Source organism: Erythrobacter alti (genome assembly GCF_037996805.1).
Classification (GTDB): Bacteria; Pseudomonadota; Alphaproteobacteria; order Sphingomonadales; family Sphingomonadaceae; genus Alteraurantiacibacter; species Alteraurantiacibacter alti.
Window position 1 is genome coordinate 57,672 of record NZ_JBBNAX010000002.1, and the last position, 57,671, is coordinate 115,342.

48 protein-coding genes and 2 tRNA genes (2 of these 50 cut by a window edge) are annotated in these 57,671 nt (G+C 57.1%); 23 read left to right on the top strand and 27 right to left on the bottom strand.

Annotated elements, in window-relative coordinates; genetic code table 11:
• The 6 genes from AAC850_RS03740 to AAC850_RS03765 all read right to left on the bottom strand — a co-directional run.
• A protein-coding gene (locus tag AAC850_RS03740) for a hypothetical protein (RefSeq protein WP_340587283.1) crosses the window boundary here: on the bottom strand, nt 1–173 show its 5' portion. The gene continues 109 nt to the left of window position 1, outside the view; 173 of the gene's 282 nt are visible here — the first part of the coding sequence; its start codon is at nt 171–173; the stop codon falls past the left edge of the window.
• 101 nt (nt 174–274) lie between these two features.
• Nucleotides 275–1,372, bottom strand: coding sequence for an LPS export ABC transporter permease LptG (gene lptG / locus AAC850_RS03745; RefSeq protein WP_340587284.1), 1,098 nt, complete (start codon nt 1,370–1,372; stop codon nt 275–277).
• Nucleotides 1,362–2,648 (bottom strand): LptF/LptG family permease, encoded by a 1,287-nt coding sequence (locus AAC850_RS03750; RefSeq protein WP_340587285.1) that lies wholly within the window; start codon nt 2,646–2,648, stop codon nt 1,362–1,364. The genes lptG and AAC850_RS03750 overlap by 11 nt, the downstream gene beginning before the upstream one ends.
• 86 nt (nt 2,649–2,734) lie before the next feature.
• Nucleotides 2,735–3,115, bottom strand: a complete 381-nt coding sequence (gene clpS, locus AAC850_RS03755; protein WP_340587507.1) for an ATP-dependent Clp protease adapter ClpS — start codon at nt 3,113–3,115, stop codon at nt 2,735–2,737.
• A 244-nt stretch (nt 3,116–3,359) separates the two neighbouring features.
• The gene (locus AAC850_RS03760) at nt 3,360–4,205 is read right to left on the bottom strand and encodes a phasin family protein (protein ID WP_340587286.1); all 846 of its coding nucleotides are present in this window, start codon (nt 4,203–4,205) and stop codon (nt 3,360–3,362) included.
• A gap of 139 nt (nt 4,206–4,344) precedes the next feature.
• Nucleotides 4,345–6,219, bottom strand: coding sequence for a PHA/PHB synthase family protein (locus tag AAC850_RS03765; protein ID WP_340587287.1), 1,875 nt, complete (start codon nt 6,217–6,219; stop codon nt 4,345–4,347).
• Nucleotides 6,220–6,368: 149 nt separating this feature from the next.
• On the opposite strand from AAC850_RS03765, the gene AAC850_RS03770 reads away from it, so the two are divergent.
• Both AAC850_RS03770 and AAC850_RS03775 read left to right on the top strand, forming a co-directional pair.
• Complete coding sequence (locus AAC850_RS03770; protein WP_340587288.1) at nt 6,369–7,568, top strand: LL-diaminopimelate aminotransferase; 1,200 nt, start codon at nt 6,369–6,371, stop codon at nt 7,566–7,568.
• Nucleotides 7,569–7,738: 170 nt separating this feature from the next.
• Nucleotides 7,739–8,413, top strand: coding sequence for a winged helix-turn-helix domain-containing protein (locus AAC850_RS03775; protein ID WP_340587289.1), 675 nt, complete (start codon nt 7,739–7,741; stop codon nt 8,411–8,413).
• Between the two features lie 10 nt (nt 8,414–8,423).
• On the opposite strand, the gene AAC850_RS03780 is transcribed toward AAC850_RS03775, so the two are convergent.
• Entirely contained in the window at nt 8,424–8,711 is a 288-nt protein-coding gene (locus AAC850_RS03780; RefSeq protein ID WP_340587290.1) for a PilZ domain-containing protein, read from the bottom strand.
• A gap of 191 nt (nt 8,712–8,902) precedes the next feature.
• Here AAC850_RS03780 and AAC850_RS03785 point away from each other — a divergent pair.
• Both AAC850_RS03785 and AAC850_RS03790 read left to right on the top strand, forming a co-directional pair.
• Nucleotides 8,903–8,976, top strand: a tRNA-Cys gene (locus AAC850_RS03785).
• 59 nt (nt 8,977–9,035) lie between these two features.
• Nucleotides 9,036–9,111: transfer RNA gene (locus AAC850_RS03790), tRNA-Thr, on the top strand.
• A 204-nt stretch (nt 9,112–9,315) separates the two neighbouring features.
• On the opposite strand, the gene AAC850_RS03795 is transcribed toward AAC850_RS03790, so the two are convergent.
• The 3 genes from AAC850_RS03795 to AAC850_RS13955 are packed head-to-tail and all read right to left on the bottom strand — an operon-like array spanning nt 9,316 to nt 11,016.
• The gene (locus AAC850_RS03795; protein WP_340587291.1) at nt 9,316–10,380 is read right to left on the bottom strand and encodes a recombinase family protein; all 1,065 of its coding nucleotides are present in this window, start codon (nt 10,378–10,380) and stop codon (nt 9,316–9,318) included.
• On the bottom strand, nt 10,373–10,831 hold the full coding sequence (locus AAC850_RS03800; RefSeq protein ID WP_340587292.1) for a DUF2924 domain-containing protein: 459 nt from the start codon (nt 10,829–10,831) through the stop codon (nt 10,373–10,375). The genes AAC850_RS03795 and AAC850_RS03800 overlap by 8 nt, the downstream gene beginning before the upstream one ends.
• Nucleotides 10,828–11,016, bottom strand: a complete 189-nt coding sequence (locus tag AAC850_RS13955) for a DUF3489 domain-containing protein (RefSeq protein WP_422723174.1) — start codon at nt 11,014–11,016, stop codon at nt 10,828–10,830. The genes AAC850_RS03800 and AAC850_RS13955 overlap by 4 nt, the downstream gene beginning before the upstream one ends.
• Here AAC850_RS13955 and AAC850_RS03805 point away from each other — a divergent pair.
• Entirely contained in the window at nt 10,988–11,128 is a 141-nt protein-coding gene (locus AAC850_RS03805) for a hypothetical protein (protein ID WP_340587293.1), read from the top strand. The genes AAC850_RS13955 and AAC850_RS03805 overlap by 29 nt on opposite strands.
• A 225-nt stretch (nt 11,129–11,353) precedes the next feature.
• Here AAC850_RS03805 and AAC850_RS03810 read toward each other — a convergent pair whose 3' ends face one another.
• Together AAC850_RS03810 and AAC850_RS03815 are read right to left on the bottom strand one after the other, a co-directional pair.
• On the bottom strand, nt 11,354–12,403 hold the full coding sequence (locus tag AAC850_RS03810) for a LacI family DNA-binding transcriptional regulator (RefSeq protein WP_340587294.1): 1,050 nt from the start codon (nt 12,401–12,403) through the stop codon (nt 11,354–11,356).
• Nucleotides 12,404–12,412: 9 nt separating this feature from the next.
• Nucleotides 12,413–13,750 (bottom strand): MFS transporter, encoded by a 1,338-nt coding sequence (locus AAC850_RS03815; protein WP_340587508.1) that lies wholly within the window; start codon nt 13,748–13,750, stop codon nt 12,413–12,415.
• Between the two features lie 171 nt (nt 13,751–13,921).
• On the opposite strand from AAC850_RS03815, the gene AAC850_RS03820 reads away from it, so the two are divergent.
• The 3 genes from AAC850_RS03820 (at nt 13,922) to AAC850_RS03830 (ending at nt 18,547) form a co-directional block, all read left to right on the top strand.
• On the top strand, nt 13,922–16,390 hold the full coding sequence (locus tag AAC850_RS03820; RefSeq protein WP_340587295.1) for a TonB-dependent receptor domain-containing protein: 2,469 nt from the start codon (nt 13,922–13,924) through the stop codon (nt 16,388–16,390).
• 160 nt (nt 16,391–16,550) lie between these two features.
• The gene (locus tag AAC850_RS03825) at nt 16,551–17,666 is read left to right on the top strand and encodes a glycoside hydrolase family 68 protein (RefSeq protein WP_340587296.1); all 1,116 of its coding nucleotides are present in this window, start codon (nt 16,551–16,553) and stop codon (nt 17,664–17,666) included.
• The gene (locus AAC850_RS03830) at nt 17,666–18,547 is read left to right on the top strand and encodes an ROK family protein (RefSeq protein ID WP_340587297.1); all 882 of its coding nucleotides are present in this window, start codon (nt 17,666–17,668) and stop codon (nt 18,545–18,547) included. The genes AAC850_RS03825 and AAC850_RS03830 overlap by 1 nt, the downstream gene beginning before the upstream one ends.
• Nucleotides 18,548–18,758: 211 nt before the next feature.
• On the opposite strand, the gene AAC850_RS03835 is transcribed toward AAC850_RS03830, so the two are convergent.
• The 5 genes from AAC850_RS03835 to AAC850_RS03855 form a co-directional block, all read right to left on the bottom strand.
• Nucleotides 18,759–19,511, bottom strand: a complete 753-nt coding sequence (locus AAC850_RS03835) for a DUF6339 family protein (RefSeq protein WP_340587298.1) — start codon at nt 19,509–19,511, stop codon at nt 18,759–18,761.
• Nucleotides 19,508–20,350, bottom strand: a complete 843-nt coding sequence (locus tag AAC850_RS03840) for a hypothetical protein (protein WP_340587299.1) — start codon at nt 20,348–20,350, stop codon at nt 19,508–19,510. Before AAC850_RS03840 ends, AAC850_RS03835 begins: the two co-directional genes overlap by 4 nt.
• On the bottom strand, nt 20,347–22,116 hold the full coding sequence (locus AAC850_RS03845; RefSeq protein ID WP_340587300.1) for a hypothetical protein: 1,770 nt from the start codon (nt 22,114–22,116) through the stop codon (nt 20,347–20,349). The genes AAC850_RS03840 and AAC850_RS03845 overlap by 4 nt, the downstream gene beginning before the upstream one ends.
• A 176-nt stretch (nt 22,117–22,292) precedes the next feature.
• Complete coding sequence (locus tag AAC850_RS03850; protein ID WP_340587301.1) at nt 22,293–22,514, bottom strand: hypothetical protein; 222 nt, start codon at nt 22,512–22,514, stop codon at nt 22,293–22,295.
• A gap of 443 nt (nt 22,515–22,957) precedes the next feature.
• Complete coding sequence (locus tag AAC850_RS03855; protein WP_340587302.1) at nt 22,958–24,490, bottom strand: DNA cytosine methyltransferase; 1,533 nt, start codon at nt 24,488–24,490, stop codon at nt 22,958–22,960.
• 66 nt (nt 24,491–24,556) lie between these two features.
• Between AAC850_RS03855 and AAC850_RS03860 the strand changes: the two genes are divergently transcribed.
• Complete coding sequence (locus AAC850_RS03860; RefSeq protein WP_340587303.1) at nt 24,557–25,027, top strand: very short patch repair endonuclease; 471 nt, start codon at nt 24,557–24,559, stop codon at nt 25,025–25,027.
• A 31-nt stretch (nt 25,028–25,058) separates the two neighbouring features.
• Entirely contained in the window at nt 25,059–25,352 is a 294-nt protein-coding gene (locus AAC850_RS03865; RefSeq protein WP_340587304.1) for a hypothetical protein, read from the top strand.
• A gap of 32 nt (nt 25,353–25,384) precedes the next feature.
• Here AAC850_RS03865 and AAC850_RS03870 read toward each other — a convergent pair whose 3' ends face one another.
• On the bottom strand, nt 25,385–26,227 hold the full coding sequence (locus AAC850_RS03870) for a hypothetical protein (RefSeq protein ID WP_340587305.1): 843 nt from the start codon (nt 26,225–26,227) through the stop codon (nt 25,385–25,387).
• Between the two features lie 254 nt (nt 26,228–26,481).
• Complete coding sequence (locus AAC850_RS03875) at nt 26,482–27,543, bottom strand: hypothetical protein (protein WP_340587306.1); 1,062 nt, start codon at nt 27,541–27,543, stop codon at nt 26,482–26,484.
• A 321-nt stretch (nt 27,544–27,864) separates the two neighbouring features.
• Between AAC850_RS03875 and AAC850_RS03880 the strand changes: the two genes are divergently transcribed.
• The 3 genes from AAC850_RS03880 (at nt 27,865) to AAC850_RS03890 (ending at nt 30,529) form a co-directional block, all read left to right on the top strand.
• Nucleotides 27,865–28,122, top strand: a complete 258-nt coding sequence (locus tag AAC850_RS03880) for a tyrosine-type recombinase/integrase (protein WP_340587307.1) — start codon at nt 27,865–27,867, stop codon at nt 28,120–28,122.
• 289 nt (nt 28,123–28,411) lie between these two features.
• Complete coding sequence (locus AAC850_RS03885) at nt 28,412–29,629, top strand: hypothetical protein (RefSeq protein WP_340587308.1); 1,218 nt, start codon at nt 28,412–28,414, stop codon at nt 29,627–29,629.
• 183 nt (nt 29,630–29,812) lie between these two features.
• Nucleotides 29,813–30,529 (top strand): endonuclease/exonuclease/phosphatase family protein, encoded by a 717-nt coding sequence (locus tag AAC850_RS03890; protein WP_340587309.1) that lies wholly within the window; start codon nt 29,813–29,815, stop codon nt 30,527–30,529.
• 210 nt (nt 30,530–30,739) lie between these two features.
• On the opposite strand, the gene AAC850_RS03895 is transcribed toward AAC850_RS03890, so the two are convergent.
• Both AAC850_RS03895 and AAC850_RS03900 read right to left on the bottom strand, forming a co-directional pair.
• Nucleotides 30,740–33,523, bottom strand: a complete 2,784-nt coding sequence (locus AAC850_RS03895) for a calcium-binding protein (protein WP_340587310.1) — start codon at nt 33,521–33,523, stop codon at nt 30,740–30,742.
• Nucleotides 33,524–34,357: 834 nt separating this feature from the next.
• Nucleotides 34,358–40,399 carry an autotransporter outer membrane beta-barrel domain-containing protein gene (locus AAC850_RS03900; protein ID WP_340587311.1) on the bottom strand — a complete coding sequence of 2,014 codons (6,042 nt, stop codon included), beginning with the start codon at nt 40,397–40,399 and terminating at the stop codon, nt 34,358–34,360.
• Between the two features lie 340 nt (nt 40,400–40,739).
• Between AAC850_RS03900 and AAC850_RS03905 the strand changes: the two genes are divergently transcribed.
• Nucleotides 40,740–42,386, top strand: coding sequence for a hypothetical protein (locus AAC850_RS03905; protein ID WP_340587312.1), 1,647 nt, complete (start codon nt 40,740–40,742; stop codon nt 42,384–42,386).
• A gap of 182 nt (nt 42,387–42,568) precedes the next feature.
• On the opposite strand, the gene AAC850_RS03910 is transcribed toward AAC850_RS03905, so the two are convergent.
• The 4 genes from AAC850_RS03910 to AAC850_RS03925 form a co-directional block, all read right to left on the bottom strand.
• On the bottom strand, nt 42,569–43,297 hold the full coding sequence (locus AAC850_RS03910; protein WP_340587313.1) for a FadR/GntR family transcriptional regulator: 729 nt from the start codon (nt 43,295–43,297) through the stop codon (nt 42,569–42,571).
• A gap of 90 nt (nt 43,298–43,387) precedes the next feature.
• Nucleotides 43,388–46,507, bottom strand: coding sequence for a TonB-dependent receptor (locus AAC850_RS03915; protein WP_340587314.1), 3,120 nt, complete (start codon nt 46,505–46,507; stop codon nt 43,388–43,390).
• A 486-nt stretch (nt 46,508–46,993) separates the two neighbouring features.
• Nucleotides 46,994–47,326: an ArsR/SmtB family transcription factor gene (locus AAC850_RS03920; protein WP_340587315.1), complete on the bottom strand. Its 333-nt coding sequence runs from the start codon at nt 47,324–47,326 to the stop codon at nt 46,994–46,996.
• Nucleotides 47,323–47,970, bottom strand: coding sequence for a peroxiredoxin (locus AAC850_RS03925; protein WP_340587316.1), 648 nt, complete (start codon nt 47,968–47,970; stop codon nt 47,323–47,325). Before AAC850_RS03925 ends, AAC850_RS03920 begins: the two co-directional genes overlap by 4 nt.
• A gap of 74 nt (nt 47,971–48,044) precedes the next feature.
• Here AAC850_RS03925 and AAC850_RS03930 point away from each other — a divergent pair, with 74 nt between their 5' ends.
• The 9 genes from AAC850_RS03930 to AAC850_RS03970 all read left to right on the top strand — a co-directional run bounded on the left by AAC850_RS03930 (nt 48,045) and on the right by AAC850_RS03970 (nt 55,915).
• The gene (locus tag AAC850_RS03930; protein WP_340587317.1) at nt 48,045–48,977 is read left to right on the top strand and encodes an MBL fold metallo-hydrolase; all 933 of its coding nucleotides are present in this window, start codon (nt 48,045–48,047) and stop codon (nt 48,975–48,977) included.
• Nucleotides 48,978–49,015: 38 nt separating this feature from the next.
• Complete coding sequence (locus AAC850_RS03935; RefSeq protein WP_340587318.1) at nt 49,016–49,438, top strand: YeeE/YedE family protein; 423 nt, start codon at nt 49,016–49,018, stop codon at nt 49,436–49,438.
• Nucleotides 49,435–49,854: a DUF6691 family protein gene (locus AAC850_RS03940; RefSeq protein ID WP_340587319.1), complete on the top strand. Its 420-nt coding sequence runs from the start codon at nt 49,435–49,437 to the stop codon at nt 49,852–49,854. The genes AAC850_RS03935 and AAC850_RS03940 overlap by 4 nt, the downstream gene beginning before the upstream one ends.
• Nucleotides 49,854–50,264: a protein tyrosine phosphatase family protein gene (locus AAC850_RS03945; RefSeq protein ID WP_340587320.1), complete on the top strand. Its 411-nt coding sequence runs from the start codon at nt 49,854–49,856 to the stop codon at nt 50,262–50,264. The genes AAC850_RS03940 and AAC850_RS03945 overlap by 1 nt, the downstream gene beginning before the upstream one ends.
• A 19-nt stretch (nt 50,265–50,283) precedes the next feature.
• Complete coding sequence (locus AAC850_RS03950; protein WP_340587321.1) at nt 50,284–51,507, top strand: NAD(P)/FAD-dependent oxidoreductase; 1,224 nt, start codon at nt 50,284–50,286, stop codon at nt 51,505–51,507.
• 19 nt (nt 51,508–51,526) lie between these two features.
• The gene (locus AAC850_RS03955; protein WP_340587322.1) at nt 51,527–53,284 is read left to right on the top strand and encodes a SulP family inorganic anion transporter; all 1,758 of its coding nucleotides are present in this window, start codon (nt 51,527–51,529) and stop codon (nt 53,282–53,284) included.
• Nucleotides 53,285–53,346: 62 nt separating this feature from the next.
• On the top strand, nt 53,347–54,789 hold the full coding sequence (locus tag AAC850_RS03960) for a cytochrome ubiquinol oxidase subunit I (protein ID WP_340587323.1): 1,443 nt from the start codon (nt 53,347–53,349) through the stop codon (nt 54,787–54,789).
• Nucleotides 54,789–55,784, top strand: coding sequence for a cytochrome d ubiquinol oxidase subunit II (gene cydB / locus AAC850_RS03965; RefSeq protein WP_340587324.1), 996 nt, complete (start codon nt 54,789–54,791; stop codon nt 55,782–55,784). The genes AAC850_RS03960 and cydB overlap by 1 nt, the downstream gene beginning before the upstream one ends.
• Nucleotides 55,784–55,915, top strand: coding sequence for a DUF2474 family protein (locus AAC850_RS03970; protein ID WP_340587325.1), 132 nt, complete (start codon nt 55,784–55,786; stop codon nt 55,913–55,915). The genes cydB and AAC850_RS03970 overlap by 1 nt, the downstream gene beginning before the upstream one ends.
• Here the strand turns inward: AAC850_RS03970 and glpD are convergent.
• Both glpD and AAC850_RS03980 read right to left on the bottom strand, forming a co-directional pair.
• Nucleotides 55,901–57,397: a glycerol-3-phosphate dehydrogenase gene (gene glpD / locus AAC850_RS03975; RefSeq protein ID WP_340587326.1), complete on the bottom strand. Its 1,497-nt coding sequence runs from the start codon at nt 57,395–57,397 to the stop codon at nt 55,901–55,903. The genes AAC850_RS03970 and glpD overlap by 15 nt on opposite strands.
• Nucleotides 57,394–57,671, bottom strand: partial view of an ATP-binding cassette domain-containing protein gene (locus tag AAC850_RS03980; protein ID WP_340587327.1) — the 3' portion only. It continues 400 nt past the right edge of the window; 278 of the gene's 678 nt are visible here — the last part of the coding sequence; its start codon lies off the right edge, out of view — the gene reads right to left on this strand; it ends in the stop codon at nt 57,394–57,396. The genes glpD and AAC850_RS03980 overlap by 4 nt, the downstream gene beginning before the upstream one ends.

A 57,671-nucleotide genomic window follows, 5' to 3' on the forward strand; every position in this document is an offset into this window, starting at 1 on the left:
TCGCCATCCATGGTGTCGCGTTCGTCGACGATTACCGTGTCGGGCGCATCCTGAGCAACTGTGCCTTCCTCGGCAGTCATCACTTCGCCATCCACCGTGTCGTCTGTTGCGCCGTCGCACGCTGCGAGCGACAGGGCAGCTGTAGCCGTAAGGGCTGCAATAAACTTCTTCATGGACCATACTCCTTGATGTGAACCATGGTCGGCAAAACGCACCCGGTGACCCGCGCGTTCCCAAAAAAGGCAAAAATGTGGCAAGCCGTGGCTGGAAGAGATTATTCTTCTGTCCGGATCAGGACTGTTTCACCAACCAGCAGGAACAGGAAGAACGGTGCCCAAGCGGCGAGCAGGGGCGGATAACCGCCAAAACTACCCATTGCCAATGCCGCATTATCGACGACGAAATAGGCAAATCCCAAGGCCATGCCAAAGATGGCACGAACGAAAAGATTGCCCGAACGCGCCAAACCGAAACCTGCGACGGCGCCCAGCAAGGGCATGAGCATGGCCGACAGCGGGCCGGAAATCTTGTGCCACCATTTCGCTTCCAGCTCATCGGTGCGGCGGCCGGACGATTGCAGTGCTGCAATACTCCGCGAAAGCTGCGGCAAGGTCTCCGCATCCGGATTGACGCGGCCGAGTTCGACCTGCCCCAGGGTCACGCCCTGTGCGATGGTCAGTTCGTCGATTTCCTGCGTCTGTGCGCGGGCGACAGAGAAGGCGCTGGCGTTCTGCAATTCCCAGCCCGGGTCGGCAAAACGCGCTGAATCGGCATTGATCTGGCGCACGATCATGCCGTTATCGTCACGCTCGTAAAAGGTAACGCCGGTGAAGACGGTGTCTTCCGCCGTGCCCGAGGCGCTCGCGGCCATCAGGACATCGCGCCCGTCGTTGAAATAGACATTGCTGCGCGTCGCCGGATCATCCGGCACCTGCGCAAAATCAACACCTTCCCATGCCGAAAGCGTGGCATTGGCGCGGGTGACGACACGCTCGTTGAAACCGAAGGAAATGACCGAGACGACCAGTCCGCTCAGCAGCAGCGGGGCAAGGATCTGATGCGCCGAAAGCCCGGCAGCCTTCATCGCGATCACTTCAGAATTCTGGTTGAGGCCGGCAAGCGTTATGATCGTTGCGAGCAGCACAGAATAGGGCAGGAACCTGGACGCAAGCTGTGGCAGGCGCAACGATGCGTATTTCCAGATTTCGGCGTCGCCATTCCCTTCAACAGCAAGGATGTCGCCGGTCTTGCCGAGCAGGTCCAGCATCAGCAGCACGAGCACGAGCATTGCAAGAACGGCAATGATGCGCAGCGCGAACATCTTGGCGAGGTAAATCGTCAGTCGACGCGAGGGGAAGAAATCAAGCAGCACCGCGCGCCTCCTGCAAGACTTCGTCGAGCGCCTCTATCTCGTGCTCCATTTCGCCGAATTCACTTTCCGGCACCACGCCTTTCAGGCGGTTGCGACCGAATATGCGGCTGATGGCGCGGCCGATCTTGGCATAGAACGCCTCGAGGAAGCCGATGGCCTGTCCGCCGGGGACGAAGGCGACCTGATAATACATCCACGCAATCATCGCGACAAGGACCGCAAAGGGACCCCACAACGCCAGGAACGGATCCAACTGGCCAATCGCGGCCACTTCCGCTCCATACTGGTTGACCTTGTGATAGGCGACCACGATCACGATCGAGAGAAATACGCCCAGCGCACTGGTCGAACGTTTTGGCGGGATCGCCAGTGCGACTGCAAGCAATGGCAGCATGATCATCATCAGCACCTCGACCATGCGGTAGTTCAAATTGGCGAGGCTCCCTGCCCGCTCGATATCGCTGCTCTGCGGGCTCCAGCCGATCTCCAGCAGTTCGGGCAGGACATATTCGCGCTCATCCTCGCCGCGTTCACGGAAGGCCTGCAGAGCGGGCAGGTCGATCGGCAGATCGTGCTGGCTGAAACTGAGGACACGCGGCGTGTCGCTCACCGGATCGTGTACGATCGTACCGTCGACCAACCGGAGGATGATCGTGTTGCGATCCTCGCGATTGGCAAGGAAACGACCCTCTCGAGCCGTGATCGCAAGGACCTGGCCATTGTCGTCAGCCAGGCGCGCGAAAATGCCGCGAAGTTCGCGTCCGTCATCCTCGCTCCCCTCGATGCGGAGCGCCATGCGGTCTTCGATCGTGTTGAATTCTCCCACCTTGATAGACGCGCCGAGTGCGCCTGAGCGCAGTTCGTATTCCATTTCCTCATAGGCAAACCGGGCCTGCGGCTGGATAAATCCGACGATCGCGAAATTGAGTGCCATCAGCGCAAAGGTAATGAGATAGGGTACGCGCAAGAGCCTAGTGTAGGATAATCCGACCGCTCGCATCACGTCCAACTCGCTCGATAACGCAAGCTTGCGGAACGCAAACAGCACACCCAGCATCAAGCCAAGCGGAATCGCCAGTCCGGCATATTCTGGAATAAGATTGAGCAGCATCTCGAAAACGACCCCCACCGGGCCGCCTTCCATGCTGACGAATTCGAACAGACGCAGCATTTTTTCCAGCATCAGCAAGCTGGCGGCGAGCACGAACACGCCGATCATCGGCACAATCGTGAGCCGGAAGATATAGCGATCTGTGGCGGTGATAAAGCGGGACAAAAGGTGCGTCTCGTTGCTGCTGGTCAGCAGGCCTTAGCGGCAATCGGGCTGCGGGTCAGCCCCGTTGAACCCCGTTGAGCCGCGCTTCAGGCTTTTTCAAGCGTGCATTGCAAGGGATGCTGGTTTTCGCGAGCGAAATCCATCACCTGGTTCACCTTGGTTTCGGCGACTTCATAGGGGAAAATCCCGCAAACCCCCACGCCGCGCTGGTGCACATGCAGCATCACGCGGGTTGCTTGTTCCATGTCCATGCGGAAAAAGCGCTTCAAAACGAGCACGACGAATTCCATCGGCGTGTAATCATCGTTCAGCATCAGCACCTTGTACTGGCTCGGCTTCTTGGACTTGGTGCGGGTCTGCGTTGCAACGCCTACCTGCCCTTCGTCCACGCCGTCATCATCACCTCCGGCATCGTCGGCATCGCCATTGCCCGCACCGATAGCAGGATCGGTAACGACGGAAGCCATGGCCCATGTGCGGGCGGTTTCGATGGTGCGGTTCTGAATCATGAGTATCGGCGAATATCGTATCAAGCGCGAAACCTGCAAGGGGTGGTTTGGTGTTTCATTTACCAAAACCGCTTGGAGAGGTTCCCCGATCTGATGCCAGCCTCAAAACAAAAGGACCGGACAGCTTGCGCTGCCCGGCCCATTGTACCGGTCGCCATCACGAGGAGGGGGAGAGGATGGCGATCGGAATAAGCTGTGTCGCTTAGGCGACCTTCGAAAGCTTTTCAGCGGCTACGTTGACGCGGCCCGAAATCGGAGCAGCGGCGTCGTTGGCCAGCTTCATCGCAGCGTCGGTGTTCTTCGAAGCGGTGGCAACCATCGCGTCGAAGTTACGACGAAGGATGTTGCCCTGCAACTGGAACAACTCGGTCGGGCTCTTGACCGAAGCCATCTGCTTCAGATCGGCAGTCGCGGCTTCGTAAGCATTCTTGGCTTCGTCAGCATAGGACTGGCCGAGCTTCTGAACGCCTTCAGCGAAAAGCTTGCCGCTTTCGACGACGGCTTCAACATTGCCCTTTGCGAACTCGGTCGCTTCGGTCATTGCTTCGGCGCTCTTGTCGTAAGCGGACTGGGCGCGGGTCTGCAATTCGTTGACCGCGTCGGTCATCGTTTCGGTCATTACATTGGTGTAATCGGTGGTCTTGGTGGCCATGATTTTTTCCTTGAGTTGGGTAACAGTTGAATTCGATTTGACCGCTGCAGCCTTCTTTGCAGGCTTGGTCTTCGCAGCAGCCTTTGCAGGTGCCGCTTTCTTCGCAGCGGGCTCCTTGGTTGCGACCTTCTTGGCAGCGGGCTTCTTTGTTGCAGCCTTCTTTGCCGGAGCCTTCTTTGCCGGAGCCTTCTTGGCAGCGACCTTTTTCGCCGGAGCCTTCTTGGCAGCCGGCTTCTTGGCCGCAGCCTTCTCCGCGGGAGCCTTCTTCGCAGCGGGCTCAGTAATTTCGGCCTTCGGAGCAGTTTGTTTGGCGGTGTTCACCGCTGCCGCGTCGGCATAGGCCTTCACAGCGCTGTCCTCGGTCTTGGACTTGGTCTCAGTATCTGACTGGGCCATGTTTCCTCGCTTTCGTGGCCGCACCTATTGCGACCTCTTGTTGCAGTGCACAAAATAGGATTGTGCAAGCGCGAAGTCAAGGAAAATGTTGCAGTGCACAAAAACGCAAGAAGGCAATAGTTACAACGCTTTGCGCTGTCTACCGCATTTTTACATAGCGCCCGGGCGCATCTTCGATAGCCGGATTGGCCTTGCCGCCCGGTTTGCGCACACCGGTGGCTTTCAAGCGCTTCGAATCATGCGATTCGATCCAAGCGAACCAATCCGGCCACCAGCTTCCGGGCGTTTCGGATGCGCCATCCACGAAGGACTTGAGCGAATCGAAATCACCCTCATTGGTCCAGTACTGATATTTGTTCGCCCCGGGTGGATTGACCACGCCAGCAATATGACCGCTGCCTGCCAGCACGAACCGGATCGGTCCGGAGAAATGCTCGGTAATCTTCCAGACGCTTTCGGGCGGGGCGATATGATCTTCCCTGCCTGCCTGAATGTAGCTCGGCGTTTTTACCCTGGTCAGATCGATCGGCGTGCCGTCGGCACTTAGCGCGCCGGGCTCGACCAGCAGATTGTCACGGTACAGGTCGCGCAGATAAGCCGCGTGCCACTTGGCGGGCAGATTGGTCACGTCGCCGTTCCAGAAGAGCAGGTCGAACGCCGGATATTCTTCGCCCAGCAGGTAATGATTGACCACGTAGTTCCAGATCAGATCGCTACCGCGCAGCATGTTGAAAGCGGCAGCCAGATAACGCCCATCAAGATAGCCGCCCTTGGACGCCTGTCGTATCATTTCCAGCTTGCCATCATCTATGAACAGCTTGAGATCGCCGGCGTGCTGGAAATCGACCTGCGCGGTAAAGAACGTCGCACTCTTCACCTTGTCCGCCTCCCCACGCTCGGCAAGGACCGCCAAGGTCCCGGCCAGCGTCGTGCCGGCCACACAATAGCCAATCGTATGGACGCTGGGCACTTTCAGCCTTTCGCGCACGACATCGATCGCTTCGATCTGCGCGCGGAAATAGTCGTCCCAGTCAATATGCGTCAGGCTTTCATCGGCGGAGCGCCAGCTCACCATCACCACGGTCAGGCCCTGTTCCACCGCCCAACGCACAAAGCTCTTCTTCGGGTTGAGATCGAGGATGTAGAACCGGTTGATCCATGGCGGGAAGATCACGAGCGGTGTGGCGATGACTTCCGGCGTGCTTGGCGAATACTGGATCAGCTGGAACAGCTCTGTTTCATAGATCACCTTTCCCGGCGTCGCCGCGATGTTTCCGCCCACTTCGAACTTGCTGGTGTCGGTGTGGGTAAGCTGTCCCTTCTCCAAATCGGCGGACAGCCGCTCGATCCCGCGCATGAGGTTGTCGCCACCTGTCTCCATAGTGCGTTCGAGCACGACCGGGTTCATTAGCGGAAAGTTCGCCGGACTCATCGCATCGAGCACATTCTGCGTGGCAAAGCGCAGGTTCTTGCGGTCTTCATCAGAGAGGCCCTCGGCCGTGTCGACGCTTTGGCTCAATCGCTCAGCGAACAGCAGATAGGTTTGATGAATCAGCGCGAAAACGGGTTGCTCTCGCCAGGCCTTGTCCTTGAAACGGTTATCGCGGCGAGGCAGTTGCGGATCGCTCTCGCTTTCGCCGGCATCGCCCTTGTCTGCATATTGCGCCAGCACATCCTGCCAAAGCTCGATCCCGTCAGACAGAAGCTTTTGCTGCGCGGCAAAGTCCAGCATCGGCGCGGTCGCCGACCATTCCTGCATCGCCTTCATCCATGCAGCGGGATCCGCGAGCATGGGCGCGGGACGCTGGTCTTCGGGAAGACAGAACTGCAACCACGTCTTCTGGAATTCCATCATGGCCTCGCCCATCGCATCAACCGTGGTGCGATCGGGCAGCGAGGATTCGGCGTCCGGCGCGAAGGTAAGCATCATCTGCCGGGCGGCCTCGCCCTGCATACGCAGCATTTCGGTAAAGATGTCGGCGGGGTCCTGCGGACCGTTGTTCTTGTCACTCATGCACCGGTTATACGCGAATTTGGCACAATTGGGAGCAACATACTTATGCGTGACCTGCAAGTATTCCGGGCGCGATACTGCGCGTTGCGCTGTCAGCAGCTTTGCGCCATTGATGCTTGTGAAACAGCAGCATCATCCCAAGGGTTGAGATGGACAACGACTTCTACCGTATCAAACGCCTGCCACCTTACGTAATCGCCGAAGTCAACGCGATGCGAGCTGCGGCGCGCGCGGAAGGTCGCGATATCATCGATCTCGGCATGGGTAATCCTGACCAGCCGCCGCCGCCGCATGTCATCGAAAAATTGTGCGAAGTGGCGCAAAAGCCCGATGCGCATGGCTATTCGCAGTCCAAGGGCATTCCCGGGCTGCGCAAGGCCCAGGCCGATTATTACGAACGCCGTTTCGGTGTCGAACTGGATTCCGAGAGCGAAGTGATCGTTACGCTCGGATCCAAGGAAGGGCTCGCCAGCCTTGCCACCGCCATCACCGCGCCCGGCGATACCATCCTTGCGCCCAATCCCAGTTACCCGATCCATACATTCGGCTTCATCATCGCCGGCGCATCGATCCGCTCTGTCCCGACAACGCCTGACGAAGATTACTGGAAAGCTCTCGAGCAGGCGGTGAACTTCACCGTCCCGCGCCCGACGGTTCTGGTCGTCAATTTCCCATCCAATCCCACTGCCGAGGTTGTCGACCTCGAATTTTACGAGCGGTTGGTCGACTGGGCCAAGTTTCACCAGGTCTGGCTCCTTTCCGATCTCGCCTATTCGGAACTGTATTACGACGGCAAGCCGACACCCTCGATCCTCCAGGCCAAGGGCGCGAAGGATGTCGCGATCGAATTCACCAGCCTTTCCAAGACCTACGGAATGGCCGGTTGGCGGATGGGCTTTGCGGTGGGAAATCGCACGCTGATCTCGGCACTGACCCGGGTGAAGAGCTATATCGACTATGGCGCATTTACACCGATCCAGGCCGCTGCCTGCGCCGCACTCAACGGACCGCAGGACTATGTCGAAACCAACCGGCAGATGTATCACAAGCGCCGCGATGTGATGGTAGAGGCCTTCGGCCGCGCGGGATGGGATATTCCCCCGCCGCCCGCCAGCATGTTCGCCTGGGCGCCTTTGCCACCGGGGCTCAAGGACATGGGTAGCCTGGAATTTTCCAAACAATTGCTCACCCAGGCCGAAGTCGCCGTCGCTCCGGGTGTCGGCTACGGCGAGGATGGCGAGGGATTTGTGCGGATCGCCATGGTCGAAAACGAACAGCGGCTGCGTCAGGCAGCGCGCAATGTTAAGCGCTATCTACAAAGCATGGGGGTCAACACGCCTTCGGTTTGACACGGTATAAATGCTTGATACTTCATCAAGTAGCATCAGGCCGAGGGTAATTACGCACTTGCGCATAGTCACCGAAAAGGGTGACGTGTCCGCAACACGGTTTTCGGAGCAGCGGATTGCCATTTTTCGGCTGGATTGCTGAGGGGACAGAACCACCTGCTAAGTGGGACTTGCGCAGCCATGGCTGGTCGCTGTGCCACGGAACATGCGGCTGCCGCGCAGAATGCCGCCATGTACTGGTGTGCGACACGCGCCACCTTTCCCCGGACCACCGGCTGGCCATGGCAGAAGCCGACCGTCCGGCATGGCGCCTCATCCTCCTCGGCGTGGAAGACCCGGCCGAGCGCGCGCGCTTGCTGAACCTGGGTTGCGCCGAGGCCCTGCCCGCTTCGACCGACAATTTCGAACTTCAGGCCCGCGCAAAACGTGTCAGCGATATGTTTGGCATGCTGCCGCGGTGGCGCAGCTTCGGCCCGCTGACACTGGACCTGTTTCATCGTGACGCACGGCACGGTGCCCGCTGGCTCGGCCTTCATCCGCGTGAGTTCGGAGTAATCTGGCGGCTCGCCGATTCGCCGGGAGAACGCGTTTCACGCAAGCAACTGCTCAAAGACGTCTGGCGAATCAATCACGATCCCGAGACCAACAGCGTCGAAGTCCATGTATCGCGGCTTCGCACGAAGCTGGCAGATGCGGGTTGCGAAGGGTTAGTCGCCACGGCTCCGCGCGGCGGCTACATGCTCTCCGAAAGCAGCCAATTCCTGCTAGGCAGCACTTCGGGTGAGCAAGACGCGCTCGACGCTTATCTGCGCGATCTTGGTTGGGTGAAGGAACCCTCGGACTAGCAGCCCGGCCCTAGCGCGATACCATGGCGTCGAACTTGTCGAACACAGTTTCGTGAAGCGGTTGTTCGAACGCAATGCCGGCGCGGCCGTCTTCAAGCCAGACCAGTTCCGAAGGCTGCGCCGAAAGTCCCGGTAAAGTCACGAGCACACGGTCACCCGGCGATGCGGTCCATCCGCGCGCTTCGACCATTGCTCCGCCAATGGAGATATCGAGCACCTCCAGCTCCGCGCTCATGCCCCGGCGCGAACGGCATTTGATGCGCAGCACGTCCTTTTCCTGCGCGGCGAGCGAAACCATGGTCGATTGTCTCCTTGGGTGATCCGTTCAACAGCTGCCGATCTTGCCAAGTTTCTATTGAGAAGACGTTTAATTCTTCCTCATCCCGATCCCTAGAGCAGCATTCACTAAACGCGCCGACACATTATCCGAGCCACAAGCAGGAAGGGCATTGCGCCCGCGCCCGCTCTGGGCTAGTTGGCGCGCCTTCCGGCCCGATGGCGGAGTGGTTACGCAGAGGACTGCAAATCCTTGCACGCCGGTTCGATTCCGGCTCGGGCCTCCACTCCCTTGGCAATTGGCGTATTGCGACCGCAAACGCGCTTGCCTAAGGGACGCGAGAGCGCCGCTTTAGCTCAGTTGGTAGAGCACATCATTCGTAATGATGGGGTCAGAGGTTCGAATCCTCTAAGCGGCACCACCCACTCCTGAAGGTCGAGACTGGCGCCGAGATCCCGGTCGGACTCCTGATAAAAATCCGTGTTTTCAGTGGTATATCGCTCAAGCAAAATCCGTACTTTGCGGAAGAGAGCTTTCTGGCGCACACCGCACAACCAGATAATGGCCGAATTCTCTAAACCCTGAAAACCGGATACCAGTTGCAGTAGGCTGATTGGGCTCGAGTTTAGGTAAATCCGAAGAAGTGGCGCTGTTCGTCCCAGCCGAGCGGGATGCTGGTAGCGCGAAGCAGTTGCCGGCCTGTCAGCGATGCAGGTTGCCGGCCCTCGACTATGGCCGAGAGGATATCCGGTGCAAGCCAGCTGATGCGAAGAAGCTGCCAAAGATGGCGCTTGCCGTAATCCGAGACTGCTGGATGGTCTTTGCCAGCAATGACCATTTCCTGGGCCGCGCGGGCTTTTGCGATCAGCTTCAGGAGCACGGGGTCTGGCTGGTTATCCTGCGGCACGATCTGCTCGTGTTCGCCTTCATAGAGCTCTCCGTCATGGCGAACTTTGCCGAGGTAAATCGGGTTCTTGAGCAGCAGGGCGAGCGGGCCTTTCGTAAAATGGATACCACCCTTGGTCTGGCCATCACGGTAGGTCCTGAGTCTGGTTCTGATCCCGCGTCCAGCCAAGTCTTCAGCAAGTGCACTAATCGATCGAAGCGCAACATACCGTTCAAAGATCAGCCGGACTTGCGCTGCTTCTGTGGGATGCGGCAGCAACTTTCGATCATCAAGGTCATACCCGAGCGGAACAGGCCCTCCCATCCACATTCCCTTGCGTTTCGAGGCTGCAACCTTGTCGCGGATTCTCTCTCCGGTGACCTCGCGTTCGAACTGTGCAAATGAGAGGAGGACATTGAGGGTTAGCCTTCCCATGCTGGTGGTCGTGTTGAACGCCTGAGTAACACTAACGAACGATGCGTCAGCCTTGTCCAGCTTGTCGACAATGCGGGCAAAATCAGCAAGATTGCGAGTAAGCCTGTCGACCTTGTAGACGACGATGACATCGACCTTGCCGGCTTCCACATCCGCCAGAAGCTGTTGAAGCCCCGGCCGGTCCATGTTGCCGCCTGACCAACCGCCGTCGTCATATAGCTCGCCGCCCAGTTCCCAGCCCTCATGAGCCTGGCTCATGACGTAAGCGGCGCAGGCTTCTCGCTGTGCATCAAGGCTGTTGAATGCCTGCTCAAGTCCTTCCTCGGTCGATTTGCGCGTGTAGATGGCGCAGCGTTTGCGATCAGTCATCAGCACACGCCCGCTGCTTTTCTGTCTTGCGTTTGCGGACTCCAAAGAACCTCGGACCTGACCAATGGGTGCCTGTTATCGCGCTGGCGATCTGGGTCAGGCTTGAATAATGCCGCCCCTGATGCTCGAAGCCGTCACTGAGGACCAGCACATGATGGGTCGTGTCGTGCCACTGACGAACCAGCCGCGTTCCTGTCTTCAGAGAGATGTCTCGAGCAGACATGACGTCGCCAGTCTTCTCAATCTGCCGTAATGCCTCGCTCAACCTGTTTCGCGTTGCTGTTGGCAGGCCGCCATGAACGCGGGACTGGAGCTTCCAGGCGATCCCGCGGCGCAGCAAATCAGGTCCAATGTCGGGAGCAATTGTACGAAGCTGTTCTCGCCATTCTGCACGTAGCTGTGATGGAGTCATCTCGTTCAGCGATTCGAGCTTGGTCTTCAGCGTGCTCATCGGATCTGCTCGGCTGATGCAGAGCTGGTTATTCGATAGGCCAACGACCGGTCGGACCGGTGCTCCTTGATTACCGTATTCCCACTCTTCCGGACTCCGGTGAGGAATGCACGACAGCTATGCGGCTGCCAGTCTGTTGCCTTTGCGATCTCGGCTATGGATGCGCCTTTTGCTCGCCTCAACATCCGCGTTACTGTTTCGGCCTTGGTGGGACGTTTCCTGTTGTCGGGCTTTGCATTTTGGGATGGCATGTCGCGTCTCCTGCTTGAGACCGAGACTATCTCGGTCTTGCAGTGACACAGGCCGCGCGGTCTATGACCGAAGCGGCTCTGGAGACGGCTCCGTCTCGCTCAGCATGAATGCTCGAGTTGTGCGTGAAGTCCAGTGGAACGTCCGTTTTGCGCCCCCTTGTAGTCATTTCGTCAACACTTGGATGACCCTGAAAGCTACCATACCTATTTTGTGAATGTGACCCAGTTGTCACGAGGCGGCCGCTCGATAGACCCAATTGTACGCCTGCGATTAAGCAGTCTCGCGGACAATCAATCTCGGCGGCATGACAAGGCTTTCGGTTTCGTCACCCTGCAGACGTCTTAGCAACAGGTCGACTAGTCCGTGGGCACCAGCTTCGATGTCCTGACGAATTGTGGTCAAAGGCGGCAGGGTTTGCTTGGCGATTGGCAAGTCGTCAAATCCGACAAGTTTAATTTCGCCTGGCACCTTGATGTCAAGCTTGCGCAGTTCCTGCATGCACGCGAAGGCAATGGAGTCACTGGCAGCAAAAATGCCGTCAATCTCTTCGCGATGCTCGGCAAGGAAAGAAGATATTTCCTTGCTTGTTTGTTCCGGCGAAAGATGTGTTGAGACCGACGTAATCGACACCCCCATCGCTTGGGCTACATCGCGGGCTCCGGCGTAGCGTGCTGCAAATTCGAACGGCCCGGTATCGCCGAAGAACGCAAGCCGCTTGGCTCCAGCGGCGATCAGTCGCTCTGCTGCGAGGCGCCCACCAAGTCGGTTGTCGGCACCGACAACACAGTGGCGTTGGCCTTCCTGGTGATTACCCCAAACGACCATAGGCAAATAGCCATCTGCAACTTCTTCGATTCTATCGAATTGGTCCGATTGGCCGATGACGATGACGCCGTCGATAATGCCAGAGCGGATGAACCGGTCGAGCCAGTCCTCGTCGCGTTCTGGAATGACGCGGCGAAGCATCAGGTCGTAACCCTTTTCAGTCAGTTCGTCCGCCAGATGACCCAACAGCGTCATGAAGAAGCTGTCTGAAATTTGCTGCTGACGATCGTGACCAAGAGGGATCGCGACGCCGATCACGCCTGTTTTCTGACGGCGTAACGCACTCGCCATCTGGTTGGGTTGGAAGCCATGCTCGCGGGCAAGCGCCTGAATGCGATCACGGGTTTTGGCATTCACGAGGCTTTTGCCTGCCAGCGCGCGCGAAACCGTGCCTGGTGACACGCCGGCGACCCGCGCGAGATCGGTGATCGTGCGGATAGGACGAGGCAACGCCTCCTCGTCGCCTTCGCCGGGTTCTGCATACTTCTTATTCATTGAAGCCCCTCAAGCAGGCGCAATCGGTGCTTGTTCTCGTGGAACACGGTGGCCTGCATCGACAAACATGGTCGCCAAGGCTCCCAGTATCATCAATCCACCCCCCAATAGCAGGACATTGCGAGGATCGCCGCCCAAAACTGGATTGTAGATCAAGGGCATCGTCAATGTCTGGAATAGCATCGGCAAAACGATGAACATATTGAAGATACCCATGTATATGCCGTTGCGTTCTGCCGGGATTGAGTCTGCAAGCATGACATAGGTATTCCCCATCATTCCGGCCCAACCTATCCCGATGCCGATCATCAAGACAAACAGTGCTACGGGCGTTTCGACACCGGGTATCAGGAACATCGCGATTCCCGATGCAGTGAGGCAGACCGCGTGGACCAATCGCGCGCCCAATTTGGCCACTATCGGGATCAGCAGCAGCGCACCTACAAATGCGATGAAGTTGTAAAGCGCGCCCGCTTGCTGTGTCGTCAGCGTCGCTTCACGGAAGGCGGCTGTTGAAGGGTCAGAAGTATTGTAAAGCGACCGACCCACCGCGAAGGTAATATACTGCCAATAAGCAAACATGGCGTACCACTGGCACAACATGGCCAGCGCAAGCTGGCGCATGGGCTTGGGCATATCTCGGATCGCATCGACAATTTCCTGCATGGTAGCGCGGACGGTCATCGGCTTGGCATCAATCGCGGCCTGCTCTTCTGGTTCGAGCGGCAATTCTGGCACGCGCCACACAGACCAAACGATGGTGCTGATCGACAGGATCGCACCTATGATGAAAGCAATACGGACGATTACGGGGATGCCATTGTCGTCCAGTACATCCTGCGCGACGAAGGCGGTCAACAGTGTGGGGGCGAGGTATGACAATGTCTGCGCCAAGCCCGTAAATGCACTTTGCGTGAGAAAGCCTATCGATCGTTGGTTGGGTGCCAATCTGTCCGCGACATAGGCGCGGTAAGGTTCCATCGTAATGTTGTTGCCAGCATCCAAAATCCACAAGAGACTTGCTGCCATCCACAGCGCGCTCGAATACGGCATGAGGAACAGGCTGATTGTGCAAATGATCGCGCCGATGAGGAAGTAGGGCGTCCGGCGTCCAAAACGACTGCTTGTACGATCGCTCATCGCGCCCACGATTGGCTGGATGATAAGGCCGGTCATCGGACCAGCCAGCCACAGCAGCGGCATCGTCGATTCTTCCGCGCCAAGGAAACCGTAGATCGGTCCCATATTGGCCTGCTGTAGTCCAAAACTGAACTGCAGCCCGAAGAAGCCAATGTTCATTTCGATGATTCGCATGAGCGAAAGCCGCGGTTTTCCGATGCTTTTCATTTGCAGTATCCTCTCAACCCGGTCGCTCTTGCGGCGATCCGTGGCAACTGAGTGACACAATAATGACGTTTGTGCAAACGTTTGCAAAAAAGCTGTTGCAAACGTTTGCAATCGATTTATGCCTTAAGTGCGAATCGCGTAAAATCGCGAACGAATGAGGAGAGTTTTGCTATGAAGTTTCGTCACGCCTTGGTCTTCGGTGTTGCACTGTCGGCATTTTCGATCCCTGCTTTCGCGCAGGACACTGCAGCTTCCGGTGAGGAAGAGGCAGCTGAAGAAAACACCATCTTTGTCACCGCCGTTGCGCGTGGCGGTAATGAGCTCGAGACTTCGGTTTCGCTCAGTTCGATAGATTCCGATACCATCACGCAGCTCAACCCCGGCTCGTCTGCAGACCTGGTGCGCCAGATCCCCGGAATCCGTGCGGAAGCGTCGGGCGGTGAAGGCAACGCCAACATCGCCGTTCGCGGCATTCCCGTATCGACCGGCGGTGCGCGCTATATCCAGCTGCAAGAAAACGGCCTGCCTGTTCTCGAATTTGGCGATATCATTTTCGGCAATTCCGACAACTTCCTCCGTGCAGACCGCAATGTAGGCCGGGTAGAAGCTGTTCGCGGCGGCTCGGCTTCGACCTTTGCATCGAACTCGCCAGGCGGTGTGGTCAACTTCATCTCGAAGACGGGTGAACGTGAAGGCGGCGCAATCGCCGGGACCGTCGGTCTCGATCACGAAACATATCGCCTGGACTTCGACTACGGTGCAAGCCTGACCGATGACAGCTACTTCCACATTGGCGGTTTCTATCGCACCGGTGAGGGCAACCGCGACATTGGCTACACTGCTAGCAATGGCGGCCAGATACGCGCGAACTTCACGCAAGAATTCGATGGCGGCTATATCCGCGTATACGGGAAGTATCTGGACGACAGCACACCCACGATCTTGCCGCAGCCGGTTTTCGTTGGCGGCACTGCTTCTGATCCCGATTATCAGGCAATCGACAATTTCGACCCCCGCTCGGATTCGCTCTACAGCCGGTACATCACCACTTCAGCGACGCTCGATGGCGACAACAATCCGACGACATACGACATTCACGATGGTCTCTCGGTTAAATCTGCGGCTCTCGGCCTCGAAGCTGAAATCGAATTTGCCGATGGTTGGGTGCTGACGGAACGTTTCCGCTTTGCCGACAACTCGGGCAGCTTTGTTTCGCCATTCCCGGCAAGTGCGGGTTCGGCCCAATCCATCGCTGATGGAATCGGCGGCGCGGGCTCAACCATTGAATTTGCTTCTGGCCCGAATGCAGGCTCTGCCGCGAACCCAATGTCCATCGGCGGTAATGGCCTACTGACGAACATTGTGTTGTTCAACGTGCGCTTGAATAGCCTCGACAATATTTCGAACGATCTACGCCTTTCGCGTGAATTCGACATGGGCGGTGCGTCGGCCGTGTTCACCACAGGCTTTTACGCCTCCCGCCAGGAAATCGATACCGACTGGTTGTGGACCTCATTCGTCCAGACTGTCGAGGGTGACGGTGAATCAGTGCTCGTCGACATTCGCGATGCGGGTGGCGATCTGGTCACGCAGAACGGCGTCGTGGGCTTTGGTGCCAGCTTCTTTGGGAACTGCTGCCGCCGAAATTACGATGTCAGCTATGATACCTACGCGCCCTTCGCCTCGCTTTCTGTCGAAGTGGGCGATCTGACTTTGGACGTCAGCGGCCGCTACGATTTCGGTTCGGCGAACGGCACCATCACTGGCGCTGACAGCGGCTTTGGCACTGGTGTGACTTCCTTCGACTTTAACAACGATGGCAACATCGACCCTGCCGAAGCACAGACCAGTATCTTGCCGCTAACCAATGCCCGCCCGGTCAACTACGATTATGATTTCTTCTCGTTCTCGCTGGGTGCGAACTATCTGCTGACCGACGATCTTTCGATCTTCGCTCGTTACAGCCAAGGTGGCCGCCACACGGCGGACCGTAGCCTATTCTCGCCAGCCGTAAGTGCTCTCGACGGCAGTCTGCCGGGCGGTGACAGCGGCGTAATCGCAGAAGTGAATCAGCTCGAAGGTGGCTTGAAGTATCAAGGGAGCGGGCTGCGTCTTTACGCAACGGCTTTTTACGCTGAAACGGCGGAGACAAATGTCGAGATCGCTCCGCTTCTGCTCACCGACAACACTTACGAGGCGCTCGGGCTCGAGGTAGAGGGCAGTTATCAAGTTGGTCCGTTCTCGCTTTCGGCAGGCGCCACCTGGACAGATTCCGAAATTGTGGATGCGAACAATGCTGCCATCATCGGCAACACGCCGCGTCGTCAGGCCGACTTTGTCTATCAGGGTACCGCTCAGTATGAAGATGACTTCTTCACCGCTGGCTTGAACCTGATCGGCACCACCGAGAGCTTCACGCAGGATAATAACGACTTGGTTCTGCCGGGCTACAATCAGGTGAACGCCTTCCTGTCGGTTCGACCGCTCGACCGGCTGGAGCTGACCCTGAACGCAAACAATCTCTTCAACGCCTACGGTTACACCGAAGCTGAAGAGGGCTCGATCCCGGGTAACGGCATCGTTCGGGCGCGTTCAATTGCTGGTCGCACCGTTTCGGCATCGGTCCGGATCGACTTCTAACTAGGTGTGCGGGTACTTTGGCCGGCGGGCGCTTCTCCCTGTCCGCCGGCCAATTCTTTTTCATCGGACGCATCTGTTTCCTGAAAGACATCAGGAAGAACTACGCGTCTGATATTCGAAAGCGAGAGGCATGAGTTCCAGCGCCATCAAGCTAAATCAAATGAAAATACAGACTTGCACCTGGACGTCAGAAGCGTTGCAGGGCCTTCAACTCGATAATACCAACCAGGCACCAATTCTGGACGCGGATCAGGCTCAGCCAATGTCCCCGGAACTGGACGTCTGGGATGCCTGGCCGCTTGCCGATCCCTCTGGAAATCCTGTCACCTGGCAAGATGGAGAACTTTGGTTCGCGCTCGCGGTTGCAAGATCCGATGATCCCGAACAGCGCCATCATCTGGCACGCATTCACCATTTCCACCGAACCGGCGACAAGTTCCGCCATGTCGGCGAGACTATGCCGGAAGAGATATCTCCAGGGGCACGGGAATGGTCAGGTTCGGCGCGGCTCGACAATGGCATCGTGACATTGTTTTTCACGGCTACAGGGCAAAAAGGCGATCCGCAGCTTTCCTATGAACAACGCCTGTTCGCGACGAAGACAGAATGGCAGGACGAAGAGAATCCTTTTGCCGCATGGTCGACGCCAACGGAGATCTTCACCGCGGACGGTGAAATCTACCGTCCCGCTGACGAGAACGAGGGCGTGCCCGGCAAGATCAAGGCTTTTCGCGATCCCTCGCACTACCGCGATCGCGATGGTCGTGATTATGTACTGTTCACTGGATCTTCGGCGGGCAAACCCAGCACGCACGACGGGCTCATCGGTCTCGCTGCCGCTCAAGAAGGCGGTGGTTATTGGCTGAACCATCCGCTTGTGGAAGCTACGCAGGTAAACAACGAATTGGAGCGCCCACATATCGTGGAGTTTGGTGACGCGCTCTACCTGTTCTGGTCCACTCAGCGCGGCGTTTTTGCGCCCGGGATCGCAGCGCCTACCGGACTTTATGGGGCAACTGCCAAGACACTCGAAGGGCCTTGGACTTTGCTCAACAAGACCGGGCTTGTGGTCGCCAATCCTGTTGAGCGTCCGACACAGGCCTATAGCTGGTGGGTTCTCCCCGACCTGACCGTCGCAAGCTTTGTCGATTACTGGGGACCGGAAGATCCGAGTGTCCCTGAATTGCAGTCACGAAGGGCGCGTTTCGGCGGCACCTTTGCGCCGTTCCTGCAACTCGCTATCGACGGGGCACGAACAACTCTGGTGAAGAATTGATGACGAGCGGTGACGGAACTTTGCTTGGCGCAATCGAGGCTGGTGGTACGAAGTTCGTGCTGGCTGTTGGCCGCTCCCCTGACGACATTGAAGCGCGGCACGAGATACCCACCCGCAAACCGGAAGAGACACTTGCAGAAGCAGCGCAGTGGCTCGAAGCACACGGCGAGCTGTCCGCATTGGGAATCGCTACCTTCGGACCAGCACAGCTTGACCGCGACGCCTCCGATTGGGGCCACATTCTCAAGACACCGAAGCCGGGCTGGTCCAGATGCGATCTCGCTGGATATTTCGCTGATCATCTTGGCGTACCGGTAGGGTTCGACACCGATGTCAACGGAGCTGCTCTGGCTGAACATCAGCTTGGTGCAGGCCGCGAGACGGCGGGTATGGCGTATGTCACGGTGGGCACCGGAATCGGCGGTGGGCTGATTGTAAACGGACAGGTGGTCCACGGAGCGGGACACCCTGAGATGGGCCATTTCTTCCCGCGCCGGGACCAGAGCGATCACGTCTTCGCAGGGTCTTGCCCATTTCATGGCGACTGTCTGGAAGGCCTTGCAAGCGGTCCCGCGATCTTGTCGCGCTGGGGACAGAAGCTTTCCGACTTACCCCAGGATCACGAGGCCCACACGCTGGTCGCAGGCTATCTCGCCCAACTGTGCCATTCGCTGTTTGCATTCTGCGCAATCGAACGGGTCGTTCTGGGCGGCGGGGTTGTGAAAACACCCGGCCTTATCGACCGGGTCGGTGAAATGACGCAGTTGATTGGCCGCGACTACCTGCCGGGGCGCACCCGTCAGCAAGTTGTACCGGCCGAACTGGGGAATGATGCAGGTCTTGTCGGCGGGCTTTTGCTCGCAGACGCGTGCAGAATCTGAGAAAAGGAAGCTGGTGTTTTCCACTAATTGGCATCAGCACAGCTAACATTGCTTGATCGAAAAAATCGCAGTTGAGCAATGACTGGATTTCCTGCCAATGGCACCAAAACCGGACAAACCGCTTACGGCCCGATCCGGTTGCCCTACTTAACATAAAATCAGTTGGCGTCTTGCGCAGTGTGAAACCTCCGCTTGGATGTTTCGATACGAGTTACGCATCTTTTGCATAGCGGCGCTCGAATTCTTTCTTGGCAGCTGGAAGGTTCGAGCTGAGCAGGGCATCTATTTCCGCATCTTGCAATGACTCGAAAAGCAGGCCTCCAGCATGCTTGTCCATCACAAGCATAAAGACCTCAAAAGACCTATCGTGCTCATGTAACCAGCCCTCTCTTTCAAGTAGCCGGACAATTCCCTTGGCGATTGGAAGGCGGAACGATGCGTTGGACCTGTCAAAGAACTGCAGGCGTATATTGGCGCGCGCCAGAATCTGTTTGAGTACGCGCTCAGGATTTGATGAGTCGATCTGGTTGGCAATATGCCCATTCCACCAGAGCCTTGCGATTGCATTATCATCCCGGCACTGGTCGAGCGTTCGCGCGAAAAAGTGGTTGGCGACATCCTTTGCGGGATCGTTGCGGATCCATCTCTTTCTTGAGTATTCCAGGCAATCAATGTGGCATAGCCTGACCCAAACGCGCTCCTGCCTCGCAATAGCGGCGGTCATGCCTTGAAATGCGGAATGTACTAGCAGCGAATTCTTGATCTCTGCTTCCCGAGAATTGTCGAGCTCGAGCTTGGTTGCAAAACTCGGATCGTAGCTGACGTTCTTCAGCTCCAGACCCCAGCCTTGTTCGCTTGCGTGCTCGTCGAACGTTCCATGTTCATAGTGATCTATATTGGCTTCAACTCCATCAGCGAGCTGTTCAACAACCTTGTCGGAAACATAATTAAGCGGCTGAATCATGCCCATACTCCCTCGACCGCTTCAAGGTCATGAAAGGGTACCGCGAGCAATTTGCAGGCATCATATATCAATGAGGAGCTGTCGCTGTCGTATGCGACTTCAAGCTTTTCGCAACGTTCAACAAAGGGCGCAACCCAACGTTTTCCTTGGTACTGTCCCGTACCTTTCTCAGACCTTAGGATGGACAACACCTCCATCACGACAGGAACGTACAGAGAGTTCATGACTACCGCCGCAAGTTGTTTATGATTTCGCATCCGCTCAATGAGATCGTAAGTATCTCGCCCTGCCAAAACAGTTATCTTCTCACTGTCGAGATTGACCTCAAGTTCACCCTTTTCGAGATCTTCCCTGACCACAATAGAGAAAATCGTTTCCAGATTTGGCAGTGGGAGGTTTCCAATCTCGATCTGAAACTCCTCGCCCATTGCAAGGATATCACCTTTCCTGAGATTGAAGCGTGACGGGAATTCCTCATGGACGCCCGCCGGCTCCCAATTCGGAATTTCATGAACTGTCCAGACAAGCGGACGAAGATTCACGGTGCCCAACAGAGCGCCCGGGGAGAAGCTGTAAACCGATTTACCGATCGTCAAGGGGATGAGCTCCCTCACGCCTGTCGCAACTCCAAGTGCGAAAATGCCGATAGCAGCCTTGCCATCTTGCAGGAGCTTCTCGATCTCCGAGTTCGAAATCTTGAGGTCACATGCAATCGAAATTCTGTCGCTTGCTTGGTCCTCTCGATAGGCAATTTTTGCTTCAAGGTATCCGTCCGAATGGTCGTCTCTCCATTTGGCGAGAACAGGGTGCGGAAAGTTCATTCCATCGGAGAGTCTCATGCTTCGGTCTCCGTCGCGTCTTCTATGGGAAACGCAGACAGCTCCATTGGACCATGGAAGCTCTCTAGAAGCTCGACACGGATCGAAACGCGCTTGCCCTCTTCAAGGTCGAGCTGAATCTTCCCCTGCTCGACTTTACCCGTCCCGGCCTTCGCCACTGGCAGCCCCGCTGTACTGGTCAAGCCAGATGCAGCGACCGAGATTTCTGCTCGACCAGTCGATTTGGGTGTGAAGTGCATCTCGTGCGAATGTTTGCCAGATTCTACGACCTCGTAGATCCTTGTAGCTGCCAGTTCGATCGGTTTCCTTTTTGACGAAGTTCCTGTGCCGCCGGTCCCAGACCCGCTCCCCCTGCCGGCCCCGCTCCCTCCGCCGCCGCTTTGACCTCCGCTGCCGCCAGAACCTCCCTGATTGCCATTATTGTGTGTGGTTCGAGTCCGCAGCGTCTTGACCTTCCGCTGCTTGGCCTGACCGTACGTAAATCTTTCAGGATCGGTCTCGCCGGAAGATGTCGCCTCCTCGTCTCCTGCATCCGACGCGAAGAGATGGGCAAGTTCATAAATATCATCACTGTCAGTTGTTTCGATTTTTGCGACCTCGGTTATTTTTTTCCGGATCTTCGAGACGAGGACATTTATCTCTTTCTTGATGCGCTTCTGCTCTTGATCCCCGATTATCCGGGATGGCTCAAAAGCGTTATGCTCGGGATTTTCGAGCCGTTTTAGCAGGGCCCCAAACTTCTTCCCGTCAGAACTTGCCGATGGCTCAAGAATTGCAACAAAATCGAGTGTCTGGAAACGAACAAGTCCTTGATCAAATGCCTGGAGATGGTCTGTAATAAACATGCCGTTGCGCACTATGAGGATCCGACGTGGAAGTTCGGATTCGACCAGAATGTGCAGATCTGCGCTTCCGTAACCTGCCACCTCGAATGTGAATGTTTGTGTTTCCGCAGACGACAAGCACTTCAGGATTTGTCGCGCGTAGCCTAGTTGCATCGTTAAACCGGCATCCTTTGCCACCTCGTCCATTTTTGAAGAAGCGAGGCGTTGAGCCAGCGTTGTACTATTGATGATTATGTTTCCGTCATCGATGGAGAATTCCATCCGGCCCCGGAAGATGGCGGTCGTGAAGTTCGTCAGGATGGAAATTTCCATCTTTTCCGCCCAGTCAACTTGGCTGGGGAAGCAGATTACAAACAGTGATGTCCCGCACTCATCACGTATCATCCAGTCCGGCAGGCCTGCAGTATCTGTAATTGGTGCAAAATCGGGATTTCCCCAATAACCTTCTGCCCTGACGGGTTCGTCATCCCTCTCGTGGGACAAGAGCTGCAGCCGCGCCTGGATGCCAAATTCGTCGCCCCCTTCCTTGTCTTTCGTCAGAGTGGAATAGAGAACCGTTTGAACATTTGATGCCGCAAATGCGGCTTTCTTTCCAATGCCAAACGCGCCCCCGGAATCATCGCTCCGCTTGTTGTTGACCCCGTCTGCCTTGACCAGCGAGTTAAAAACGCTTTCGGAGTCGTCCATCGGCCCAGTCAGACCTGTGGTGTTGAAGTCAGCGATTTCCAGGATAGAGATTGTGTCGCCGCTACTCTCGGTGACTGCACGTCGGAAGAACTGGGTCGTCCTATCGGAATCAGGATCGTTCTCCATGCGAGCTGCCTTGCCTTCGCTGTCAGCGAGACAGTGCTTGCATGCTTCAAACAATTCGTCAGCGAAGGGCAGGTCTGAGCGAGCGATCTGATGGAGGTTGAATTTCATTACAACCGGCTTGTCGCCGTCCTTGGAGCCGGCATCATTCGAATTCTGCCCCGTCTCCCGGGCGCAACTGATGTAAGGCTTCCCGCGAAATTGCTCGATACCTCCTTCGCCGAGGCCCTCTGGCTTTCGCGCTGGATTGGGTAGAAACTTAACGCTGTAAGACAAAGCTATCCCTCCTAGAGCTTGAATTCGCCACGAGATTGAGAGCCACTTTCGGTGAAGCGCTTCTTGGATGAATCGAGCGCTTCCTGAAGTGCGCGAAATACCTTTCGCACGTCATCATCCGTATATTCGTAGGCATGCCGGTTACAAAGATTTCCGATAAGTTGGATATCCTTGAGCGCCTTGTTTACTCTGTTCTCCGCCAACCTCACAAACTTATCGCGCTTGTCCGTCATGATTCGCCTCCATTGGGCACATATGGTCAGAAGCGACTCAAAATGTCAATACATTTGGTAAATATTTGCAATATGTGTGCAGCTGACGCGCAATTGGAATCGCTCTGTCGAAGTAAATCTGAGTGCCGAATGGTTTGTGAATGGCTTGGCAAAATACGAATGCGGGCTCTTCGTCTTCCTGGACAACCTCGTAGCGGAGCTTTGCCACAAGCACCGCGAGGAAACGCCGGACAATCTGGTGAGCAAGATATGACATTAAGGCACTGCCTACCTGTAGGTTTTGCTGCGTGCGATTGGTCCGGTACGGATCGTAATCCGGAAGGGCCTGCTAGCGCGCAGCCTCACCGACAGTCAGGTTCCTCTGCTCTGCGTTGAGGCGTTCTGGATGAAGGAGTTTCCTCGGAGATGTGGCTCGCCGCGATAGTTGCCAACACACTGGAGACCTATTCTGATCCTGTTCGCCCTCCGAGAACCTTCAACAACGCCTCTCCAATCTGTTTCGCCATCAATGGCGGCACAGCATTTCCGACCTGAGTAAACTGCGGCGTCCTGCCGTTTCCTTCAAAGAAGTAGTTGTCGGGAAAGGTCTGAAGCCTGGCTGCTTCCCTTACCGTCAAGCTTCGGCATTGAGAGACATCCGGATGGATGAAGGCGTGTCCATCCTTTGATATGTGGCTTACCACTGTCGTCGACGGCCTGCTCCAGACCTGAGCGCGAAAGCGATCTCCGTAATCCCCGGACTTCCAGTTCTTGTGGTCAGGAGCCAGGCCCATTGGAAATTCCTTCGACTTCGGGGATCGCCCGAATATCTGTCCGAACGCCGCGACAAATGCGTACCGGGCAAGGTCATCAGGCATGTGCCCACGTGTCCCATGATTGGGTAAAGTGTCGAGCATCGGGTCAGAGAACCAGGATGCGAGCATGTTGTCTTTGACAGCACAGGGTCTCGAGCTGTTTCTCTCCGGAATTTCTGCAGAGTCAGCCAGTTTTGCTGCGGTAGAACGGAGCAATTCCGAAACCTGCCGGAACGAGGCGCCAAACCCGTCGCATGCTTCAGCGGCCTTCTCCATACCTTTTGTTGCCGCGTCGCGCCATGAGAGGTCATTGTCATCCCTCTGGGGAGTGATGCCACTGCGCAACTTCGGCATGCCTTCAAGAACGTCTGAAACGGTCGACTGGCGGGCCGCAGGCACAAGACCATTGAATTCGAGCGTCGCCTCCAATTCCTTTGCAACGTCCGTGCGGATACCGACAACGATGACCCTGTGCCTGCATTGCGGAATGCCATAGTCCTCACAACGGATGAGAAAGCCTGCTCCGACTCCCTTGCCTCCGGTGACGAGCGGGAACAAAGTGTAGCTATCCGGATCGCTACCAGCAGCACGCAAATCCTCGAGGATCCTCAGGAATATTTCGTTCTTGTCGACCTTCGACGAGAGGATGCCTTTGACGTTTTCCATCACGAAAGCTGTCGGTTGCAGCTTTTCAATGATCCTGATGTATTCCTTGTACAAATAGTGGCGCTTGTCCTTGGCAGGATCGTATTCGGCCAGGCTCCTGTTCTTGTTCCGGCCTACGATCGAATATGCCTGGCAAGGCGGACCTCCTATTAGAACTATCGGCTCAGAAGCATTGCGAAGCGCCTCCAGAACCGGATCCAAGTCCCCCCTGGTAGCGGGCCCAAGCTCGAGCTGCATGGTCTCTTTTTCTGCCGCCTTCCATTCGTCAGGATGCGCAGCCATCATCTCTTCTTTGGAGATCCGTCCGGCAATGTAATCGTAGTATTCTGATGGGGCCTTATCGAACTGCCTGAAGAAGCTGCGTAATCGCAATGTGGCAAACGCGTTTGGCTCCATTTCCACTGAAAGCGCGACATCAAAGATGCGAGATCCGTCAGCCGCGCGGACCGACGAGAATCCCTCGGCAAGCCCGCCGGGCCCGGCGAACAGATCCACAACCTTGAACCTTGAGCTCATTTGAAAGACTGTCTCCAATTGACGACCCTGATACCAGGTTCGACCGAATAGGCCAGGGACCTTTTGATGACTGATATTGTAGATCCGGCCACCCGTTCACGCATGATGTCAGGCATTCGCGGAAAGAACACGAAACCAGAGGTGAGATTGCGCCGTTTGCTGCATGCCGAGGGCTTCAGGTTCCGCGTACATGACAAGCACCTGCCCGGAAAACCGGACATAGTCCTGCCGAAGTGGAAAGCTGCCATCCAAGTTCATGGATGCTTCTGGCACAGGCACGAAGGCTGCCGGTTTGCGACAACGCCGGCGACGAGGCAGGATTTCTGGGAGGAGAAGTTCGCTGGAAACGTCGCACGCGACCGGCGCAACCTGGAGCTGCTGCAGGATGCCGGATGGCGCACAGCGATCGTTTGGGAGTGCGCCATCCGCGATGGCGATTTCGATCAGTTGCTCACCATACTTCGGAAATGGATCAGGAATGGTGACAGATCGCTTGAGTTGTCTCAATCCGGTTTACCAGAAATGCTCCGGTCGTGACTTCCTTTAGCGTCAGCGATATCAGCCGAGGATGACAGCAGAAGATGAACTTGCGCCAGCCTTGGCCGAACTGCAGCGTACGCACGATGTACTGCCGTTCCTCGAGCAGCAGATTCCAGCAGCAGAGGCGAAGTTTCGTCGGATGCCGGATGAGATGGTCGACGTGCTTTCCACCTCGCCGGACTTCAGGCCACCTGCTCGCGGCGGTGCGCCAGTTTGGCTCCAGCTGGAGGCAGAGGAAGGTCATCATGCCGTCGTAATCGTTGCCCGACCGGAGGCTGACGGCGAGCTGTGGGTGATTTCCCCGCGGAAGGCCAAAGACTGAGCCGGAATTTCGGCCCCCCGTTCAACAACAGATCAGTGCCGCTCACACAGATGTGCCGAGATCACCTTCGTCAGCTCTCTTGAACGACCCTGTATCTTCCTGCACCCAACATTCGTCGCACATAGGTCGTGATTTACCAGATCAAGCTGACACTTATGCCGGTTCCACTGCGTGCCCGAGGGGTGGTTCAGTCCGGCCAAGATCCGGCCGCCATCAACAAATCCCTGTTCTGAAAGCTCAGCGAGGATGGTCGCTGGGGTAGGGCCGAAGGGGACAAGCCACGCATTCGGCAGCATCTTCAATTCCGGGATCAGGTAGTCTCGAACCATGCCTTGCAGAAGCGGATTTTCGAGGTCGATCCTCGAAGTGCCGCCCGGATAGTTGATCCAGTTGGCTGCCATTCTTTTGAGAACCGGGTAACGATAGACCGAGGTGTAGTGCACCCGGTGGCTGGATCGTCCGAACAAGTCTGATGCAGAAGCCAGCCCGAACAGATCATTCATGCGGAAATGATCCATCAGCCGGGTTGTGATCGTTCGCATCTCTCCGGCGAATGAGGCCGAAAGCTTCGCTACTCGCATGGCATCAGCAACTGTACGTCCCGAGCGAAGCTCGTTCCGCAGTGCAGCCAGTGCCGCCTCGGCCTGCTGTTTGCCGGGCGTCACTCCGAGGAGGATGATATCGGCATCTTCATTGATCCAGTCGAATGGAGCATAGAAGGCGGCAAGACCTGAAGATCGCCCCATCGAGAATGCAGGCTCATCGAGTATGGCGCCGGATCCGACAACGCTCGAAAGCTTCACGTCTGAAAGGCTCATGATTTCTGAGGCGATCCGCTCCAGATCCACCCGCAAGGTCTGATTAAACGTGAGCATTTTCTTCTCCTCGGTGATGAGTTTACCGTCTCTCCGGCTGTCACGCGAACCCCCGCGTTCAGGAGATGGATCACCAAGGGAGAGACGAAAGGCCTCGGCTCCATCCTGCCGGTGTTATGGGCGACCGCCGGCTGCGCCTGGGTGGTGACTGGCCACCCGCGGTCGGGTCCTCCCCCGGCTGAAGCGCCAGGGCGGTTTGGAGGAACCAACCGCTTGATGAGTTCGCGCTATTATCTTGCGCGGTGAAGTCTTGCTCAGAGCTGGGAAAGCTCTCTGGCCGAAACGCGGCGCCAGCGCTCGACAGTGACGATGCCGAAGTTTCCGACGTCATTGGGGCGTCGCCAGCGCGGAGTTGCCATGGCGGTCAGCGCGGCAAGAGCATCCTCGTAGCTGCTGTAATCCTGTTCTTCGCCCTTTGCTCCGATCGTGTAGTGCGGCTCCTCGGAGGGGCGGCCAGGGCGCAGGCAGGACTTCGGACCAAAGATTGTCCCGTCACGCGCTTCCGGGACAAAAAGGTATTCCTCGGGCTCTTCGAGCTTTTTGGGCGCGATGGGAGTTGGCTCTGACTTCCAGCACTCACCCGACACATATTCCTTCCAGATCGAAGGCATGTATTCCCGTTTGGTGAGCCAGCTCTCAGCGCTGGCAGCGGCAATCAATCCATCCTTCGAGACGATTGGGGCGTCGGCAGATTTTGCATAGATCGCATTCTGCAGTCGCTTGGTAGTTACGCGGCTGAGCGCTGCCAGCTCATGAACCGTCAACGGGTCGCCATTATCGAACTTCAATCGCCCTGCTGCGGCCAGACAGGTCGTCCTTATTGTTTCCAGCCCATAGAACTCCATGCCGGGGCCAAACAGCGATAGAAAATTTGTCAGCCTCTCGATGGCCGCGGTCACGAACCCGGGTACATCCAGCGAGTCATGCGCCCTTTGAGACTTTTCTCCTTCCTCTCCAAGGTGAGCCCAGGATGGGAGGATGCCGTAGTAGGCAAAGGCGTTGAGGTCGTGTGCCTGCTCCATCGTTTCTGGCCAGTAGGTGTCGTTGTAGGCGTCAATGTCCTCCCAGTCTGTTCGCCAATCGAGTGAGGGCTCGCCATCGCCAAGCTTGCTCCAGGCCATCTCGGCGACAGGCGCGGTCGAGATGATCTGCCCGAGGGCATGCATGGCGCGAGCGGCAATGATTGGCTCGAATGCGCACTCGATAAGGTCGCCGGCAAGAGCAAGTGATCGAACGAGGCCGTCGCACTCCTCCCATTCATAACCATCCTGGAAAGTGGTGAGGCGAATATCGTACTCTTGCTGAAGCGATTGCATGGCATCATTCCTTTAATTGGGTAGACGGGAAATCCGGAATGCCCGTCCTATATTGCGGCCTAATTCGCATTGCAAGGAAAAATGGGCATATAAGAAATCATAGCTGCCCAACTCCGCTAGTCATCGTTACCGAGGGTTCCGCCAGGCAGTCAGATGGAGCGTCGCCTTTGCCGCCCAGGCGGCACTAATCCCCTGTCACTCAATCCACCGAGGTAACTCCGGCAGCGGCGGCCGCTTTTCGCGGACATGGCTCTTGAGGCGCCCCTTTTCGTTCCGTTCCTCGTGCAGACGCTTCCACCTCCAGAATGACCATTCGAGGACTTGGGTAAGCCTTACGCCGACATCAAGCGGGCATGGGACGTGGCAAGGAAAGAAGCGGGCCTGCGCGACGTACGCATCCATGACCTGCGGCACTCGGCTGCCTCATTCATGATCAACGCGGGCATCGATCTTTACGCCATAGGACGCATTCTAGGGCACGCTGATCATCAGTCGACCATGCGGTACAGTCACCTTGCCGACACTACCTTGCTGGCCGCAGTTGAAGCCGGAGCGGCCCAGATGAAAGGGTTCGCGTGAGATGGCGTTTCAGGAAGGTAATGAAACAATGACCTGCAGCCACTGTGGCGCAGTTCACAAGGTGAGCTGGTATCGCCTGCCGGTACGCGAACCTTACCAGTTAGACTGCCGAAAATGCCGCGAGACGCTCGCTAGCGGCAAGGGCGTCAGAGCCTATGAGCAGGTGCTTCTAATAAAGACTTAGCTTACCGAATGGAGCCCGAGTGCGCGTGAGCGTGCTCGGGCCCTTTCTTATTATTTTTTCGGTTTCGAGATGGTCTCTGCAGCGAACCCGATTAAGGAAGCTTGGATGAGTAGACAGCACACCCAACCTATTTTGGTCTCCGCCGACGACACGTCGTCACAGGTGCTTACAGAACTGGTCTACGGGCCATCTCCCGAAAGCGTAAGCGAAGCTTGGATACAGGACCTTGTCCATACACATCCTGGCTGCCTGCCAATCGCGGAAGTTGACCCGGTTTTTGCGGATCCGGTGGCTATCTGCCGAGAACTCAACACGCCCGCCGGGCCGATCGACAACTTCTTAGTTACGCCCTCGGGCCTTCCCGTCTTGGTTGAATGTAAGCTTTGGCGAAACCCGGAAGGCCGCCGAGAAGTCGTCGGGCAAATTTTGGATTACGCCAAGGAACTTGCCTTGTGGTCTTCCTCAGACCTGCAGCGCGAAGTGGCGCGGCGGGTAGATGGAGATGGAAACCAGATTCTGCGACTGCTGAAAGACGCGGGTCACGAGATCGATGAGGTCGCTTTCAACGATGCTCTGACGCTCAATCTCCGACGCGGGCGGTTCCTGCTGTTGATTGTCGGCGATGGCATCCGTGAAGGCACAGAAGCAATTGCAGGCTACCTGCAGCGCCACCTAGGCCTTCACTTTTCGATGGGGCTCATCGAGATGCCTGTTTTCATCATGCCCGATAATTCGCGGCTGGTTACACCTCGCGTTCTTGCGCGGACAACGATCATCAACCGGAATGTCGTATCACTGCCTGATGGCATGGCAATCGAAGATGAAGACAGCGCTGAGACTACGGAAGATAGGCAGGCATCGGAACTCTCGACGGAGCGTCAGCAATTTTGGGCTGCATTTCTTTCAGACCTACGCTTGGACGACCCGGAGCAACCCATCCCCAAGCCATCTAAGCAAGGCTATCTTGCCTTCATGTTGCCCGCACCAAGCGGGAGCAGTTGGATAACGGTTTGGCGGGAGATCGCTAGCGGTGAAGTCGGCCTCACCCTCGGCTGGTCTAAGGGATATGTCGGCGAGGAAGCTGGTCAAGCGCTCGTTCGAGATTGGGATAGTTTCCGGCATCAACTGAATGGCGAAGCCAAGATTACTGAAATAAGAGGCCGCGAGACAATCACAGAAAGGTTTGCAGCGGGCGACCTCTCACAGACAGAAAATCGAGAGGCGGCATTTGCTTGGCTGCGGGATCGGCTCAACGATTGGGTCAACGTTATTCGGCCAGAAGTACGTTCTCTCGTTGCCGAACTGAGGACGCAATCAGATTAATCATTGCAACAGGAAGGCACTGCAGCTTGGCAGGAGGTCGGAGGCAGCGTTTGAAGTCGGGAATTGCGATAGCTATCCGCCGTGCGCAGCAAAGCTCTGCCAAAAAACGACAGCCTATGTGACTGCTTTTCAATAGCCCAAGTAGTCGCTCACTGGTAACAGGCAAAAAGAGGAGACTGTTACTTGGCAACTTCGGTTAAAGTCGGAACTTGGAACGTTGCCTGGAGAAAGCCTCTAAGTCTCGCTGGCAAGACGATGCGAGACCGCTTGCTTGAGAGTGACCCAGAGGTCCTTTGCATTACCGAGGCGGATGCCGGCTTCATGTGCGGTAGCGGGCACGTTACTTGTGCCGAGGCGGACTACGGTTATTCCTTGGTCGGGGACCGCAGAAAGGTGGCTCTTTGGAGCAAACAGCCATGGGCTCGCGTCGACCGAGTGGGTGATAAGGAGCTTCCGCCTGGCCGGTTCGTCCGTGGCCTCACCGAGACCAGCGCCGGACCACTAACCTTCGTCGGAGTTTGCATTCCCTGGGCGGCCGCGCACGTCAGCACCGGACGGCGCGACAGGAAGCGTTGGGATGAGCACCTCGCCTATCTCAACGGTCTCGGGCGCTTATTAGGACACCTCGAAGAGCCTTTTGTCGTCATGGGAGACTTCAACCAGGCTATACCAAAGCGAAGAGCTCCCACCCATGTTTTCGGAGCTCTGCAGCGTATGGTCTTGGGGCAGGTAAACGTGTTCTCGACTGGCGAGATCGAAGATTGCGGTTTCGCGATCGATCACATCGCGGGATCTCAGGGAATATCCTGCAAGAAGGTGACCGGCCTGTCGGCCACGAGCCCAAACGGTACCAAGCTAAGCGATCATTTCGGCATATTGGCCGAGCTAAGTGTCACTTAAGTCAGATGAGCTCGATCACTTGTGACCGTTAGCCAAAGGCGTGTCCCATGCCGATCAGTTGCAGCAAGTTATATGACCTGCTCGCTGAAAAGCAGAACCGGGGAAGCATCCGCAACTGGGACGATAGCGGCGGGGCTGCTTCTGGCACACGTCGAGCTCGGTGAAAGCGTCGTGGATTGGGGTGGTCAGGTGATATCCCGACCGAATGAACTACAGAATTTGGGCCACAGGCATGTCTAAGAAAATTTGCTCGTCCATATAATTTGCTGATGAACTCGCAATGCTTGATGGCTCCAAGACCAATTGCACATCGAGAAAGGCAGTTGATATCGCTTTGTCGGAACTGGCAGAGGGTGAAATGATCGTTTCATTCGAATAGTAATCGATCAGCGCATCCATCAGCGCAGTTTCCTCAATCGTCGATATGGCGCTCTGCAATTCAGCGTCATCGCCGCTATTCTCAGATTGATCTAATTGTTTGCCGGACGATCTGCCTGATGGTCGTCCCCCGCCAGGATTGGCCGGCGGGCCGCGACCATCAGGCACATTGTCCGGGACCGGTGGCGTCAGACCAAAGTCGAATGGTGACAGGTCATCGGCAGACACGCCCGCAAACAAAAGACTATTACTACCATCGCCCCAAGCTACTGAGGCACCTTCGGTGGTATCAACGATCGCCAAGTCTTTCATCGACTCGATCTCGAGATCTTCGTCAAAGACGACTCTATCCTGTGAATCAAAGTCGAGGATGGTGTCATTCCCGCTGTTTACCCCGATCATGAAACTATCCGCGCCCTCGCCGCCAATGAGGGTATCGTCGCCACCTTCTCCGTAGAGAATGTCGTCCCCATCGCCGCCATTGAGTATATCGTTTCCTTCCGGCCCTTCGGGAGGGATGACATCCCAACCCAACCCTGCGGGGGTATCGAGAACATAAAGTGCTATGCGGCTATCGCCGAAGAGGGTGTCACTGCCCCCAGCGCCCTGCAATTCGTCGTCTCCGAGGTCACCGGTTAAAACGTTTGCGGTTCCGTCTCCAGTCAGCACGTCAGCGTGCTCACTACCCGACAAATTTTCGATGCCAGAGATGTTTATGGTTCCGTGACCATACTCTTGATCGATTCCGACCATTTCGAGACTGACAACTACGCCGCTGATCATTGCGGGATCAGTCAGCCTTAATGTGTCGTTTCCCTCACCTCCGTCGACGACATGATTGCCGATACCCACAAGAACATGGTCGTCACCCGCGCCCATATAGGCCTGGTCATTATTGTTGGCCGAACCAAATGACTCCGAGCCCCAGAAGTGGTTGCTTTCTGAAGTGCCGTAGAAGACGTCATCATAGCGCGTCCCTTGCGCCCCCTCGACATTAACAAGCGTATCAGTCCCGAACGCTCCGCTTGTCTGCTCCTCGACGCGCAGGTCAATGATTACACCTGCTCCTAGGTCGGTCCAGTAATACGAGACCAAGTCGAAACCGTCACCACCGTCATACAGTTCGTCTGAACTACCTAGCACGGCATAATCATAACCGCCCTCTCCAAAAAATTGGTCGTTGCCGCCGAAGCCATTGAAACTGTCTGTACCATCCCCGCCCCAGAAAATGTTGTCTTCTCCGGCGAACGTACCCCACAGAACGTCATCGAATGCAGTGCCCACTATATTCTCGATACTAACATGGGTATCGCCTTCAGCTGCGCCACCCATGTTAAATCCGGTGAAACCGCGGATCATGATGCCTTCGCTAGCACCTGAATAGTCCGCCGTATCAACACCTTCACCGCCGTCCATGTAGTCGGCCCCAGCGCCGCCAATCAGCGTATCGTCGCCGCCTTCTCCGTAAAGAAAGTCGTCGCCTTCGCCACCATCAAGAGTATCATCGCCGGCCGATGCTTCTACTCGGGCAAATTCTACGCCTCCGATGCCGTCGATTATTGTGAAGTAGCTGTCACCATAAAGCGTGTCGTGACCGATGCTGCCTCTGAGAGTATCATTGCCGCCCGAACCTCCGAGCATGTTGTCATTTGTATCACCGATCAGCTCGTCGTTCCCCAACCCGGTCGATGCATTTTCAAAACCGCTAAGGGTCATCAGTCCCATCCCGGTATCCTGCGCCGCTCCCTGTAGGTTGAGGTCGAGCAACGATTCACCTGAGTAGCCGGGATCGAGGAGGGTGATTGTATCGTTGCCAGCGCCGCCATCCGCGGTGTGGTCGCCAATGCCCAAGACGACCGTATCGTCTCCGCCACCAGCCAATATAGTATCCGTATTACTACCCGTCACTCCACCGGTACTCTGTTGGAAGCCATAGAGGTAGTTGGCAGCATCGTCCCCGGTGATCACATCATCATAGATCGTGCCGATTACTGCTTCCACATTGAGCAACGTGTCCGCACCCCATGCAGCGCTCGCCTGCTGTACACCACCTGCAGCTGTCAGGTCGACGGTCGCACCCGTGCCGTTATCAACCCCGAATTCATACGATACTATGTCGAAGCCGTCGCCGCCATCGTAGTACTCATTACCCGACTGGTTAGACATGAAATCATCGCCAGCCTGACCATAAAATGTGTCGTTCCCGCCGAAGCCTGCAAACCCGTCGCGACCATCGCCGCCCCAGAAGATGTTATCTTCGCCAGTTAGAGTACCCCAGAACTGATCATCGAACGACGTGCCAATCACGTTTTCAATGCTGACGTGCACATCGCCTTCTGCAGCACCGCCATTGATCCCGGTAAATGTGAAGTCGAGGAAGCGAATTTCGATACCTGAACTCTCGCCTGAGTAATCTGCGGTATCAATTCCGTCTCCGCCGTCCATGTAGTCGGCCCCAGCGCCGCCAATCAGCGTATCGTCGCCGCCTTCTCCGTAGAGAAAGTCGTCGCCTTCACCACCATCAAGCGTATCATCGCCGGCATCACCATTAATATTGTCGCTTTCAGGTGTGCCAACCAATTCATCGCTGCCGACCGTGCCAACTATATCTGCCATGCCATCCCCCAAATTCGAATCGATTATTTTGAAAGGTTAACGAATTAATCGAATGGATCAACCGACCGAAGATTTCAGTTTCGACAATAGATTTTGTTCTGGTCAAACTTCGTCGATTGTTTTCGGATTTTGTCGATACGGTGTTCGCCGTTTTCAATTTGAGTGGGTTGTATTCTGGACCTCTCGGCGCGGGTTAAAGTGAAGTTGGCTTCACTGACGCTTCGAACGCACTCACACTCTTCAATGTGAAGACCCAACGGGACACTCACTGTCCACCTAGAGAATCAGCGACTGCAACTGGGTCGTTAGCGGAATGTCGGCTTTCGGTTCATTCGCAACAGATCGAGATCCAACACGGCAGGCCAGACCGGGTATAGCGTGGGTCGGAAACCATTCATTAATCGAGCCAATGCGCTTTGGTCAGGAAAATGATCTGACTAACAAACTGACGGCTTTGGGTGGCCCTTGGGTAACCCACAAAAGGCCGCAAAGCGATCATAGTATATATCTGAGATCATATGTTTTTTCTTGGTCGCTGACTTGAATTCGTAATGATGGGGTCAGAGGTTCGAATCCTCTAAGCGGCACCACCACTTCCAGTAGTGAACTTCGAAGCTTGCGGCTGAAAGGCCGTTCGGCTGGTTGCGCGTTTGGGTCCTGCTTGGGAAGCTTTCGGTAGGGTTGTCGCCCATTCACAAACCAAGCTCGCCAGCCCTTTTCGGATATCAGGCGAGCGTGGGACGTGAAGTCTTATTGATTTGATCTGCAATATAATTTGGCAGGTACGAAAATGCGGGACCCGAAGGCCCCGCATTCTCATTGTCAGTCAGTCGATTAAAAGCCGATGGTCACACCAGCGTTGACTCCTGCGATGTCCAGATTGCCGCCGGTTGAATAGCTACCGCGCAGGAACGCGCCCGAGTTTGCCGCGATGTCAGCAAACAGGCCTGCACCAATTGTGAAGTAACCTTCCGGATCGACTCCTTGCAGACGGAAGCTGTTCCCTTGTGCGCCAAGGAAGGCAACGTCACGATGCGTGCTGTAGTCGTCGTCAAAGCTATAGGACACAGTCAGTTCTGGACGTAGGGTTGCCAGACCGGTCTGGAAAGCCGTGCCTGCCTTGAGGCCAAGTGTTGGGGTGAACGAAGTTTCGTCTGCCCCTCCGACCACCAGCGAGACAGCGCCCGCACCTTCTTCTGTGAAACCATCGAGATCGAATTTGCGGAACGATACCTGTCCGAAAGGAGCAACCCAGCCACCCCCGAAATCGAACGTATAATCGACCCGCAGATCGCCACGCAGTTCAGTACTGTCGAATTCGGCAAAAGCGGTACGCGACATGGTCGGCATGACACGCGACGCATTCCAATCGGTCCAGCCGTAAACCAGATCAGCACCCACGCCAAAGTTGCCAATGGCGTGATTGAGGTAGGCACCAACCATCCAGGTGTCAGCTTGCGTTGTCAGCAATCCGCCTCGAGCATCTGCATCGATCCGGCCATAGCCAAAGCCGAGGCCAATCTCACCATTGCCCGTTGCTACACCGAAGCCGGCGGAGCCACCGTAATTGTCGGCATCGATGTCGCTTGAACCGACTGCAGAGTCACCTTCGATCTCAACAAAATCGCCCGAAGGTGCGAACCAGACGTTGAACCCGCTGGCACCCTGCGGGACGCGCCGTGTGCTGATCGCATCGACGAAAGGAGCGGTTGTCTCCAGTGTCGTGAGCGAACCGTAGAACTCACCCGAAGCAAGTTCGTTAAGCGCAGTGGTAACTTCTGCCTCTGTCAGCAGAGTATCAAACGCAACGAAGATGTTGGCCAGGTCCTGAGCCAGAACGAACGCGTTGCCATTGGCTCCGATCCCACCGGCCGAGCCAGCGCGGATCGTAGCAACAACGTCCGGAAGCGCCTGACTAAGCGCTGTACCAGCTGCGATCGAATTCTGATTGTCCCCTACTGTTTCGAAGCCCGCGCGGTCAGCGCTAGCGAACACAATGGTCCGCCCGCCTTCATTGCGGGTAGCGAGATCGAAAGTGACAAAGTTGGACGCCGAATTCACAACCACACCAGCATTGGCCGTAACCGAGCCGGAAACGCTGGCGATGTCTACGGTTTGCCCATCGGTGAACAGGCCACCGGTTGGCGAAACCAGTTGCACGGTTCCTCCAAGATTCAGGTCGCCGTCCACAGTCAGGAAGCTTGTGCCAAGGTCAGCAAAGGCCTGACCGAACGCATGCTCAGGCGTCGTGAACAATCCAGAACCCAGTGGGATCTCCTGCACGGCCAACGGGTTGGTCGACAAGCTTACACTGGAGAATGCCGGATCGGTCACTCTGACGAGTGTTGGGGTAATCCCAAGGGTCAAAGTACCGCTGCCGGACTGGACGAAGTTTCCGTTCTGGTAAACCTCGACCCCGTCAATTGCACTGACAGACGCGTTGGTACCGAACAGCGGCGCAGGCAAGGTAACACGCGATCCGAGAACCAGGCTGCCCTGGTTGCTCGTATTACCGCGGATCCCGAAAACGCCGTCGGATGCTGTCGCCAACTGGATTTCACCACCGGTGATGGCGAAAGTCCCTACGTCGAAAGTGTAATCCGCAGTGCTGTTGGTGTTGCTGGCGGGAGCGAAGTCCGTGCCTGTGATCAGGAACACGCCACTTCCGGTTTTGGTAACCGTATCGACACCCAGGACACGAGCGCCGCCAGCGTAACTCCACAGATCACCCATAAGAGCAATTTGTGGATCAACGTCGCCGAAGGAGTCGCCGAGCTGGTCGATCGCAGTCTCACCCAAGCCGAGATATCCCGAGCCGTTGAGATTGACATTGGTCATGGTGAAACGCTCACCGGTTTCCTCGTCATACTCAGCGATCACGCCGCCACCGGTTACCGAACCTGCGTTCAGATCGATATCGGCCACGATGTTGCTCGTTTGCACACTGTCGTCGATGTTACCGAATGCGCCTTCGACGAAGATCGTTCCGCCAAGAAGGCCGTTCTGTTCGACGGCGTAACCCTGCTCAAGAGCGGCTGCGAGATCGAGCACTTCCTCTTCGCCAAGCTGGGTGAAGGTATCGGTGGACTGCGTCGTGTAATTGTCGACACTTGCACCCAGGGTCAGATCACCGCGAAGCACGCCGTTGTTTACGACAAGACCGTCAACCGCGGCTACAGACGCATCGCCGGTAACTAGGCCGTTGTTTGTCAGCGTAGCTGAGCCGCCGTTGGCTGCATAAGTGCGATCCGTGACGTCGACCTGTGTGATTTCCCCGATCTCGGAAGAAGTCCTGCTTTCGGAATAATCCTCGAACAAGGATTCCACTGCGATGGAGCCGTAGAGTTCACCGTTGTTAGTCGCCTCAGCAGAAGTCGGGCTCAGCACGAGAACGAACGAGTCATCCCCATTGAATGATGCGCCGCCGTCGTAACCAATGCGTCCGTTATTAACGAGCGAGCTATCCCCGCCGACAATCGTCGAAGTGAAGGTCGACATCCGACCGGTCACACTCGTGCCGGTGAACATGTCGTCACGGGTGGACGTCGTATCCGAGAAGTAGTCGCCAACCTGCATATATCCGCCATTGGTCGAAGCCAGCACACTGCTGTCGGCTCCGATATCAACGGACGAACCGCTGCGACCGATAACAACGACGTCGCCGAAATTGGCCGGAACATCGCGATCACTCGCATCTACAACTAGGCTGGCAGTACCGCCTGTTGCCTGGGTCGAACGCTGTTCCGAATATGCTGTGACTACACCGTTCGTGCTGGTCTGCTGATAATCGTAGCTGGTATCGCTACCGGAAGCGCGAACGCTGATGCCATTTCGCACCTGTCCAGTAACCGTTGCATCGGCGTTGCCGGCATCGGTGAAGAGCGACAGGCTGTTGCCACCGGCACCGGAGACATCGCCATATTCCAACGGGTCCTGATCGCCGACACCAATCGTGCCCTCGACCAACGCCGAAACATCACCGCCCGACGCCGTATTCGTTTCCGAATAGTCGATGTCCTGGACTGTGACGTTGCCAGTCGCCCCGGCAATAACATCGGTGAGCGTTGTCTGCGTGAAACCGTAAGCGGAATATTGGCTTGTCTGCGAGACCTGGCCGCCGACCGTACCTTCCTGCGAGAGCGAGAATGTGTTGGAACCGCCAGCGCCGTTCAGGAAGACCGATCCACCCACTGTGCCCTCGCCGATCGCGACAGACACATCGCCATCATTTACGAAACGCTGCAGTTCGCGGGAATAGTCTTCGGACCTGCCCACGAAGACACCGTCTTCATCGTATTCTACTGCGACATCGTAAGTCTCGGAATAATCGTATCCGCCAAAACCTTGTGCGGTGACGGAGAGATTACCTTCGATCTCACCCCCATTGCCGATCTGCGCATCTGCCGAACCTGTCGCATAGAGGGAGGCGCTTCCGGTAATCAGACCACCGTCAACGACGAGTGTGGAATTGCTGTCCGACTGTGTATTGGTCTCGTCATAGACATAAGACCGGTTGAAGCTGCGCTGGTCGCCATCTGCATCAAACACCGATTCCTGCGAATTCACATAATTCCAGGAGTATTCATTTCCAGAAGCATTTCCATTGAAGCTGCCGAAAATCGTTCCGCTAACAATTGCCGAGCTGTCGCCATTGGCAGATTGCGTAACCGAACCATCACTCGCGCCGCCGAATGGAGGTGCGAACTGCACCGCGCCATTGGTGCCGGCATACACACCCGTTACGTCGCCGCCACTCGTGGCTTCACTGTAGCTGGAGGAATTGTCCGTCGTAATGGTTCTGCCGCCATCAACACCGGGCACGAACACATTGGTGGTCAGCGATTCCGAAGCAAATTCAGTGTCGAAAGCCCGGCTTTCGGCGTAGGTCGTGCCAATTACCGCACCTTCATTGGTAACACTGGCGCTGCCAGCTCCACGCACGGAGACAGATCCTGTCACCAATCCGCCAGCAGCGTTGGCAAACTCAGCATCGCCGCCCAGATTTGTGAACGAATTTCCGTTCGAACTTTCCGATACCGACGTGACAACACCGGTGGCAGCGTCCGTAGAAGAGGTAAAGCTGGACGCATTGAAGCGGTCGTTCATGCTCATTTCTGCGAAGACATCGACATTGCCGTTGATACGTCCCGCATTGGTGACAGTCGCCGATGCGTCGCCATTGGCCGCGACTGTAATCGGTGAATTTGCATCAAGACCGATCAGACCGCCTGCTGCGTTATCGACCGATGCGTTGCCGCCTGTATCTTCTGACTGCGAGAAGCTGCTGAAAGTGCTGTTTCCTGCACCGTCATTCGTAGAGGTCTGGCCGTTCGACGAAGCAGTGCCCTGCGAAGTCGCGAATACAGACTGGGTGACTGTACCGGCATTGCTGACTGATGCGTCACCGTTGGCAAAAGCACTGACCGACGCATTGGCTACGCCAGCGTCGCCAATGGAAACAGACGCATCTCCACCTGTTGATTGCGATGAGTTTTCGAACGTGAACGAGTTTTCGCCCGTCGCACTGTCAAACACACTTTCCTGTTCGGATGCAGTATCTGTGTACGAGGAATTGGCGTCGATGAATGAAGTGTTGTCAGCAAGGCCGACAGTGCCATCAACACTCACGTCCGCGCCGCCAACACCGTTGGCGCTCACGCCGCCGGTTATGGCACCCGTTTCCCCAACGGAAACAGCTGCAACGCCGCCTACGTTGGTGTTGCTGCTTTCAAATGTGGATGTACTGACAGTTCCAACTGTGGAACCGGAGTTCACCGTCAGGGAATCGCTACCAGAAGAATTTACGAAGACATTGGCAGGCGTATCGGCATTGCCAACTACACCATCGATTGAAACTTCAGCACCCTCGAATCCTGAGGCGTTGATCGTGCCGCTGACAGTACCGGTTGCGCCGACATTGACGTCAGCCCGTCCACCAGTAGCGGTAGTCTCGGTGGTGTCAGAGAAGCTTGAATCGGTTCCATCGCTGACGCTGATTTGCGTACGAACCTGATCGGTTCCACCTGAGAACGCCTGAACTTCGTCAACTTCGGTGCTTGAGCCAACCGCACCATCGATATCGACGGATACATCGCCATTGCCGACAGCCAGGATGCGGCCGGTGTTAGCATCCGCGCCGAGCGCGACTGCGATTGCACCACCTTCAATGGTAAAGCCAGAAGTCGTCGTCGTAGTGGTTGTCGTGCCTACCGTTTCTGTCGTTGTTTCGGTGGGCGACGAAACAAACTGCTGCGAAAACAGGTTCACATCCCTCAAATCGGACGCATCTGTGGCCGTTGCCGCGGTACCGACATCGCCATCTATCTGAACGTCGATGTCACCGCGCGTGCTAAGTTCGACCGCCGGATTGAAGTCGCTGTCGATATCGCCGGTGCTGGTGAATGAGATATTGCCTTCCGAACTTGTGAAAACAGAAATGCCGTTACCCAACATCCCGCTGTTCGAGAAGGTCATGTCCCCGCCGACGTTGTAGACTTCCACTCGATCTGAAATCAGACCGGTGTTCGCGAGATCGAAAGTATTGGCGGCACTTGCGGTGTCACCGAAATACAAGACGCCCACCCGCGCCGCATCAGTGCCCACGTCGCCGTCGTTCTGGACCGCGACTTCACCTTGCTGAGGCACGAATACCGTTGAGCCGGGCTGAGTAACGTTGGCATCCGTAACTATTTCCAAAGTAACATCGCTACCGCCTGCAGCAGCAAGGGCGGCATTTACTTCTGCAGCTGTACTATCTGCTGTGCAGGTTACATTCGAGCCATCGACATCGCAGGCCGCCATCGCGGGTGTAGAGATACCGGAAACGAGCGCCGCGCTTGCAACGCCGAGTGCCAGCTGAGTTTTCTTCGTAAGCATATAAGGCCCCTAGACTATTTAGAGAAATTGATTTCCCCCCCTTGGCGGATGCCACGGGGTTTCCAGGGCGGCTATCAGCCAGCCGTCGCTCTCAAATCGCTCCGTTGGCGCTCGTGAAACGATCCAAAACCGTGAAAAATTCTTCTATCTCCAGAATTTTGCTTCCGTTTGTGAAAAAGGTTAACTAGGCCTAATATCAGATAGATGAAGCTGCGGACTGGGGGGCCACGCAGTGGGAGGTCGCGCTCCACATAGAATAAATTATGCTGATTATTCGGCAGGGGGGAGTTTTGTGCGTAGCGATATTAAGGCGCGGTTCTATTTGTTAGGACCGCCAAGGTTGGAGACTGCCGGAGGTGAGCAGATCGAGATTACCAGCAGGAAGTCTATGGCTCTTCTGGCTGGTCTCGCGACTGCAGATCGCTACGAGTGCTCTCGCGTATGGTTACAGCAGATGTTGTGGGGGTCCCGCGCGCAGAAACAGGCGCAAAGTAGCTTTCGAAGAGAGTTGTCAAATCTCCGCAAGGTTCTGGCGAAACACGGACTGGATCTGATTCGCACCGATACGCGCAGAGTTATCCTTGCACACGAAGACATCTACATCGACGTCCGAGATGACATTTGTCACGAGAACCAAGGTGAATTCTGCGAGGGCCTGGACCTTGCGAATGAAGAAGGGTTTGAAGACTGGCTTCGGGAAACACGGGCTTTTCTGAAGGATAATCTCGGCGCGAAGTCCGCAGCTCTTCCCTCAGCTGCATCGAAATTGGCACCACTCTCAAGTTCGCGATTGATCGTCATGCCGACTGTTTCGCTCACGGAGACGTCATCAGCGAAGTCACTTGCAACTCGAGTTGGCAGCTTAATTTCAGATCGCCTCTCGCGAATACGATGGCTTCCGGTTGTGTCGGCCGGGTCAGGCTTCGAGCTAGGTGGAGCAGAGGATTCGAGTGAAACGAATTCCGACAAATCTGAGGGCTGTTATCTCGTCAACACCGAGGTTGTGGCGACCCGCAGCGAATCTACAGTTAATTTCAGATTGCTGGAAATGCCTGGTGGGATCGTACGTTGGAGCAGCACGCGAACCTTCAAGGGCAACATCGAAGGTGGTCTTTTGCGCGCCGAAATTGAACGGGCGGCAAATTGCCTGAGTGTAGTTTACGACAATTGCCAACAGCGCCGTTTCGTGTCGGAGCAAAGGTTTCGGGAAGATCATATCAACGATCTTAATTGGAGGATCCGGTTCCTTCTCAACCAGGCAACCCGAAAATCGCTTGATGAAGCTGACAGGCTCACAAAACGAGCAGAAGAAATAAACCCAGAACATGACGAATTGATCATGCTGCGCGCTCATTTGGAGTTGGCGAAGCACTGGGCTTCGGGAAGCGATCCTAAAGATTCTTCGCATCTCATGCCATTTGTTGGCGCCGCAATCCGCGCCAACCCAGCCGACGCCCGGGGCCCTCTTCTTGAGGGTGTCCTCGACACGTGGAGGCAGATCGGCCCAAATGCCGTCGAGCAGTTGAAATTTTCCATTGAACTGGACCCCAGCTGTGGGACTGCATTTTCACGCCTTGGGAAAGCATATGCACTCCTCGGCGACCCTGAAGCCGCGCTTGAGCCTCAGCATCATGCATTGTTTCTGACGCCGCTCGATCCAATCCGCTTTGTCTATCTTGGTGGACTGGCCATGACATACTGGATGCTGGAGCGTTATGAAGAGGCACAGGAGGTCGCTTTGCGCGCCCAGACCACACATCCGAGATTCCTTTTTGCCCATTTAATGGAAACCGCATCACTAAGTGCGATGGGTCGTTGGGACGAAGCCTCGCAAGCGCGCGCAAAGTTGCTTGACAGCCAACGCGCTCGTTATCGCTTGCTGATCGACAAACTTCCCTTTCACGATCCACGCTGGAACGAAAAGTTGCGAGGTTTGGTCGATTTCCAACATGGCGACAGTTGCCTCGACGCTCAGGCCTCTGGCTAAGCCATGGTGTAAAGATCAACGCGGTTGCGATAGGGTTGTCGTTATTGCGCGCTTTTCAAGAACCTCTTCCAAGGTTTCGTAAAGTCCGGGTCAAGGTTCGAATCCTCTAAGCGACACCACTACCTTTCAATGAATCTGCCATTGTGATGGTGGAGACGTTGCTTGCGACAGCAACAACCCAGCTAGTGTTGCATGAGGAACCGCTCACGCTCTCGCGCGCTCGCCGCACGCGTAGCAGCGAGGGCTTCCCGCTCCATGCAATCGAGGCGGAACGTCAGAATATCGTAGAAATGGCTGCGCATTGCCTTGCGCGCACCAGCCGGATCATGATCGGTCATGGTTGAAATCACATCCGAGAAGCCCCGCTTCACCAATTGAAGATAAGCAACTTGCCCGTCATGATCGGGAACAAGGCTCGCGGCCTTGAAATAGGCGTGGATCAAATGGTCGATCGAACGCGTCAAAGCGACATTTCCGGTTGCTGCCGCCAGTGTCTGGTAGAAGACCTGTTGTGAATGACGGGCATGTTCCCAATCCGCGCCGGTCGCATATTCCATCAGCTCGGCCAAGGTGGCTAATTGCTCTTGCGTAATGTTGTGAGCAGCCAGCGCAGCCGCGCCGGACTCGACCACGCTGCGCGCTTCAAGCAATTCCAACTCGTCCAGATCTTTCAATGGGTCGATTTCAGGTCTGAACGTGGCGGCCACGGTCCTGCCCCTGCCCCTGTTTATAGTGATCCATCCCGCCGATTCGAGAGCCACCTCTGCTTCGCGCACCGTCGAGCGACTGACCGCGAGCATTTCCGCAAACTTCCGTTCGTTTGGCAGGAACGCGCCGGCCGGAAGGTTCTTCTCGGCGATGTATGCGAGGATCTGTTCCGCGACTTTGAGGTAGAGTCTCGATTGCATCATCTCTCACCGGGTGAGGTGGCTGGATACCATCCTGATGGATCGAAAATGACAGGTGCGCCGCTGTTTTATTGGCGGCGCACCTGCGATTTTTTAGAAGCGTACCCGGACGCCCGCGTAATACCGCGGTCCGTAGACAGAGATCGCACTGAAGCCGTCTTCGGTGGGTCGCAAGTCCGTACGCGGTTCGTCGAAGAGGTTCAGACCTTCAAGCGAGAAACGCACGTTACGATTGAGCGCATAGGAAATACGCGCTTCGAAAACGCCGGTGTCGTCCGTGTAACGCACACGGCCCGGGGTCGATACGAACTGCTGGAAGTAGCGGCTACGATACTTGTAGACGCCCTGCAGTTCCAAATTGCCGATCTCGTAGAACGCCTGTGCAGAGAGCACGTGACGCGAGAAACCGAACAGGCCAGCCGGCGGGATCAACGCTTCGCTGACACTCGTGCTGCCGTCGGCATTGACCGTCGTGATCGCCCCCAGCGTATCGTCCTGGAATTCGAAATCGGTGTCTGCGAAATTGTAGCTTACCTTGAAACCCAGGCCATCGAGCGGCTGCGGCAGATAGCTCAAACGGTGCGATGCGGTCACTTCAACGCCGTAGATCGTCGAAGTGTCGTCACTCGTGTTGACCGTGGTGACGAGCGTTTCGAGATCCTGACCATCGACGGTGAAGGTTTCGAACCGGCCGATGGTCTCGAACCCGCCGTTGAAGCTCTTGTAATAGCCGCCGACTGCAAGGATCGAGTCAGGATCGGGATACCACTCGAGTGCGGCGTCAAAGTTCCACGACAGCAGCGGATCGGTGAACGGGTTGCCGGTGGCGTTGGCGGTGCCGACCGCGTCGGCGACCGAGAACACCGGCGATCCGTCATCGACAAGCGCGTTGAACGTGCGGCCATAACCAAGGTTCGACGGATCAGGCCGCGACAGCGCCCGGAAGACCGCGACACGGCCCAGCAGGTCCGGAGTCAATTCTGCGGTGAGGTTGAAGCTCGGCAATACGGTCGTGTAGGAGCTTTCGCCAACAACCGTAGACAGCGACGACTGGTCTTCGACGATATCGGTCAGTTCACCGGTCGTTCCATCGAAAACTGCATTCAGCTGCCCGCGGAAGCCACGCGAGGCCACATCTGTCCTGATCACGCGCACACCGAGATTACCCCTGATCGGAGTGTCCCCGATTGCGCTTTCGAAATTGGCTTGCAGATAGCCGGCGTAGGTGTGCTCGGTGACATCGGAGTTCTGGATCGAGTCGAAGTCGCCGCTTGGCGCAACCGCCACACCGTCCTCGTCAAAAGACAACTGGCCAGTCGGATTTTCGCGCTCAAGAACCTGCGCGAGGCAGATTGCGTTGAATGTTGCAAAGGTATTGGTCGAACCGATTACATTGCCCGAAGTGTCAACGATGGTGATGAGGTCATTGCCACCATTGACCGATGACATGAATCCGCTTTCCGGAAACGGCGTACGACATTCCTGGTTGGCAGTAGCGAGAGCCGCATTACTGTAGACATTCTCGAACCGGCTGGTGCCGGTCGCCGCACCCGGCACATCGCGATAGATCAGGCGCTGGTATCGGCCGCCAGCTTCGAAGGACGAGAAGAAGCCATCCATTTCGTAGCTTGCGTCGGCCCGCACGGCGAGGATCGAGTTGAAGCGATCCTGCTCCAGATCGTTGCGCAGACGGGCGTTGTCACGGAACAGGTCGTGACGGTTGGGGTCGAATTCCTGCACCACGAAATTGAGCGTTTCGGACCCGTTCTGGCGGATCAGATAGGCGGTTTCGATCCGGTCGTCCGATGTATTGCTGTTGCTGTTCGGATTGGTGAAATCGCTTTCACGAGCACGCGGGTAGCCTGCCGGATTGCCGAAGATATCCAGCTGGTCGCGGATGCGCTGGCGGATCTGCACGCCTGTTTCAATACGCTGGGTCTCGGAATAGGAAACATCCGTGCCCACGGTCAGGCGGTCGCCTAGCTCCAGATCCAGTGAGATACCACCACCATAATACTCTTCCGAACGGACGAGATATTCGCTGTTTGTCTCTACACTGGTTTCGCCGGTGAACTGCAACAGGTCGCCGAACTCGCCAACGATCAGCGGGTAGCCTGGAATGAAGGTATTGGTGTTGACCTCGTTCGCACCATCGATGCGGCGCCCTTCGGAGAAATTCAGATCGTTGCGCATCTCACGGAAAGTGCGCTTCGAATGCTGGAAATCGATGTTGATGTCGGCGGTCGGCGAAGGCTGGTACTGCAAGGCCGCAAAGATGGCATCGCGCGTATCGTCAGTGATGTTCTGGCGGTACGAATAGCTGTTCTGGGCGATGACGAAATCTTCGGTCCCGGCCATGCTGGGCCGCGGCGAGTCGCAGTTGTTATCGTCGTAGACGCCAACGCTCGTATTGCTCGGATCGTTCAGACAGTAATTGACCGTGTTGCTGACATTGGCTTCCTGCTCGGGGTTGGTCTGCTCGTTGCGCGAGAAGCCCAGCGAAATGCCTAATTCGCCGAAATCGCCCAGTTCATACTGGTCTACATAACTCACAGTGCCGCGATATCCGAGGTCCTGGAAACGCTGGTCTTCGTCGATGTCGAAGTTCTGCGGGTTGTAATTTACCTTCAGCTCACCCTGGATGCGTGTGCGGCCGTAATCGAGCGGTCGCACCGTCTCGAGCACGATCTGGCCTGCAACACCGCCTTCGATCAGGCTGGCAGACTGGGTCTTGTAGATTCCGACCGTGCTGAACAGTTCGGACGGAAACTGGCTGAAGTTGACCGAGCGGTCACCGCTGCCATTGGATGCAGCTCGTCCATTGATGACGGTGGAGCCAAGGAATGGGCCGAGGCCGCGGATCGAAATTTCGGTCGCGCCACCCTGCTCGCGGTGCGAACCAGCGCCGGTCAGCGTTTCGAGCGCTTCACCGATGGAAAGTGCCGGCAGGTCGCCGATTTCATCCGAGCTCAGCGCATCGATGATCAAATCGTTGTCGCGCTTGGTGCTGATAGAATCCTGGATCGTCGCACGGATACCCGACACGACAATCGTGTTGGAATCGCTGTCCGCCTGATCGCTCTGCTCGGATTGATCCTGAGCCTGTGCCGCCGCCGGGATTGCCAACACGGCAATCGCCGTTCCGGCAAGCAATTGAGATGCCAAGCGCACAGGACGAATCCCGGCGCGGCCTGCGCCAAACCAATAACCCATTAACCTTCTCCCACGTTTGTGATTCGGCTTGGTATGTATATTGGTCGCCCAATGACGCAAACCAATTTGCGCAAATGGACGGGTTGAAAAAGCGGCCATCCCCTGCTACTTTGACCTTGTCAAGATTGTAGTCATGTATGCATGATTTTGAGAATGCGCTGTTTTACAACGCAAATTATCCTGCAATTTGGCGTCTTGTTCTAATTTTGCCACACATCGTCAAATTTGATAAAAATGCGCTTGGTGAAGCGTATTCGAGGTCAACGCGGGGCTGAAGCGCCCGCGATTGAGCCATTTTTGGCTTTTTCCTCACGCCATTCTGGCGCAGTCTGCGTCAGTCACCCTTCGCAGCCAATTGGTATTACCATATAGGGCCATTGGTCTGACCAATTTGAGAGGTCACGCTCGATGGTTCAACCGGCGGCAGTTACGGTTTGATGGGCCGTGGTGATCGCGTGATGGCCGACGCAATACGGGACTGTCCGATCAATATATCCGGGCGAAATTAGCTGCACCATCGGACCTCGCTGGTCGGTCTCCAGCCTCAAGTTCTTTCGGAGCGAAGGCGCCTATTTCCTGCGACAATCTCGCAAACTGCTCATGCGCCAAGCGGTAATAGACCAGCTTTGCCTCTTTGCGTGTTTCGACGAGATCTGCCTTGCGAAGCACGCCCAGCTGTTGTGACAATGCAGGTTGGCCGATACCCGCAGCCGCCTCTATTTCGCCGACATTGCGTTCCCCAGCGGTAAGTGCCTGCAGGATTCGATAGCGCAGCGGATGGGCAATGGCCTTGAACTGGTCAATCAGAACGTCAGTCATGAGCCGCGCCCTTCCGACAGGTCTTTCAGGAACCAGCCGGTATCATCTGCCGCGCCAAACACGGCATCGAGATCGTTTTCAGGAATTTGCATGAGCGGGGACCCCGGTGTCCAGTTTGCGGGCGCAAGGCCACCCTTCTCGTCAATCGCCTGCAGTGCATCGAGCATGCGCAGCATCTCGGGGATCGAGCGTCCGACATTGGACGGATAGCAGGTGGTCGCGCGGACCGTCCCTGCGGGGTCGATGAAGAATGTGGTGCGGACAGTAGCACTGTCATTGTCCTTTGGCGCGACCATCCCGAATGCCCGCCCGATAACGAGTGTGGGATCTTCAATTATAGGAAAGCGTACTTCGACATCGAAGCGCGACTTGATCAGCCGCAGCCAGGCGTAGTGCGAGAACAGGCTGTCGACCGAAAGAGCCATCAGGGCGCAGTCGCGCTTGGCAAATTCAGGCTCCTGCCTCGCCAGCTCCACGAACTCGGTCGTGCACACGGGCGTGAAATCGGCTGGGTGGGACAACAAGATGAGCCAGCGCCCCCGGTAGGACGAGAACCGGACTGGACCAACAGTACTACGGGCCTCGAAATCCGGCGGCGTGTCGCCGATGCGCAGGGGGCTGATCGATGTGCCGTTCGGGTCCATTTCGATAGATATACACCTTGACAGATCAAAGGCAATACATATACATATTTTATGTAATCACAGGGAGATGACGCATGAGTCGTCCAGACGAAACCCTCCAGGCAGCAACAGACCAGATAATCCGCGCACGCGATTCCAAGGCCTTGCGCCCGACAATTGCGGGATTTTTCGATGAGGCCACGAATACCGTCAGCTACGTTGTCAGCGATCCGCAGTCCAACGAGGCTGCGATCATCGACTCGGTACTCGATTATGAAGCCGCGTCAGGGCGGACCTCACACGGATCAGCTGATCTCATTATAGAGTATGTTACTTCTAATAATCTGAAAGTGAAGTGGCTGATCGAGACCCACGCACACGCCGATCACATTTCCGCCGCGCCCTATCTGCAAGACAGGCTGGGCGGAAAGCTGGCCATTGGTGAAGGTATCACCCGTGTGCAGGAAGTCTTCGGCAAACTGTTCAATGCCGGTACCGATTTCGAACGCGACGGCTCTCAATTCGACATGCTGTTCACCGATGGCGACACTTTCGAACTAGGGGGCATCGAGGCAATTGCGCTGCATGTGCCCGGTCATACGCCCGCAGACATGGCCTTCATCATCGGCGATGCCGCGTTCGTGGGCGACACGATCTTCATGCCCGATTTCGGTACCGCGCGTGCCGATTTCCCCGGTGGCGACGCGCGGCAATTGTATCAGTCGATCCGTCGCTTACTGTCCTTGCCGGATGAAACGCGCCTGTTCCTCTGCCATGATTACAAGGCACCGGGCCGCGAGGAGTACGCATGGGAAACCACCGTAAAGCAACAGCGTGAAGGCAATGTCCATGTGAAGGACGGCGTCACCGAGGACGAATTTGTCGCCATGCGCACGGCGCGAGATGCTACCTTGGCGATGCCCGAATTGATCATGCCATCGGTGCAGATCAATATCCGCGGCGGTCGCCTACCGGAACCGGAGGATAATGGAGTGAGCTACATCAAGATCCCGGTGAATGCCGTATGACCCTTCCCTTGCTACTCTTGCCGGGATTTCCTGACGCCATGCCGCTTGCAGGACTCGGCGGCGGTATTTTGATCGGCCTCGCCGCAGCCCTCATGTTGCTCGGAATGGGCCGCATTGCGGGTGTCTCCGGAATCGCAGGACGCGCCACCGGCATTAGCGACTCCAGCATGCCGAAATCGAGCGCGTGGCTGTTCCTGCTTGGCCTGCCGCTCGGCGCCCTTCTGGTGGTTGCAGTCAAAGGCAGCTTCGACCCGATCTTTGCAAGTCCATTGACGCTAATCATCGCGGGATTGATTGTCGGGGCAGGAACCAAGCTTGGCAGCGGATGCACCAGCGGTCACGGCGTTTGCGGGATGAGCCGGTTGTCACCGCGCTCTCTCGTGGCGACCGCTACCTTCATGGCTGCCGGCATCGCGACTGTTGCCATCATGAATGCCCTCGGGCTGGAGGTGCTGCGATGAGCATTCGCCAATGGCCCGTCCTCCTCGCGGGAATTCTTTTCGGTGCCGGCCTGACATTGGGCGGAATGACCGAACCTGCGCGAGTACGCGGTTTCCTCGATATCTTCGGCGAATGGGATCCGACGCTGGCCTTCGTGATGGGTGGCGCGGTGATCGTCATGGCCATTGCATGGCTGTTCCAGCCGCGCATGGCGCGTCCCTTGTTCGCTGACGCATTCACCCTGCCCACGCGCCGAGACCTGACCGGCAAGCTGATCGGCGGCTCGGCACTGTTCGGCATTGGCTGGGGTATCGCAGGTCTATGTCCGGGCCCAGGTGTCGCTGCGCTTGCGATAAAGCCTGCATCCGCCGCAATCTTCGTGGCCGCAATGCTGGCAGGCATGTGGCTTATCCGGCTCACGGAAAGGGGCGGCTGATGGACGTTCGCGCTGTCTCGCCAGAATTTGCGGTGGCCCCCCAGATCCAGCAGGAGGATCTCTCCGCCCTGGCCGATCGCGGGTTCGTTACCGTGGTCTGCAATCGCCCCGATGGCGAGGAGCCGGGGCAACCACCGGTAGACCAGATTCGTGCCGCCGCCGAGGCTGCGGGGCTTGCGTTTCATCATATCCCGGTCGCTGGCGGTGCATTTCCCGACGCTTCCATCGCCGCCTTCCGCAAGGTCAGGCAAGAGGCCGAAGGGCCGGTTCTGGCCTATTGCCGATCCGGCACGCGCAGCATCACGCTGGACACGCTGGCCAATCCGGACAACCTATCGCCATCCGAGCGCCTGAACCGTGCCAAAGCTGCTGGCTACGACCTGAGCCCGATGCGCGACACGCTCACCTGAAACCGACTGGAGACCCGCCATGCCCGCTTCGCACACAGTCTTGATCATCGGGGGCGGCGCAGCCGGTATAGCCACGGCATCATCCCTGCTCAAACGCCGCAGCGATCTCGATATTGCTATCGTCGAACCTGCAGATACCCATTCCTACCAACCGGGATGGACCATGGTCGGTGGTGGTATTTTCAAGGCGGAAGAAACGCGTCGCACGATGGAAAGCGTCATGCCTGCGGGCGTGACATGGATCAAGCAGTCCGCGGTCTCCTTCCAGCCCGATCGCAACCAGGTCACCCTGGAAGACGGTTCAGCCGTAACTTACGATGCGCTTGTCGTTGCTCCGGGCATCCGTCTCGCATGGGAAAAAGTGGATGGACTGGAAGACGCGCTCGGCAAGAACGGTGTCACCTCCAATTACAGATATGACCTTGCGCCCTACACCTGGGAACTGGTGCGCAGCCTGAAATCGGGGCGGGCCATTTTTACCCAGCCGCCTATGCCGATCAAATGCGCTGGGGCACCGCAGAAAGCCATGTATCTGTCCTGCGATCACTGGATGCGGAGCGGTGTCCTCGACAACATCGATGTCGAGTTCCGCAATGCGGGCGGAGTGCTGTTCGGAGTTGCCGCCTACGTCCCCGCCTTGATGGACTATGTCGAGAAATACGACATCGCGCTGGAATTGGGCAGCAATTTGATTGCCGTGGATGGTTCGGGGCAAAAGGCAACTTTTGCGACCGAAGCTGGCGAGGTGACATGCGATTTCGACATGCTGCACGTCGTACCCCCGCAGGTTGCTCCGCAATTCCTCGCCGACAGTCCCTTGGCTGGCGAAAGTGGCTTTACCGACGTTGATCAGCACACGCTGCGTCATGTGCGATACGACAATGTCTTCGGCCTTGGCGATGCGGGCGGAATGCCCAATGCCAAGACTGCCGCAGCGGTGCGCAAGCAGGCTCCGGTCGTTGCCGTGAACCTGTTGCGCCAACTCGGCGACAAGAACCCCAAGGCCGGATATGACGGATATGGTTCGTGCCCGCTTACCGTCGAGCGCGGCAAGATCGTGCTCGCCGAGTTCGGATATGACGGCAAGCTGCTGCCGAGCTTTCCCAAGTGGCTGATCAACGGCACACGTCCGCAGCATTTGTCATGGATATTGAAGGCCGACGTGCTGCCGTGGGTCTACTGGAATGCCATGCTCAAGGGCCGGGAATGGCTCGCCAGCCCTAAAGATAAGTCCGCGTCATAAGTATCAGGGCGAATTGATCATGCTCTCCCGCTTTTTTCCGATCCTCGAGTGGGGCCGGACATACGACCGAAACGTCCTGTCGAACGATCTCATGGCGGCATTGATCGTCACGATCATGCTCATCCCGCAAAGCCTGGCCTATGCCCTGCTGGCAGGCCTGCCGCCGGTCGTCGGCCTTTATGCGTCGATCCTGCCGCTGGTCTTTTACGCGATTTTCGGCACAAGCCGCACGCTGGCGGTGGGACCGGTAGCGGTAATTTCCCTGATGACGGCATCGGCGGCGAGCGCGGTGGCCGATCAGGGCACGGCTGCCTATCTTGAAGCGGCCATAACCCTTGCCGCGCTTTCGGGCATCATGCTGGCGATCCTTGGCCTGCTGCGCGCGGGCTTCTTGGCCAACCTCCTGTCCCATCCGGTCATCAGCGGCTTCATCACCGCATCGGGCATTCTGATCGCGACCAGCCAGCTGAAGCATATCCTCGGCATATCTGCAGGCGGCGACAATTGGCCCGCCATGCTCGGATCGCTCGCGCAATCTATCGGCCAGACCAACATATGGACCCTCGCGATTGGCGTATCGGCCACGCTGTTCCTGTTCTGGGTGCGCAAGGGGGCGAAGCCAGCCTTGCAGCGCCTCGGACTGCCGGAGCGTCCTGCCGATATGATCGCGAAGGCTGGGCCAGTGCTGGCAGTCGCACTCACTATACTCGCCGTGCTGGCTTTCGGACTGGGCGAACGCGGGGTAAATCTGGTGGGTGCAATCCCGCAAGGACTGCCGCCTTTTGCCCTGCCCTCCACAGATCTTGCGCTGATTGAAAAGCTGTGGGTGCCGGCGCTGCTGATCTCGATCATCGGCTTTGTCGAAAGCGTCTCGGTCGCACAGACTTTGGCCGCCAAGCGGCGACAGCGAATTTCGCCGGACCAGGAGCTGATCGGGCTTGGAGCCGCCAATGTCGCGAGCGCCTTTTCGGGCGGCTATCCGGTCACCGGCGGCTTTGCCCGCTCTGCGGTAAACTTCGATGCCGGGGCGCAGACCCCTGCTGCCGGAGCCTACACTGCGGTAGGTATTGCACTCGCCACGCTGTTCCTTACGCCGCTGCTGTTCTCGCTCCCGATCGCAACGCTCGCCGCGACGATCATCGTTGCCGTGCTGAGCCTTGTCGATCTCAAGACGCCGGGCCTCTTGTGGCGCTATTCCAAGGCTGATTTCGCTGCGCATATCGCAACAATCGGCATTACCCTGCTCGCTGGGGTCGAACTCGGCGTGATTGCAGGCGTCGCCGTCGGCCTGTTGCTATATCTCTGGCGCGCTAGCCGACCGCATGCAGCGATCGTGGGCCGTGTCCCGGAAACCGAGCACTTCCGAAATGTCGACCGCCACGACGTGTTTACCGTGCCGCATGTCCTGTCGATCCGCGTCGATGAGGCGCTGACCTATCTCAACGCCCGCTGGCTTGAGGAATTCGTACTGGAACAGGTCGCCGATCGCCCCGCCGTGCGTCACGTCATCCTGATGTGCAGCGCGGTGAATGAAGTAGACGCATCTGGGCTGGAAAGCCTCGAAGCGATCAATCATCGACTCGGCGATGGCGGCATCGGGCTGCATTTGTCCGAGGTCAAAGGCCCCGTCATGGACAGGCTGAAGCGCACGCACTTCCTCGAGGATCTGAACGGCAAGGTCTTCCTGTCGCAAGACCGCGCTTTCGCCGAGGTTTCGCGGGACACGGGAGAGCCACCCCCGCCGGTCGATCATTATCTGGCGCGGGGCATGATCTAGACGCTGCCAGCCGGTGCAAACAATTCAACAAACTGGGCTTCGAAAAGGTGTAGGACGCGGTCATGTTTGAACAGCTCGACGCATTGATGCTGGCCCGGATCCAGTTTGCTTTCACGATCAGCTTTCATTTCTTTTTCCCAGCATTCTCCATCGGCCTGGCAAGCTACCTCGCCGTGCTCGAAGGACTGTGGCTGAAGACCGGCAAGCAGGTCTATCTCGACCTGTTCAAATACTGGCTCAAGATCTTCGCCATCGCCTTTGCCATGGGCGTCGTCTCGGGCATTGTGATGAGTTACCAGTTCGGCACCAATTGGTCGGTCTTCTCCGATCTTGCCGGGCCGGTGATCGGGCCGCTGATGGCCTATGAAGTGCTGACCGCATTCTTTCTCGAGGCAGGGTTTCTCGGCGTCATGCTGTTCGGCATGAACAAGGTTGGCAAGAAGCTACACTATACCGCCACTTTGATGGTCGCTTTCGGCACCTTCGTGTCCGCATTTTGGATCCTGTCGGTCAACAGCTGGATGCAGACGCCAACCGGGTTCGAGATGGGCGCGAACGGCCAGTTCCTGCCCGGCCCAAGCTGGTGGGACATCGTGTTCAATCCCAGTTTTCCCTATCGCCTCGTGCACACGGTGATGGCAGCCTATCTCACCACAGCCTTCGTGGTGGGCGGCGTGGGCGCTTGGCACTTGCTGAGGGACAAGGCCGACCCGCACGCCCGCAAGATGTTCTCGATGGCAATGTGGATGGCGGCCATCGTCACCCCGGCGCAGATCGTGGCAGGCGACATGCACGGGCTGAACACGCTCGATCACCAGCCCGCCAAGGTCATGGCGATGGAGGGCCACTTCGAAAGCCACCCAGACGGTGCCCCGCTGATCCTGTTCGGCATCCCCGACAGCGAGGCCAAGACCGTCCGCTACGCGATCGAAATCCCGAAACTGTCCTCGCTGATCCTGCGCCACGATTTCGACGCGCCGATGGACGGGCTGGATACTATTCCGGATAACGAAGAGCCGCCGGTCGGCACGGTTTTCTGGTCGTTCCGGATCATGGTGGGGATCGGTTTTGCCATGCTGGGAATCGGCTTGTGGAGCCTGTTCGCGCGCTACCGCGGGCGGCTGTATGATTGGCCATGGCTGCACCGCGCCGCGCTGGTGATGGCGCCTTCGGGCTTTGTTGCCGTGCTGGCGGGATGGATCACCACCGAAGTCGGTCGCCAGCCCTATGTGATCTACGGCCTGTTGCGCACCGCCGATGCCGCCAGCCCGCTGGACGCCCCCGCCGTGGCAGTATCCTTGCTCGCCTTCATCCTCGTCTACTTTGCGGTATTCGGCGTGGGCGTGTGGTACATCCTGCGCCTGATGAGCAAGCCGCCGCACAGCGGCGAAACCGGCGTGAAACGCGGCGATACCGGACCCATCCGCACCGCCGGCATTACGCCCGGCCCCACGCAGAACCCCGGCCATGACGAGACCTTGCCGACCGAAGAGGAGGACGTTTGATGGACCTTACCGTCATCTGGGCCTTCATCATCGCCTTCGCCGTCTTCGCTTACGTTGTGATGGACGGCTTCGACCTCGGCATCGGAATCCTTTTCCCGACTTTCGAAGTCGGTCGGGAGCGCGACCGGGCGATGAATTCCATCGCGCCGGTGTGGGACGGCAATGAGACATGGCTAGTGCTTGGCGGAGGCGGGCTGTTTGCCGCTTTCCCGCTTGCCTATGCTGTGATCCTGCCCGCCACTTATCCGCTGATCATTGCCATGCTGCTGGGGCTGGTGTTCAGGGGCGTTGCGTTTGAATACCGTTGGCGCGATCCGAACCACCGCCGGCTGTGGGACTTCGCCTTCTCGGGCGGTTCGCTGGTCGCGGCAATGGCGCAAGGGATGACGCTGGGCGCCTTGCTACAGGGGATCGAAGTCGTCGACCGCGCGTACGCCGGAAGCTGGTTCGACTGGCTTACGCCCTACACCCTGCTGTGCGGCCTGGGGGTTGTTGCAGGCTATGCACTTCTCGGAAGCACGTGGCTTATCTGGAAACTGGACGGAGAAGGCCAGGCGCATTCACGCAAGCTCGCCTTGCGCGCTGCTGTGGCAACAATCGTGCTGATGGGCGCGGTGAGCCTCTACAACGTCACGCTCAATTCCGAATATGCCGAGCGCTGGCTGACCGCACCGGAAATCTATTTCGCCGCTCCCGTGCCGATCCTGACTGCCGCCATCGCATTCTCGATGGTGCGCGCAATCACGCGCGACCGTAACAGCAAGCCGTTCTGGCTTGCCATTGCATTGTTCTTCTCCGGAATGGCAGGGCTTGGCGTGACGATGTGGCCCTATGTGGTGCCGCCCGGCGTAACCATCTGGGATGCCGCCGCTCCCGAGCGCAGCCAGGTCTTCATGCTGGTCGGGGTGATGATCACGATGCCGCTGATCATCGCCTACACGGCCTGGGCCTATTGGGTATTCCGCGGCAAGGTGGACGATGAAGGCTATCACTGATGGCCGCGCCGGAAGAACCCGAAGGCCCGTTGTGGAAGCGCCTCGCGTGGATGGCCGCAATCTGGATTGGTAGCGTCACAGCACTCTGGCTGGTCGCGATGATCATCCGGTATTGGCTAGGCGTCGACTGAAACGCGGCTTCCGAACCATTGCGATATCCTCGACTGTGCTGCGTCATCGAGATGCAGGCCAAGCTTGCTGCGCCGCCACAGCGCGTCGTCTGCCCCGGTCACGAACTCCTCGCGCACAAGGTATGCCAGCTCCGCCGCGTAGAGGTCGCCGCCCAGATGTTCGCCCAGATCATCCAGTCGCTGCGCCTCACCAAGGATGCGGCCTAGTCTCGTCCCGTAGGCGCGCGCCAATCGCAGCACGCCGCTGGCGGGGAACCACGGGTATCGCTCCCGCTGATCTGCCACGAATTGATCGAATTCCTGCGGATCGATGTCCCCGCCGGGAAGAGGCTCACTCGCGGTCCAGCCCTGCCCGCCTATCGAGCCGAGCTTCTCGATCGCATGTTCGGCAAGCTTGCGATAAGTGGTGATCTTGCCCCCGAAGATCGACAGGATCGGCGCGCCGCCATCCTTGTCCAGTTCGAAAACATAATCGCGCGTGACCGTGGAATCGTTCGAGGACTTGTCATCATAAAGCGGTCGCACCCCGGCGTAGCTCCACACAGCATCATCGGGCGTGACATCGCGGCGCAGATACTCGTTCACCGCTTTGCAGAGATAGGCCGCCTCCTCGTTCGAAATCGCAATCCCGCCAGCATCCCCGGAAAATGCCTTGTCGGTCGTACCGACAAGCGTGAATTCCCGCTCGTACGGGATGGCGAAAATGATGCGGTTGTCCTTGTTCTGGAAGATGTAGGCGTGATCGCCCTCGAACAGGCTCGGAAAGATCAAATGGCTGCCTTTGACGAGCCGCAGATTGCCGTGTTCCTTGCCCGGTATGGCCTTGCCGAGCAGCGCATCCACCCACGGCCCGGCAGCGTTCACCACGGTTCGCGCCTCGACCTGCCGCGTGCCAGCCAAGTCCTGCACGGTCGCAACCCAACGATCTGCCCTGCGCTCGAGTCCGGTGCATTCGGTATGGGTACGGATGTCAGCTCCGTGTTCACGCGCGTCCATGCAGTTGAGCACAACCAGCCGTGCATCCTCGACCCAGCAGTCGGAATATTCGAAACCGCTTGTCAGGCGATCTTCCAGCACGGTGTCATGCGGAGGCTGGGTCAGATCCACCGATTGCGACGGTGGAAGCAGTTTGCGGCCACCAATATGATCGTAGAGAAACAGCCCCAGCCGCAGCATCCACTTGGGTCGCAGACCCTTGTCATGCGGCAATACGAACCGCAACGGCCAGATGATATGCGGCGCGATGGCAAGCAGTCGCTCGCGCTCGATCAGGCTCTCGCGCACCAGCCGGAATTCGTAGTGTTCGAGATAACGCAGACCGCCATGCACCAGCTTGGTGCTGGACGATGAGGTGTGCTGCGCGAGATCGTCTTTTTCGACCAGCAAGACCTTCGCGCCGCGTCCCGCAGCATCACGCGCGATCCCCGCGCCGTTGATACCACCGCCGATCACAAGCAGGTCGTACAGGTTCGTCTCTTTCAAAGGTCTCGCCTTCCGGTGCTGGAGCTGACCTGTGGCGTGTCGGTATCCGGCGCGTCAAGTTTCACCACTTCACCGGCCAGCCTGTCGACTTCGTCTGCCGAATGGCTGACCAGCAGGATAGGAATGTCGAGAGTATCGCGTATCCGTTCGATCAGCGAGGCAAGCGCTTCGGCACGATCAGGGTCGAGCGAGGCCAGCGGTTCGTCGAGGAGCAGGAAGCGTGGAGCTGAGAGAAGCGCGCGTGCGATAGCGACACGGCGGGTCTCGCCGCCTG

Coding starts and splice junctions, on each gene's coding strand:
- AAC850_RS03940 (WP_340587319.1), top strand. CDS start 49,435: ATGAGCATTCGCCAATGGCCCGTCCTCCTCGCGGGAATTCTTTTCGGT.
- AAC850_RS03840 (WP_340587299.1), bottom strand. CDS start 20,350: ATGAGACTCTCCGATGGAATGAACTTTCCGCACCCTGTTCTCGCCAAA.
- AAC850_RS03875 (WP_340587306.1), bottom strand. CDS start 27,543: ATGCAATCGCTTCAGCAAGAGTACGATATTCGCCTCACCACTTTCCAG.
- cydB (WP_340587324.1), top strand. CDS start 54,789: ATGGACCTTACCGTCATCTGGGCCTTCATCATCGCCTTCGCCGTCTTC.
- AAC850_RS03770 (WP_340587288.1), top strand. CDS start 6,369: ATGGACAACGACTTCTACCGTATCAAACGCCTGCCACCTTACGTAATC.
- AAC850_RS13955 (WP_422723174.1), bottom strand. CDS start 11,016: ATGTTGAGGCGAGCAAAAGGCGCATCCATAGCCGAGATCGCAAAGGCA.
- AAC850_RS03930 (WP_340587317.1), top strand. CDS start 48,045: ATGAGTCGTCCAGACGAAACCCTCCAGGCAGCAACAGACCAGATAATC.
- AAC850_RS03960 (WP_340587323.1), top strand. CDS start 53,347: ATGTTTGAACAGCTCGACGCATTGATGCTGGCCCGGATCCAGTTTGCT.
- AAC850_RS03830 (WP_340587297.1), top strand. CDS start 17,666: ATGACGAGCGGTGACGGAACTTTGCTTGGCGCAATCGAGGCTGGTGGT.
- AAC850_RS03915 (WP_340587314.1), bottom strand. CDS start 46,507: ATGGGTTATTGGTTTGGCGCAGGCCGCGCCGGGATTCGTCCTGTGCGC.
- AAC850_RS03925 (WP_340587316.1), bottom strand. CDS start 47,970: ATGGACCCGAACGGCACATCGATCAGCCCCCTGCGCATCGGCGACACG.
- AAC850_RS03900 (WP_340587311.1), bottom strand. CDS start 40,399: ATGCTTACGAAGAAAACTCAGCTGGCACTCGGCGTTGCAAGCGCGGCG.
- AAC850_RS03850 (WP_340587301.1), bottom strand. CDS start 22,514: ATGACGGACAAGCGCGATAAGTTTGTGAGGTTGGCGGAGAACAGAGTA.
- AAC850_RS03935 (WP_340587318.1), top strand. CDS start 49,016: ATGCCGCTTGCAGGACTCGGCGGCGGTATTTTGATCGGCCTCGCCGCA.
- AAC850_RS03760 (WP_340587286.1), bottom strand. CDS start 4,205: ATGGCCCAGTCAGATACTGAGACCAAGTCCAAGACCGAGGACAGCGCT.
- AAC850_RS03805 (WP_340587293.1), top strand. CDS start 10,988: ATGGATGCGCCTTTTGCTCGCCTCAACATCCGCGTTACTGTTTCGGCC.
- AAC850_RS03780 (WP_340587290.1), bottom strand. CDS start 8,711: ATGGTTTCGCTCGCCGCGCAGGAAAAGGACGTGCTGCGCATCAAATGC.
- AAC850_RS03870 (WP_340587305.1), bottom strand. CDS start 26,227: ATGCTCACGTTTAATCAGACCTTGCGGGTGGATCTGGAGCGGATCGCC.
- AAC850_RS03970 (WP_340587325.1), top strand. CDS start 55,784: ATGGCCGCGCCGGAAGAACCCGAAGGCCCGTTGTGGAAGCGCCTCGCG.
- AAC850_RS03800 (WP_340587292.1), bottom strand. CDS start 10,831: ATGAGCACGCTGAAGACCAAGCTCGAATCGCTGAACGAGATGACTCCA.
- AAC850_RS03820 (WP_340587295.1), top strand. CDS start 13,922: ATGAAGTTTCGTCACGCCTTGGTCTTCGGTGTTGCACTGTCGGCATTT.
- AAC850_RS03920 (WP_340587315.1), bottom strand. CDS start 47,326: ATGACTGACGTTCTGATTGACCAGTTCAAGGCCATTGCCCATCCGCTG.
- AAC850_RS03835 (WP_340587298.1), bottom strand. CDS start 19,511: ATGATTCAGCCGCTTAATTATGTTTCCGACAAGGTTGTTGAACAGCTC.
- AAC850_RS03955 (WP_340587322.1), top strand. CDS start 51,527: ATGCTCTCCCGCTTTTTTCCGATCCTCGAGTGGGGCCGGACATACGAC.
- AAC850_RS03950 (WP_340587321.1), top strand. CDS start 50,284: ATGCCCGCTTCGCACACAGTCTTGATCATCGGGGGCGGCGCAGCCGGT.
- clpS (WP_340587507.1), bottom strand. CDS start 3,115: ATGGCTTCCGTCGTTACCGATCCTGCTATCGGTGCGGGCAATGGCGAT.
- AAC850_RS03865 (WP_340587304.1), top strand. CDS start 25,059: ATGACAGCAGAAGATGAACTTGCGCCAGCCTTGGCCGAACTGCAGCGT.
- AAC850_RS03860 (WP_340587303.1), top strand. CDS start 24,557: ATGACTGATATTGTAGATCCGGCCACCCGTTCACGCATGATGTCAGGC.
- AAC850_RS03815 (WP_340587508.1), bottom strand. CDS start 13,750: ATGAAAAGCATCGGAAAACCGCGGCTTTCGCTCATGCGAATCATCGAA.
- AAC850_RS03810 (WP_340587294.1), bottom strand. CDS start 12,403: ATGAATAAGAAGTATGCAGAACCCGGCGAAGGCGACGAGGAGGCGTTG.
- AAC850_RS03895 (WP_340587310.1), bottom strand. CDS start 33,523: ATGGCAGATATAGTTGGCACGGTCGGCAGCGATGAATTGGTTGGCACA.
- AAC850_RS03885 (WP_340587308.1), top strand. CDS start 28,412: ATGAGTAGACAGCACACCCAACCTATTTTGGTCTCCGCCGACGACACG.
- AAC850_RS03825 (WP_340587296.1), top strand. CDS start 16,551: ATGAAAATACAGACTTGCACCTGGACGTCAGAAGCGTTGCAGGGCCTT.
- AAC850_RS03855 (WP_340587302.1), bottom strand. CDS start 24,490: ATGAGCTCAAGGTTCAAGGTTGTGGATCTGTTCGCCGGGCCCGGCGGG.
- AAC850_RS03910 (WP_340587313.1), bottom strand. CDS start 43,297: ATGATGCAATCGAGACTCTACCTCAAAGTCGCGGAACAGATCCTCGCA.
- AAC850_RS03795 (WP_340587291.1), bottom strand. CDS start 10,380: ATGACTGATCGCAAACGCTGCGCCATCTACACGCGCAAATCGACCGAG.
- AAC850_RS03945 (WP_340587320.1), top strand. CDS start 49,854: ATGGACGTTCGCGCTGTCTCGCCAGAATTTGCGGTGGCCCCCCAGATC.
- AAC850_RS03765 (WP_340587287.1), bottom strand. CDS start 6,219: ATGAGTGACAAGAACAACGGTCCGCAGGACCCCGCCGACATCTTTACC.
- AAC850_RS03845 (WP_340587300.1), bottom strand. CDS start 22,116: ATGAAATTCAACCTCCATCAGATCGCTCGCTCAGACCTGCCCTTCGCT.